Below are 57671 nucleotides of genomic sequence, written 5' to 3'. Positions count from 1 at the left end.
GGATCCTCCAAGTCTGGTGCGGGTACAGCGCAGGGGCCAATTGGGCTACGGAATACGCGCTCGCTCACCCCGACCAAGTGCAGGGGCTGATCCTCATCTCCCCTGCCTTTCGTATCGACCACTATTTCAACCGCTTTACCTGGGGTCTTCTGCAGGTTTTGGACAAGGTTTTGCCCCAGTTGGCCCTGACTGGCCTCTACGAGCCGGTGCGGGTGACTTCCCTACCGGAGCAGCAGGCGGTCTTGGCTGCAGATCCTTACGTGTGTGGCGTTACCCGGGCCCGGTTTACGGCGGAGTTGGTGCGTAGCGGGCAGCGCTGCCTTGAGCAGGCCCACCGCCTGGAGCTGCCGGTTCTGGTGCTCTACACCTCCGCCGATATCGTCGTCAACCCTGCCGGCGCCGTGGAGTTTGCCCGCCGGCTGCCCCAGGGAGAGATCTACGATTTCTCCTGCTCACGCCACGACCTTTTACACGACTGCCAAGCCGAAGCCGTCCAGGAGACTCTCTGCCAGTGGCTGGATCGGCACTTTCCCTGCCGCTTAGGCCTTCGTGGCAAAATAGAGAGGCCCTCTTTCTGCTTGCTCCCATGAGCCAAGACCTGATCTACCGTCCCCGCCGGCTGCGGCGCACTGAGGCCCTTCGCCAACTGGTTCAGGAAACCCACCTGCGGGTGCAGGATCTCATCTACCCGCTGTTTGTTATGGAGGGAGAGAACCAGCGGCAGGAAGTGGGATCCATGCCCGGCTGCTACCGCTACACTCTGGATCTGCTCCTGAAGGAGGTGGAGGAAGCAGCCAACTTGGGGATCCCTGCGGTGGCTCTCTTCCCAGTGGTGCCGGAAGAGAAAAAGGATCCCACGGGGCGGGAGTCCTTTAACCCAGAAGGGTTGATCCAGCGGGCGGTGCGGCGGCTGAAGCAGGAAATCCCCGAGATCCTGGTGATCACGGATGTGGCCTTGGATCCCTACAGCAGCGAGGGCCACGACGGCATCGTGCGGGACGGGGTGATCCTCAACGACGAGACAGTGGAGGTGCTGGTTAAGCAGGCCCTCTCGCAAGCGGAAGCGGGAACCGATATCGTTGCCCCCTCCGACATGATGGACGGTCGCGTCGGCGCCATTCGCAAGGCCCTGGACGAGCAAGGCTACACCGACGTGGCCATCCTGGCCTACTCGGCCAAGTATGCCTCTGCCTTCTACGGCCCTTTTCGCGATGCCCTGGGATCTGCGCCCAAGTGGGGGGACAAGAAAACTTATCAGATGGATCCCGCCAACGCCCGCGAGGCCCTCAGAGAAGTGGAGCTGGACGAGGCGGAAGGGGCGGACATGGTGATGGTAAAGCCGGCCTTGGCCTACCTGGACATCATCTATCGGGTTAAGGAAGCAACAAATCTGCCTGTGGCCGCCTACAACGTTAGCGGCGAATACGCCATGATTAAGGCTGCCGAGCAAAAGGGCTGGATCGACGGCAAGAAAGTGATGATGGAATCGCTCTTGGCCATGAAGCGAGCCGGCGCTGACATGATCCTCACCTACTTCGCCAAGGAGGCGGCCCTGCTTTTGCGGCAGTCCTAGCTAAGGCCTTCTAGACAACTGGGGAGATTGTCCAATCCAGGCAAGAGGCGCCTCTTTCTCCGTGTCGGCTACTAGAGCGCTGGGATCCACCAGGCGCACCTGGATTTGATCCGGCGGCACTCGGTTGAGGCGTTCCTTGATGAGGGCCTGCTGCTGCAAGGGATCCATGCCGCGATCCAACTCCTCCCGCAGTCGCGAGATTCGCGCTGAGAGGACTTCGAGGTTCTGCTCCAAAACCTTTAGACGGTGATGCTGGGCTAGTTGTACAGGCAAAAGGCGGTACAGACCGCCCAGGGCAGCCGCCGTAAACAGGAGATTCACTCCGATGCGACAGAGCAGTTCCCAAGCTTGAGGCTCTGGCCGTCTCCGCAGTCGGGGCGAGGTTCTAGAAGGCCGGACAGGGATCGTCCGTCGGTTGGCAGCTAGCGTTCCCTGCCCCCGCACCCGAGCTAAGGATCCCTGGGAGCGACTGGAAAGGCGCAGTCTAGGCCCAGCAACTTGCTCCACCTGTAGAGGCAAGGAGCGAGCCAGAGTGCGGGAAGCAGACTTGAGTGGCATAAGGAGGTAAAGAGCCGCCGCTGCTACCAGGAAGCGCAGCTAGGGCTTATTGAAGCCGATTTTTCCGAGCATGTCAGGGGCTGGCCCACGACTTTTCTGTCTTTTAGCGCCAACTCAGCGCGGCGGAGGCGGGGTAAACCGCAGACGCGCTAGGCTAGAGGTTCGACAGGGGGAATGCAAGGAGTCGGGATCCGCCTATGCGCATAGCGGTTACGGGTGGGAGTGGCTTTATCGGGCGCCGCTTGGTGGCCCACCTGCTGGAGCGAGGAGATGAGGTGTTGGTTTTGAGCCGCCGCCCTGAGCAGGCCCGCCGCGTTCTGGGAGCCTCCCCCAACCTCAAGCTGCTGGGGTACGATCCCTATCAACCGCAAAGCTGGGCCTCAGCTTTGGAAGGGTACGAGGCAGTTGTCAACTTGGCCGGAGAGCCCCTGGCTTCTTCCCGCTGGACAGAAGCTAAGAAAAGAGAGATCCGCCGCAGCCGCGTGGAGACCACCCAGGCCCTTGTCCAAGCCCTCGCCTCCCTTGGCCAGAAGCCCCAGGTGCTGATCAGCAGCTCGGCGGTGGGCTACTACGGATCCCGACCCGAAGGAGAGCCCCTGACGGAGGCAGATCCCCCTGGCCAGGGCTTTTTGGCAGAAGTCTGTCAGGCCTGGGAAGCGGCTGCCCGCCCGGCTGAGGAGCTGGGGATCCGCTTGGCCATCCTGCGCACAGGAATTGTCCTAGGGCCCGATGGAGGAGCCCTGGGTCAAATGCTTGCCCCCTTTCAGTTCTTCCTCGGCGGCCCCATTGGCTCTGGCAAGCAGTGGGTCTCCTGGATCCACCGCGACGACTGGGTGAGTCTAGTCTGCTTCCTGCTGCAGCAGGGATCCGGCGTCTTCAACGCCACTGCCCCTAACCCAGTGCCAATGGAAGAGTTCTGCCGCACGTTGGGGCAAGTTCTGGCCCGCCCCTCGTGGCTGCCGGTACCAGCCCTAGCCTTAGAACTGCTGCTGGGCGAAGCAGCTCAGGTGGTTCTAACGGGGCAGAAAGTGATCCCCCAAGCCGCGCTGCAGCTGGGGTTCACCTTCCAATATCCCCATCTCAAAGAAGCCTTGCGGCAACTCCTCATCCCCCAGGTCAACCGCTAAGCGCAGTCGAAGATGGCCAAACCCACCACTGCTCCAGCAGCGGAGAATTGTGGGGAAGCTCCTTTGGATCCCTGCGGGCAAAAATCCAGACACCGCTGCGCCCTCCGAAAGGCCTCTCGGATATAGAAGCGGCGTTTAGCTTTTCCCCAACAGGGATCCCGCCAAGCCTGCTGAAGGCACCCCCTTGGTCTCCTCTGGAGTTGGAAAGAGCCAGCTAGCGGGAGCGGGCCAGCGAGACTCCTCCCGGATCCACCCGGTTGGCCAGCGCTGCCACCCCAATCATGGGCAGGCTCACCACCAGGCAGAAGCCCCACTGCTCCCAAGCTAGCGGTGCTGTGTCGAAGAGAGCGTTGAACAGGCTCCATTGGCTGAAGAGGATCTGCAGCAGGATGGCCGCTCCAATGCCGATGGTGATAGCCGCCACATCCATTAGGCGTTCGTGGCGTTCCAACTGGCTGGCGCGCCCGCGGCCCAAGAGGGTAGGGATAGCCTGGCTGAGGCTGAGCAAGTGGAAGATGCGCCCAATCACCAGCGCCTGAATGGCCATGCTGCGGGCCAGGTTGAGGTTGCCGGTGGTTTGTTCGATGTATTCAAAAACCCCGAAGATCAAGAGCCAGTTAAAGGCTGAAACCAGCAGAATGCGCTGCAGCAGCCGGGGAGAAAGCAAATTGGCGTCGGGATCCCGCGGTGGTTGGGTCATCTCCCGCCCCGTGCTGGGCTCAAAGGAGAGGGGCACTGTCATGGTGATGGAGTTGATCATGTTGAGCCACAACACCTGGATGGCCAAAATGGGCAGCTCGCGGTTGAGGAGGACGCTGAGGAGAAGGGTCATTGACTCCCCTCCGTTCACCGGCAGAGTGAAGGCGATGGCCTTGAGCAGGTTGTTGTAAACGGTGCGCCCCTCTTCGACGGCGGCCTCGATGGAGGCAAAGTTGTCATCGGTCAAGATCATGTCGGCGGCGGCTTTGGCCACTTCGGTGCCACCCCTTCCCATGGCGATCCCCACGTCCGCCTGCTTCAAGGCCGGGGCGTCGTTAACTCCATCGCCAGTCATGGCCACGATATGGCCCTGCGACTGCAGAGCTTCCACCAGGCGCAGCTTTTGCTCCGGGGCCACCCGCGCAAAGACAGATCCCTCTTTGGCGGCGGTAACAAACTCCTCTGGGCCGAGCTGCTCCAGATCCCGGCCGCTGTAGGCTTTCACCGGTTTGCCACCCCCCAGCCCCATCTGCTCGGCAATGGCTTGGGCGGTGAGCACATGGTCGCCGGTGATCATCTTCACCTGCATCCCAGCCGTTTGACAGGAACGCACGGCGGCAATGGCCTCCGGCCGCGGCGGATCAATCATCCCCTGCAAGCCCAAGAAAATCAGCCCTTCCTCTAGATCTGAGTGATCCACCTGAGTTTGGCTGCTGGGGACGGTTTTACCGCAAGGACTTTTTGATTGCGCCTTATTAGGGCCGGGTAGTTGAGTCAGTTAGGTCAAGCGTGCTACCCTGGCGCAGACTATCGGCTTGCAAGAAGAGGACTATGCCCGGAAGGTTGGTCTATAAACTAGGTGAACACCGCCTCAAGGTGTTGGTCATCAACCCTGAGAAAGGCTCAAGGAGGCGGATGTATAAATCGATACCGATTCTAAGCCGTTGCCTAGAGCGGACTGGTAGGCTTCTCGGCTTAGACAGGGCAACTGAGGACGACATATAAGGTAGTTATAGTTAAGCAAATTAAGGTAGGTGGAGAAGCATCCGAGGAAGAAGGAGGTCAACCCCGACCAGAAGAAGGTGAGGAAGGGGGAGAAACTGAAACCCGCGAGATTATCTATTACCGGCTTGGGAGCTGGAGGGCCGATAGGAACATAGAGGAGTCGGGAGGAGAAGAAGGGGGGCAACAACAAGGAGGAGAAGGGGAAGGAGCAGAGAGAGAGAGAAGATACAAGCTAAAAAGGCTCTACATCCCCATCCCAAGTTGGGCGCCAAACTACGTGGTGCTCCCGACTCTGTTTTCCAAAGCAGAAGCGACAGGCCTAGAACTTGTAGGAGCCTATCGCCACGGCTACATGATCCCTGCACCCGGTCAATTGGGCAAAGACCAGAACTCGCAGCCCCTGCAGCGCCAAGGCCTACCTGCTGGCGAATCGGCTCTGCCTCCAAGGGCTGGATCTCCCCTTGGGATCCCATCCGGCTGCAGCAGCGCAGCAAGAGAGCTTCTGCGGATCCCTTGACGTCAATGCAATGCTCCTCCGGCCCCACCCTGTGTAAGGTAGCCATGTACTGAAACTGGGATTCAAAGGGGAGGGTATCTAGGCGAGGGCGGCAGCGCTGCAGATCTTCTCGATCCAAACCCCCTTTCTGAGCCGCCACAAGCAGAGCCGCCTCGGTGGGATCCCCTACAACTTCCCACTGGCCCTTGTCCTTGGGTTGGAGGCGGGTGTCGTTGCAGAGGCAGCCAGCTACGAGGCAAGCCTCAAGAGCAGGCAATTGATGGATTTCGATGGGGGAATCAGCCGCCGGGGACAGGATCTGGCCCTGGGGGCTGTAGCCGCTGCCGGTAACCCGGTAGAGCTGGGAGCCGGCGTAGATGGCCTGCACCGTCATCTGGTTTTCTGTAAGGGTGCCGGTTTTGTCCGAGCAAATCACCGTGGCGCTGCCTAGAGTTTCTACCGCCGGCAACTTGCGGATAATGGCATGGCGTCGGGCCATACGGGAAACCCCAATGGCCAGGGTTACGGTAACTACTGCCGGCAACCCTTCGGGGATAGCACTCACCGCCAGCGCCACCGCTGCCTCAAAGACACTCGCTGCCGCCTGGCCCTGCACCAGCCCCACCAGGAAAGTAAGCGCAGCCAAGGTGAGGATAATTTTCAGCAAAGTCAGGCTGAACGCCTCAAACTTACGTGTCAGGGGAGTTTGCAGGGATCCCCTTTCCTCGATCAGCTTGGAGATGCGGCCTGTTTGGGTCTGGTTACCGATGGCCACCACCACCCCCGCCCCTTGGCCAAAGGTCACGAAGCTGCCGGCATAGGCCATGTTCTGGCGCTCGGCCAACGGCGTGTCTTCGGGGAGGGATCCCAGCCGTTTTTCCACCGGCACCGATTCTCCCGTGAGGGCCGATTCGTCCACCCGCAAGTTGCGCACGCTCACCAGGCGCAGGTCGGCGGGCACCCGGTCTCCCGAGCTCAAGAGCACCACATCCCCCGGCACCAGCTCCCGTGAGGGCACCCGCACTTTCTGCCCCTCCCGCATCACGGTGACTTCAGTGGCCACCGACTTGGCCAGGGCAGCAATGGCCTCCTCCGCTTTGGACTCTTGGATGTAGCTGATGAGGGCGTTGATCACCACCACCGCCCAGATCACGATGGCGTTGCGCCAGGATCCCAGGAACGCCTTGATTGCCCCGGCCACCAGCAGGATGTAGAGCAGCGACTGGTTAAACTGCTGCAGGAACTTAAGCCAGGCCGGGGTAGCTGCCTTGGCCTTCAGCTCATTGGGGCCATATTGCTGCTGCCGCCGGGCCACCTCGGCTTGAGAGAGGCCCTTTTCCAACAGCCCTGCCAAAGACAGCTCCTCTCCGAAAAGTTTCTGGATGGCTTGCTCCTCTGGCAGAGCATGCCAGGCAAGGGCCGGGAGCAGCTCAGGGGATGAGGATCTTGCCATGATCGGTGAGTCACCACAACACAACAGTAGGAGGAGCTTCCCGCTCTTCTCTCTGACAGCCTAGCGGATGCCGTCTGCCCCTTCCCAGCAAGACGCTCCCCAAGCGGCTCCCTCCAACCCTGAGGCAAGCGTCAAGCGCAGCCTCTTGGCCGCCCCTGGAGGATGAGTGAAGATGGACAAGTGGGCGTGGAACACCCCCGCTATCCCAATGTGTTTGCTTTGGGGGATGCCTCTTCCCTGCCGACTTCCAAAACGGCAGCCGCAGCCCGCAAGCAGGCACCGGTGCTAGCGGAAGACCTCTCAGCAGCCATGCAGTCCAAGCCCCTGCCAGCTTGCCATGACAGCTACACCTGCTGTCCCCTGACCATAGCAGAGTTTGCCTACGACGGGAAGCTGGCCCTCTCATTTCCTCTAGCGGGAGCGCTACTCCGTGTAGCTAGCCAAAGTGCACCTGTTGCCTTACCCCCCAGCCCTTCTCCCCAAGAGGGGTGCTCTATTTACAGGCAAGCTTTGAACTTTTTCAGCACCGCTCGATCTAGCATCAGTAGGGCCGCGCGCACTCCTCCTGAGTAGCCCCAGAAAAAGCCCACTGGCAGATGGCCCTTGGGCGCTTCCAGGTTGGTTTCAAGCTCCTCGTACCCCAGCCAGCGGCCCTGCACCCACCAGCCGACTCTTTCTCCCATGTACTCTTCGCGGGGCAAAGCTGAGAAGGATCTCGAACTAAGCCCTCCTCTTCCCTTCGAATCACACTCCTGCCAGAGCTGCTTCTGGACAGTAAAGCCAAAGTGCCCATGGCTGGCCTGCCTCCAGAGTTGGTCGATGAGCCGCAACATGGGGCAGGGGAAAGCCTCAACATCCTTGGGATCGAAAAAGCCTACCTGGGAGCGCCCACTGAGTTTGAGCATCAAAGCCGTCGTCCACCGATCAGCTTCCCCCCACTGGCCGGCCCGCAGCCGATCCCACAGCCCTTGCAGGGCAGGCGCCGCTTCTCCCACCCAGTCTGGCCAGGGGAGAGTTGCAGGCAGGGATCCCTCTCGAGAAACCTCAGGGAAAATCAGGGCTCTGGATCCCGCCTCCCCTTTTGTTGGGGCAGGGGTGGGGGGTGCCACCATTTGCTCCAGCTCTTCCGCAGAGTGGTTGGCCAGGAGCTGCTCCAGCTCATCTTGGGGTTGCTGCTGGGCCAGAAGCTGTTCCAGTTCCCGCAGTTCTTGGGTGCGGATGGCAGGCTCAAAGGTAGCTGGCTGCTTCTCTTGCAGGGCTGACTCTGCCGGCAGCAGGGCCAGCCACTCAGCTACCGTTTGCGGGCGGTCTTCGGGGTGGAGGGCCATTCCCTTGAGGATAGCAGCCTCCACATCTTCAGGAATGCTGGGGTTGAGGCGGCGGGGAGGATCCAACTGCCGACCTGTGGCCCGCACCGGCGCACAGAGGGGCACCATCCCTGTCAGCATGGTGTAGAGGGTAGCAGCCAAGGCGTAGACATCGGTAAAAGCCCCGCGGCGGCGCAGGCTGTCGTACTGCTCCAGGGGAGCATAGCCATCGGTGCCGTAGGAGGTGTGGCGTTGGATGAGCCCCTGCCTATAAGTCCGCGCTAGCCCGAAGTCGATCAACACGGCCTGGCCGGATCCCTCCCGCACCAGGATGTTGGCGGGCTTTACATCGCGGTGCAGGATCCCCTGTTCGTGCAAGCACATGAGGGCAGATCCCACCTCCCGCGTCAGGCGCAGAGCCTCTGGCAGGGGCAACGGCCCCTTTTGGTGCAGAAGCTGGTGCAGCGTCTGGCCGCGAACGTACTCCATCACAATGCACCAACAATCCCGCTCCCAAATGACCTCCTCCACCTTCACCACGTGGGGGTGACGGCAGCGGGCCAGTTGCAGCGCCTCGTTCATGAAGTTTTGTTGAAAGCGAGGATAGTCTGGATCCTTGCGGAGGCTGTCGCTCAAGACCTTGATAACCACCTGCTCGGCGCGAACGCTATCCCAAGCCCGGTAGGTGATGCCAAAGCCCCCCTCCCCAAAAACAGCCTCGATGCGGTAGCGCCCCCCCTGCAAGTGTTCGCCAACTGCCCAAGCCATGCCCACCCCTCTCCCCCGCTCTTAGAGTCATTCTGCTACGGGGATCAATGACTTGAGGGCTTGGAAAGCTCCCTAGAAGTCTGGGGGCAGCACCCCCGTTTTCACCTGGAAGATGCGCACTTGTCCATCGCGGATGACCCGCAGCGTCAGGGTCTTGCCCACGCCGGCGGCATCCACCAACTGCTGCACCTGCTCGGCGTCGCGAATAGGTTGGCCGTCGATCTCGACAATGACATCCCCTTCGCGCAGGCCAACTTGCTCAGCCGGCGAGCCCGGAACCACCTCCCCAATCAACACCCCTTCCTGCACCGTCAGCGGGCTGAGCCGCGCTGGGTCGCGGTTGAGGCGGGCTACCAAATCGGGGTTGAGGGTAATCATGCGAATACCCAGGAAGGCGTGCTCCACCCGGCCGTCGCGGATCAGCCGCTCGGCAATTTCCATGGCGCGGTTGATGGGAATGGCAAAGCCAACACCCTGAGCCCGCTGGAAAATGGCCGTATTCACCCCAATAACCCGACCTTCCGCATCCAGCAAGGGACCGCCAGAGTTGCCAGGGTTGATGGCAGCGTCGGTTTGCAGGAAGGTCACCCGCTTGTTGGCAGCCCCGATTTGCCCAGAGGAGCGTCCGACAGCACTGATGATCCCCACCGTTACCGTGTTGTCCAGGCCCAGTGGGTTGCCAATGGCAATGGCCCAGTCTCCTGGCCGCACCTGGTCAGAGTTGCCCAGGGTCACCGTGGGCAGATTTTCTCCCTCGATCTGGATCACCGCGATGTCGGTCACCGGGTCTGAGCCTTTGACTTTCCCTTCGAAGGTGCGCCCATCGAGCAGATGCACCCTAACCCGCTCGCTACCCTCCACCACGTGGGCATTGGTGAGGATCAAGCCGTCGGCGTCGATGATGAATCCGGATCCGGTGCCTTCCTGCTGGAACTCTTGCGGCAGTTGCGGGAAGAAGTGGCGGAACAGGGGCTGGTTAAACAGCTCAGGATCAAGGGGGCTGGCCACGGTGCGGGTGGCGTCGATGCGCACCACTGCCGGCCCCACCTTTTGGGCAACCGCGGCAATAAAATTGGAGGGCCGGACGGCGTCAGCAGGAGCGGCAGAATTGGCAGCCTCGGGGCGAGGCAGAAGGGATCCCACCCCCTCACTGGTCCGCTGCGACCAAGAGGCAAGGGGAGTTTGCTGCAGCCACTCCTGCCCCCTTGGCGACGACAGCCAAACTCCGTAGGCGAGGCCGCCGCTAAACAAAGCCATTGCCAGAAGTGTTTGCCGTAAAAGCCGCGCCATGATCCCTCCCACAGCTAAGCCCTATTGCCAAGAAAACGAATGCAAGGATAGGGAAGGCTTAGACCCAATCCGCTGACTAAGGCCAGCTTGGTTAACCCCGCCTCTATACCCTATCCTACCTGGCCCCCAGTTACCCTTTAGATGGGTGAGAGCCCTGTGCTCAACTTAGCAAATCTAGCGGGCAACAGCAGTGCTCAAACGGTCAATGACGATCGGCAATTTGGGCAAGATCCCCTCTTTTTTGCCCCAGGAGCGGGATCCGTGGCAGCGCCACCGCGCCTGGATGCAGTTAGCTCTAGAAGAAGCTAGGCAAGCGGGGGAGGCGGGCGAGGTGCCCGTGGCAGCCCTGGTGGTCGGGCCAGGGGAAGAGTTGCTGGCCCTGAGCGGCAACCGGCGGGAGCGGGATCGGGATCCCACGGCCCACGCAGAGATTTTGGCCCTGCGGCAGGCAGGGCAGCGTCTGGGCGATTGGCAGTTGCAGGGCTGTCGGCTGTACGTGACCCTGGAGCCCTGCCCCATGTGTGCGGGGGCGATCAGCCAATCGCGGCTGGCCCAGGTGATCTATGGTGCTGACGATCCCAAGGCCGGCGCACTGCGCAGTGTGCTCAACTTGCCTGCTTCTGCTGCCAGCTTCCATTGCCCAGAAGTCATCGGGGGGGTCTGCGAGGCTGAGTGTCGTCGTCTGTTGCAGGAGTGGTTTAGCCGCCGGCGGGGGAGCTCTTTGTGGGGAGCGAGAACCCAAGGAAGTGCCTCCGTAGGCAGTTTTTGATATATCGTCATAACGGGTTGGGCAGCTTTGCGGGCAATCTTGCACCCTTCAAGGAGGTTTTCTGCTTCCGAAGTAGTCTATTGCGGAGGATAGGGGCTGTGCCTGAAAAGCAGTTTTCTGCTCCACTAGCTCGGCTAGCTGGCCTTCTGGTTTGGGCTTGGCTTTGCTTGACCTTCCCAGTTCAGGCGCGGGTGCTGCTGCGGGTGGGAATTGCCGTCAACAAGCCACAGGTTAGGCTTGGCAGCTCTACTCCGGCCCGTCTCCTAGACCCCCAAGGCCAGCTGCTAGCTGAGATCCCGGCCATGCAGCCCCTTCAGGCCATTCGGGTAGGCTCAGCAGTAAGCGTAGCTGGTCACCAGGCAGAGCGCCTCTATCTCCAGCCTACGGAGCCGGAGGGGCTGGTGTTCATTGACCAGAACTGGTACCGCGGCTGGGCAGAGCTGATCCCCGGCGAGAGGGGAGTGATCGCTATCAATCAAGTAGGTTTGGAGGACTACGTTTCCAGTGTGGTGGGCAGCGAGATGGGACACCGCTTCCCGATGGAGGCCCTCAAAGCCCAAGCCGTGGCCTCCCGCACCTATGCCCTCTACCATCGCAGTCGCCGTTCCCACCAGCCTTTTGACATCGGAAATGGCGTCGATTGGCAGGTCTACAAGGGGGTGGCGGCTGAATCCAACCGCACCCAAGCAGCGGCCCGCGAGACGGCCGGGCAGGTTCTCGTCCACCAGGGGCAGTTGATCAACGCTGTTTTCCACTCCTCCAGTGGGGGGCACACAGACGATGCCGGCAATGTTTGGCTGGAGTCGCAGCCCTACTTGCAGGGGGTGCCCGACTTCGATCACCACTCGCCCGTGTTTAGCTGGACGGCCACCATTCCTGCTCACCAGATCCAGCGGCTGGCCGACGGGATCGGTGCCATCCGTTCCATCGAGATCCTGCGCAGCTCCCCTTGGGGACGGGCCATTACCCTGCGCCTAGTGGGATCCCAGGGCAGTAAAGACATCAGGGGTAACGAGTTTCGCAAGGCCCTGGGGTTGCGCAGCACAATGATCACCATCAGCCCGCGTGGGGAGACAGCCACCACCGCCAGCCTGACTCCTGCTAGGGCAAGCTTCCCTGCTTTCTTCGAGATCCAAGGGCGCGGCTACGGGCACGGAGTGGGCATGAGCCAGTGGGGAGCTGCCGCCCTGGCTAGCCAAAACTACTCCTACCAACAGATCCTCAGCCACTACTACCGCAACACCAGCTTGGCCGTGGTGGAGGGACGCTAGGTTCAGTGGGAGCTCCTATCGGAAGAACTCATTTGGTAGCGAAGGCAGCTAAAGCTTTTCCGAGCTTGTGGCAATTACCCTCTGTTAACCTGATGCAGCGCCATCTCTCCAGACGGGCCGAAGACTGGCCAGTGGCCCTCTTTGAGATTGAAAGCTGAGCTGCTGGGATAATAAAGGCTGAGGAAATCTGGCTTGGAGCTACTGCAGGTTGTAGAGATCCTGCTGAATCTAAAATCAGTTAGAAACGCTTACCAAGTACAATCAAACTCCGCCGCCCCAGGTATCTATCCTATGTCCCTTGCTGCTCTAGCCTCTGCTTTTCCCGAACGTTGCCCGGCCCTGCCGCCGGCGCTTGCCCCTTTGTGCGAGATTGCCCGCAACTACTGGTGGACTTGGAACCCGGATCACCTCACCATTTTCCGGGAAATGGATCCCGCCCTCTGGGAAAAAACCTCCCACAATCCAGTGCGCATGCTGGAGGAGGTTTCTTACTTGCGCTTGGCGGCCTTGGCCACCGATGTCAACTATCTCAACACCCTCAATCGGATGGTGCAAGCCTATCGCAAGTACATGGCAGCTGAGGATACCTGGGCCAAGCGCACCATGAAAACCTACGACTGGCAGCGCCCTATTGCCTATTTCTGCGCTGAGTACGGTCTACACGAGTCCTTGCCGATCTACTCCGGTGGCCTGGGCATGCTGGCTGCCGATCACCTCAAATCCGCCTCCGATCTAGGGGTGCCGATGGTGGGCGTGGGGTTGCTCTACCGTCAAGGCTATTTTCAGCAGCGCCTGGACATCAGCGGCTGGCAAGGGGAGCTCTACGAAGACTGTGAGGTTGACTCCCTGCCCCTAACGCTAGTGCGGCGGCCAGATGGCAGCCCCCTACTGGTGGAGCTGTCAATGCGGCAGCGGTTGGTCAAGGTGCGCGCCTGGCGGGTCGATGTGGGCCGGGTTCCCCTTTTCCTCTTAGACACTAACCTGCCGGAGAACGATCCTATTGACCGCTGGATCACCGCCCACCTCTATGGCGGGGGCACCGACACGCGCCTTGCCCAGGAGTGCGTCCTCGGCATTGGCGGGGTACGGCTGCTGCGCCAGCTGGGCTTGGATCCCATGGTCTACCACATGAACGAGGGGCATTCCGCCTTCCTAACCCTGGAGCTGCTGCGGGAGGAGGTGGCGCGGGGCACGCCCTTTGAGGCAGCAGAGGCCAAGGTGCGCGAGAAATGTGTGTTCACCACTCACACACCGGTGCCGGCTGGCCACGATGCCTTCAGCCCCAGCGAGATGGATGCGTTCTTTGCCTCTTTCTGGCCGCAACTAGGCCTGACGCGGGAGCAGTTTTTGGCTCTGGGAGCGCGGCGCGGCGGGGATCCCTGGGAGCCCTTCAACATGACGGTGCTGGCTTTGCGCTACGCACGTGCGGCTAACGGAGTAAGCCAGTTGCATGGTCGGGTCTCACGCCAGATGTGGCATGTGCTCTACCCAGAGCGCTCCGTGGATGAGGTGCCCATTGGCTCCATTACCAATGGGGTTCACGCCCGCACCTGGGTTGCTCCTCTTTTCTGGAACCTCTACAACCAATACCTAGGTCCCGACTGGCCCGAGCGGGTATCCGACCCGGAGCTGTGGGCCAAGGTAGAGGAAATACCTGATGAGGAACTGTGGCGGTGCAAAGAAGCCCTGCGGGAGCGGCTGGTGGCTTTTACCCGTCACCGGGTGTTGCGGGCGCGGCGCAGCCGCGGAGAGAGCAACGAGCGCATTCAGGCTGTCAACCAGTTGCTGGATCCCAAGATCCTGACGATTGGGTTTGCCCGGCGCTTTAGCACCTACAAGCGAGGAGACCTCATCTTGCGGAATTTGGAGCGGGTTACCCGCATCTTCACCAACAAAGAATACCCTGTGCAAATTATCTTTGCTGGCAAGGCTCACCCGCGAGATGAAGAGGGTAAGCGCCTCATCCAACGGGTAGTCGAATGGTCAAATCGGCCTGAGGTGGCCCACAGGGTTGCCTTTATTGAAAATTACGATGCCTACGTCAGCCGCAACTTGATCCAAGGGGTGGATCTGTGGCTAAACACCCCGCGGCGCCCTCTTGAAGCCTCGGGCACCTCTGGGCAAAAGGTGGGCTTCAACGGCGGGCTCAACCTCTCGGTTTTGGATGGGTGGTGGCCTGAGGGCTACAACGGTCGCAACGGCTGGGCCATTGGACAAGCCATTGAAGGCCTAGATCCCGCCATCCAAGATGAACTGGATGCCAACTCCCTCTACGATGTGTTGGAGTACGAGATCATCCCCATGTTCTACGAGCGGGATGAAAAGGGGATCCCGCGCCGCTGGGTTGCCCGCATGAAGGAGGCGATCCGCACGCTCAACCCGGTTTTCAACACCGACCGCATGGTGGCTGAATACGTGGTGAAGATGTACGAGCCTCGGGCCACCGAAACAGAGGTGAGCCGCCTCTTGTCGGGCTCGGCTGTCGTCGACTAAGGCAGCCTCCTCGAAAAACTTGAGATCCCTGCCTGGAAAGCAGGGATCCCCCACCTCGCCTCCAGCGAGAGAGACCTAAGCGTTGACGTTGAGGGCCACTGGCAAGCTCACCGGCTCCTCCTCCTCAGGTGGCAGCATCACCACTTCAGAGCTCTCGATGATTGCCTGTAGCTCTTCCCCGTCGATGGTTTCCGCCTCCACCAGGCGACGGGCAATGCGATCCAAGAGAGCGCGGTTCTCCCGGATGAGATAGGTAGCCCGCTGGTAGGCTTCGTTAACCAGACGCCGCACTTCCTCGTCGATAAGGGCTGCTGTCTCTTCGGAGAAGTCCCGCTCGGCAGCAATCTCGCGACCTAGGAAGATGTTGGCGTACTGGCGGCCCAGGGCCACATTGCCTAGGCGGTCGCTCATGCCAAAGCGAGTCACCATGTTGCGGGCAATACGGGCTACCTGCTGCAGGTCGCTGGCTGCCCCCGTAGTCACCTCTGCCTCGCCGTAAACCACCTCTTCGGCCACCCGTCCGCCTAGGGCGACAGTCATCATGTTTTTGAGATGAGCACGGCTAGTCAGGCCCATGTCGTCATCGTTGGGCACAAACCAGGTAAGGCCGCTCGCCTGGCCGCGAGGGATGATGGTGACCTTTTGGATGGGATCGTAGTTGGGCAAGAGGGCTCCCACCAGGGCGTGGCCCGCCTCGTGGTAGGCCACCAGCTCCTTGCGCCGCTCGCTCATGAGGCGATCTTTCTTCTCTGGGCCAGCTAGTACTCGATCCACCGCGTCGTTGATCTCGTCCATCGAGATCTCCGTGAGGTTGCGGCGGGCCGCCAAGATGGCTGCCTCGTTGAGCAGGTTGGCTAGATCCGCCCCCGTAAACCCAGGGGTACGGCGGGCTAACTTCTCCAAATCCACATCGGCGGCCAGGGTTTTGCCACGGGCATGCACCTTGAGGATCTCCAGGCGGCCTTGGAAGTCAGGGCGGTCCACCGTTACTTGGCGGTCAAAGCGCCCCGGTCGCAGCAGCGCTGCATCCAACACATCGGGTCGGTTGGTAGCTGCAATAACAATGACACCGGAGTTGCCCTCAAAGCCATCCATCTCGGTCAGCAGCTGGTTGAGAGTTTGCTCCCGCTCGTCGTTGCCACCTCCCAAACCCGCTCCCCGCTGCCGACCAACGGCATCGATCTCGTCGATAAAGACAATGCAGGGGGCATTTTGCTTAGCTTGCTCGAATAGATCCCGCACGCGCGAGGCTCCTACCCCCACAAACATCTCCACAAACTCGGAGCCGGAAATGGAAAAGAAGGGCACCCCTGCCTCCCCAGCCACAGCGCGGGCCAAGAGAGTTTTGCCGGTGCCTGGAGGGCCGACCAGCAACACCCCTCGCGGGATCCTTGCCCCAAGAGCGTTGTAGCGCTCAGGGTTTTTCAAGAAGTCTACCACCTCCGCCAGCTCCAGCTTGGCCTGGTCTACACCTGCCACATCGTTGAAGGTAACTTGGGTTTTGGGCTCCATCTGCACCCGCGCCCTCGACTTGCCGAAGTTAAGCGCTTGACTGCCAGGGCCATTCTGGGCTCGCCGTAGCAGGAAAAACAGACCCAGCAGCAGCAAAACAGGTAGAAGGAAGGTGCTAAAGATGCGCCCCAGCAAACCCTCATCCTGAACAGGGCGCACTGCTAGTTCTACTCCTTTGGCAAGCAAGGTGTTCTCAAAGTCGGGAGTGAGGGGGGGCAGATTGACCTGCACTCGAGTGGCGCGGCTGTTGATCTCCGCGTCGGCAATGGCAATTTGGCGGCCATCAGGGGTAACCTCAACCAAAACCTTGCTGACCTCGCCCCGCTCTACGCGGCTCATGAGATCCGAGTAGCTGATCTCCAGGCGCTCAGCCGGGCGGGTGCCGAAGAAGGTTGTGGCCAGCGAGATCAAGACGATGGCCAGCAAGGCATACAAGCCGGCACTCCTCCATTTTTTGTTTTTACTTTTCTGACTCACGGAAGTGTTTCCTCCCAAAGGGTGCTTTCTATCCAATGGTGCCTGGGCCCACCGGCAGACTATTAACTAATATTAACCTAGCTGAGAAGCCAGCGGAAATCAAATGGCACACCTTCTGCCGCTAGGCTTAAAAGCAAGCGAATGCCCTCCTGTATTCCTCTAGTATCCCGATGCTGACCCAACTGCGCCAATTGAGCCTGGCCGCCGACGGACGCTATCTCCGAGATGAGGAGATGCAGTTCATGGAGGCCTACCTAGCTTCTTTTGAGTTGCGGCTAAGCGCCTACCGCAAAATTCAAGCGGCGGAAGCCCAGATTGTCGGCGAGGTGGAGGCCAAGCTGCGCGCCTTGGATCCCTACTTGCTCATGCGGGGGATAGAGGACTTCAGCAACAAGTGGAAGGCGGACACAGTGCGGGTTTTGCGTCTTTCCGCTTTGGCCATGCTTTTGGACGATGAGCAGCGCTACAAGGAGCGGTTCCTCTACTGGTTTCAGACCTTGATGCGGGCCTTTCGCACGCAGCGCAGTTGCGAGGCCACCTACCGCCTTCTGCAGGAGGTGATTGCCAAGTACCTTACCCCGGCGGAGTTTGCCTTAATCCAGCCAATTCTGGAAACCAACCGCACCCTGCTAGGCCTCTCCTAGGCAGGAGTTTCCGGCAAGGGGGCCGCCTCGATCAGCTCCAGCTCCTCCGCCTGCAGATGGGCGCGGAACTTGTTACCAAACTGCACCTGAAAGGGAAAGTTGGCGCTGACAGGGCGGCCATTCCAGTCCCGGATGACAGCTATTACTTCTCCCTCCATGCCCTTGAGGTCAAACGGTTGATTGCGATGTTCCGGGTGGTGATAGACAATCACGCTGGCGCGCACCCGTACTCGATCTCCAACTTTCATCCTTTGCTCTCCCGAAGAGGCAATTGTTCTGGAAATACTCTACCTCGATCCCTAACAAAGGCTTCAGAATGTAGAGAAATATGTATGAGGCAGCAGTTGCCTTCCTTGGGCTCCCAGTGGGGGATTGGCAGCTGCTAGGGTTTCGGGAAGAGCGGGGTAAAGCGAGGAGGCATCGCTAGCCCAAGCTGGCTTTTCCTTCGGCTGGCTTGGCCTAAATCACTTCCTGTCGGCAGCGATTGCCAATGCCCCAGTCCCCATAGCATTCAAGTCGCTGCAGGTCGAGTCAACAGCTGCTCCAGCCTTACTGCCTGCAACTCTGGAAAGGGGACGTGAAATCTCTCCATTGCCCTCTGCAGCTGGAGAAAATTGGAGTCCTGGTGGTTCGGTTTGGTTGATTCACATTGCTTTAGAAAAAGCTTTGCAAGCAGCGGAGAAGAAACCTCTCAAGCTATTTAGAGCTTTTCTCTCCGCTTAACACAAAAGTAGGATCCAAAGCCAGCAACAGTTGGGTGCGGCCTCGCGACTCCAGACGGTTTACTGCTGCCTGGATAACTTCAACCTGGTGGGCTCCCACCGCAGCCAGGCCGGCGGAGAGGCCGTAGAGATCTTCTAGCGAATTGGTAGTGGCCACGACTCGGCCGTTGGGTTTGAGATAGTGCCAAGCAGCCTCTAGGATCTGGCGGAGGGGATGGCCCCCTTCAATGCAGAGGCGGTCGGGGGGCGGAGAAAGCTGATGCAGACACTCGGGAGCAGTGCCCTGGATAACTTGCACGTTGCTGAGGCCAAATTTCTGGCAGTTACTCTCAATCAAGCTGACCACCTCAGCATCACGCTCGATGGCAATCACGCAAGCGCGGGGGCAGAGAATAGCCGCCTCGATGGCAATGGTGCCAGTGCCAGCGCCGATATCCCATAGGCAGTGGTCTTCTCCCAAGCGTAACTGGCTCAGCACTAGCACCCGCACCTCGCGGGGGCTCATAGGGATCCCCGGGATCCGCTCAAAGGCAGAGTCTGGAATGCCGGGGGTGCGGTAGGGCCAAGGAAAAGGGGTTGTCATTGCCAAAAACTGCGGCCGGGAAGGTAAGGAGACAGCTTGATCACCTAGCCAACCTTAGGGGGCAGCCCCTCCCGCCCCACAGCCCTTGTAAAGCTAAGGCAGGTTTTGAAGCTGATGATCGGACTCGAACCGATGACCTGCTCATTACGAGTGAGCTGCTCTACCAACTGAGCTACATCAGCAAGGAGGGCTCGGATTCCATTTAAGCGGAGCTAGGCACTGCCTGCCGCAAAGCCCTAACCCTACCTGAGAATTTTAGCGTATCCTGGCTTGGCTCGGGATCCCCAGGCCTTCAATCCCAGAGAAAGGCCTAAGGTCAACCAGGCCAGCCAGTCGCCTGTGCGCGTGTAGAAGGTTAGCTGGGATTGCCGCCTCACCTCTCCAGTAACCACTCCGCGCTGAAAAATCGGGCCCACGCGTTGTATTCGACCGGAGGGATCCACCACCAAGTTGCCGCCGGTGTTGTTGACAAAAACCACGCTGCGCCGGTTTTCAACCGCCCGAAAGACCGAAAGCCGGCCGTGGAGCATGGGCCAGTGGCTGTTGCCAAACCAGCTGCTGTCGGAGATCACGATCAACGACTCCGCTCCCGCACGAGTTAGAGCTCGGCTGGGGGCAGGCAAGACGCTCTCCAGGCAGATCATCACCCCCAAAGGCCCAAACAGCTCTCCTCCTGCTAGCGGCCGATAGCCATCGGGAGAGGGCACGTAGCGGCCCGACTCGAAGTAGGGGAAGATCCACTGCTTGCCAAACCAATCCTGCACCTGGCCCTGGGCGTTGAAGAGGAGGGCTGTGTTGAAAAACCGCTGCTCCTCCTCTGGCAGATGTACCGTTCGGGGATCGGGCTCCGTTGCCCCGGTAATCAAGGCCCCTTCAGGGGGAAGGATGGCTTGCATGGGCTCGATCACATAGGGTTGTAGCGGGGTGTTCAGCAGGCGGGCCCGCAGCGCTCCTTCTGGCCAGATCACCAACTGGGCCCCCTCGGCCACCGCTTGGGCCGAAAGCTGGTGCAGCTCGCGGTAGCGCTGGCTGCGGTAGTCCCAACTGCGATCGGCTTCTAGCCAGGCCACCTGCTGCACCGTCCCCACGCGAAAGCTGGGATTCCCTCCTTTTGCCGCCAGGACATCGAAATAGGCTAGCCGCACGCTCCCGTAGGCCAAGACTGGCCCTGCTAGAGCCAGGCCGCAGGCCAAGATCCGCCAGAAATCCGGGTTTCTGCGCCCTGCACTCAGCACCCCCCGCAAGGAAAGCTGGGGAAGCTGGAGGGCCAACTGCCAGAGCACGCCGTTGACGAAGACCGCAAAAAAGGTCACCCCCCAGATCCCCGCTAGATCAGCCACTTGGATCCCCAGCGGCCAATCGAACAGCAGGGATCCCCAGTGGAAGGGAATCGGCCAGCGGAGCAGGCCCAGCAGCCCATCTAGCCCTGTCCAGACCGTGGCCACCCCTAGGGGACGGGCCCAGGGGGGAAGCGGCTGGCTCCACTGCAAACTTAAAACTGTGGCCGTTGTGAAAAACAGAGGAATCAGGGGGGCCACCACCACTCCCCCCAAGACTTCCCAGGCGCTGAGCACTTGAAGGGAGAAGGGATCCACCCAGAAGGCGTACAGGCACACGCAAAACCACAGGCCATAGGCCAAACGCCACCGCCTCCACCCCTGTTGCTGTTCGCAGAGGTAAAACAGGGGTGCTAGGCCCAGTAGTGCCCCTGGGAACCAGTGCAACCAGCGGTTGGGGGATCCCAAGCACAGCAGCAAAACAGCTAGCCCTGCCAGCCAGCGGGATCTCCGGTCTTGGCGAACCGGTGGAAGCAAATCGGGGTGTTGAGGGAGGGAGGGCAGCTCCAGGGCCATGGGCAATACGGGGAAATCCTTTGGGTGCTGCGGGCAGCCGTAAGAGCTGGTCTTGCTCGCATCCCCTCATCTTTCTATCCCAGCGGCCCTACCGCGGATACCACCGCTTTTGCCAGGCCCGCATTTGCTCAATCTCCGCCTGCTGGGTAGTGACAATGGCTGTTGCCAGTTGCCGAATCTCGAGGCGCTTGGATTTTTCCAGAGCCTCTCTAGCCATGACCAGGGCTCCTTCGTGGTGCTGGATCATGGCTTGCAGGAAGCGCAGGTCAAACTCAGGGTCAGCGGATCCCAGGTTGGTATCCATGCGCATGGCAGCAGCCATCTCCGGAGTCATGGCCATCTGGTGGCCCATCTCTTCATGCCACATGACGGGATCCCGGGGAGCTTGCGGGTACCAGCTCAGCCGCCAGCCTTGCATCTGCTTGATTTCTTGGCTCTGGGCAGCCATGATATCCTTGGCTAACTGACGAATTTCCCGCCGCCGGGATTTTTGCAGGGCCTCCGCGGCCATGCTCACCGCTCCCTCGTGGTGGAGGATCATCGCATCCAGAAACCGCAGGTCGAAGGATTCGTTGGCAGGGCCTAGGCTTATCCGATGAGCTCTATGGATCGAGAGCTCCCCCTTCCCCTTGCTCTCATGAGCAGTTGCCTCCAGCTCCCTGCCAGCCCAGGAAGCCCCCAGGACAAACCCACCAGCCAGGATGAGAGCCCAGCCCGTCAGGCGCATCGCCACTTCCCTCCGAGGACAACAGGCCAATATCCTACACCTTCCAATCCCCTCTGGAGTCAAGCCCTTTGGCGATCCTGGCGTCGCCCCTTCAGGAAGGGGGGGCAGGCTTCAACAACTGCTCCCCTTGCAGCATGCGGGCAGCAGCGCTGAGCAGCTCCTCCTCCAGGTAAGGCTTGGTGAAGTAGGCAGTGGCCCCCAGCTCCCGGGCTGTTTGCCGGTGTCGTTCTGCCCCCCGCGAGGTGAGCATAGCTACCGGAATATGCTTGAGGTTGCTGTCTGCCCGTATGCGGGAGAGCAACTCTAGACCGTCCATGCGCGGCATCTCGATGTCGCAGAAGACGAGATCGCAGCGCAAGCCGCCGCGGAGCTTTTCCCAGGCATCCTGGCCATCGCGGGCCTGCTCCACCCGGTAGCCCACCTTTTGGAAGGACATGGAGAGCAGCTCTCGCACGGTAATCGAGTCGTCCACAATGAGCACCGTGGTTTGATGGGTCTCCTCGGCCCTTGGCTCCTCAGCGCGACGCTCTGCCCAGAGGCGGCTGAGATCGCGACGGCGGCCTTGAGCCATATCCACCAGCTCGAGGACGTCCGCAATCGGCAGCACCCGCCCGTTCCCCAACACCGTTACCCCAGAGATTCCCGGCGGTTTGGGCACAGGGCCGCGCAGTTGCTTGATCACGATCTCCTGCTCTTCCACAAAGCTGTCCACCTGCAGAGCAAGGTACTGGCCCGCACTTTGGAGGACAACGATGGGAATGATACCCTCCTCCTGGGTGACGGTATAGACCTCAGAGCGGCTGCGGCTGTGGCTGCGGCTGTAGGACAACAAGCTGGAGAGGGGCTGGAAGGGAAGACGCTGATCCCGCCAGGGAATGGTGGGCCGTCCCTGCTCATCAGGCTGCACGGCGTCGACGGGAACATCCAGCATCTCCTCCACGCCGTCGAGGGGGAAGGCAATCAGGGCCTTGTCGCTGACACACACCATCGCCTTGGAAATGCTCAGAGTGAGCGGCAGGCAGATGGTGAAGGTGGTGCCCCTGCCGCGCACAGAATCCACCTGAATGCTGCCGCGCAGTGCAGTGATGTTGCGCCGCACCACATCCAAGCCAACCCCTCGCCCAGCCAGATCGTCTACCTCGCTAGCCTCACGGCTGCTGAAGCCGGGGTGGAAGAGAACCCCAAATACCTCGTCTTCGGTTGCTTCCTCTGACAGCAGCCCCAACCTTTGCGCCTTGGCCTTGACCTTCTCCACCGGGATCCCCGCCCCGTCGTCGGAGACGACAATGATGGCTTGGTTGCCCTGGTAGAAAGCCTTGACGGTGATCTTGCCCTCAGGGGGCTTGCCCAAGCGGCGCCGCTCTTCCGGCGGCTCGATCCCGTGCACCAGGGCGTTGTTCACCAGGTGGGTTAGCGGGTCGGAGAGCTCTTCCAGAATGGCCTTGTCGATAAGGGTGTCCCGGCCTTCCACCACCAGGCTGGCCTGCTTACCGGTTTTGAGGGAGAGGTCGCGAACAGCTCGGGGCAAGCGGTCGGCAATTTGCGCAAAAGGCACCATGCGCGCTCGGTTCAGGCCCTCTTGCAGTTGGGCAGTGACCTGCCGGAACTGGCGGGCAATCTGCTCCGCCTCATTCACCGCAAACTCAATATCGGAGGAAGACTCACGCACCCGCACAATGAGCTCGATAATCTCCTGGGCCAGGGCGTGGAAGGCCGTAAACTGGTCCATCTCCAGCTTGTCAAACTCCTGGCCTGTGGAGTGACCTACTCTGGCGCGGCTGGATCCCTCGCCGTTGCGACTGGAGCCCACTGCTGCCGTGCTCCTGCGGCCAGAAAACAGCGCTGCTTCCAGCAGGGAGCGGTCGTACTGATCCCGCATGCGCTGGCCCAGCTCCCCAAGCTGCTGGACACGGCTCAATAGGCCATCGAGAAATTGGCGCAGACGAGTTTGGTTTTGCTCTATGCTATTGCGAATGACAACCAGCTCTCCCACCAAGTTGTTGATGAAGTCCAGGTGACGCACCTCCACCCGCATTACAGAGCTACCTAGGGCAGCCCGCCGGCCGGCCGGTGTTGCTGGCGTAGCGGGTACTGCTGGGGTGGCTGCTGGAGCAGTAACAGCAGGGGGAGAAGGCGCAGCAGAAGCCTGGGGAGCGACCTCGAGGTCGCCTAGGAGCAATTCCAGTTGGGCTGCGAAGTCGCTGGCGGCTTCCGCAGGGGGAGCAGTAGCCTCTTCCAGCTTAGGAGTCACTGCTGGTTCAGCAGCATCAAAGAGAGCAGCCAGATCGTCCAGGCTGGGGCTCGAGGAGCCTTCTAAAGCTTCTTCTGCCGGGGTCTGCATCTTGCCCTCAGCCACAGTTGCGCCCGGGGCAGCCAAGGACTCATCCTCGGCAAACAGGCTTTCCAGTTGCCTGGCCAGGTCTTCCTCTGCTGACTGCAGAGCCCTACCCTCCTCTGCTACCTCTGGCGGAACTTCTGCAGCTAAGTTGCTTGCTGGCGAGGCTTCTAGGTCACCCAGGGAGGCTCCTTCCTGCGTGTCTGCCGCTGCGGCAAAGAACCGGCTCAGCTCCTCCAGATCGATCTGGCTGTCGCCATCAGTATCCACAGCCGATGAAGGTTCGCCAGCCCCCCTGCCCAGCTCTTCGGCCTCGGCCTCCTCGGTAAACAACGCCTCGAGACGGTTGAGAGAATCCTCCGAGAAAGAGGCAGCAGCTGCTGCAGAAGGCTCCTCTTCTGGGGCTGGAAACATCTGCTCCAGGAGCGCCCACTCCTCCTGGTTTTCTGGGGCCTCCACCGTCTCACTAGCCAAGAGCTCAGCCAGGCTCAGCTCAGCCGTGAAGCCCTGGGCTGCCGCAACCTCTGGCTCCTCGAGGCCTTCGGACTGCTCAGCTGCTTCCGACCAGGCCAGCTCTGCCGCCCCAAGAAGATCCTCTAGGCTCTCCTCGGCAGGGGATCCCTCCTCGACCTCTGCCCAAGGCTCCACCCTGGGAGTTGACTCCAAGTCAGGCAAGGGAGAACTCTCAACGGCTAGCTCCTCCAGCTCAAACGGGGCCTCCACTCCACCACTTGCAGCCGCAAAGTCGAGGCTCGCCGTAGGCCTTTCCGCAGGTGCTTGGGCCGTCAACTCCTCTTCGGTGACGTTCCAGAGAGCTTGACCTGTGTCCTCAGCCTCTGTCCGCTCAGCAGAGCCAGCCTCCGCTGTGGCTTCGCCCACCACTTCCGCAAACAGCGCTGCCAGATCCGCTTCCGCTCTCCTCTCTTCTGGGATGAGCTCCTCGAACGCTGCTGAGGAGAGTTCAGAGGCAGGAGGGATCAGCTCTGGTGGAAGTTCTTCGATATCGGATAGCTGTTCCGCGTTGGCAAACAGCTCCTCAAAGGCCAAGGAGACTTCTTCCTCCAAACTCAAGGGAGTGGCGTCGAAGTCACCTCCACCCACGGCCCAGTCGGCTCGTGGCGCCCCCTCCTCCTGAAGCCAGTTCATCTCTGCGGAGCCAGCAAGGCCTTCCTGGGTAAGGTCGGCGGCCGCTTGCCCGTCTTCCTCTATCCCCTTCTCGGCAGGCATCTCCGGCCGGCCTAGCTCTGGGTGTTCTGTTTCTTGGCTTTCGGCTTCTAGGGCTTCCTCTAACCCAGATTCTCGGCTTAGAGCCGGAGCAGAGAGGACAGCCTCGGGTTCGGCAGAGGACAGTTCTGACTCAGCCTCCTCAGCAACTGTCGGCACGCGGCGGAAGGCCAACAACTCTGCAGAGGGCTGGATGCTCTGGGCTGCTCCGCTAGCCAGAGCCTGGTGGCCCTGCTTAAGATCTCGCAACACTGGCAGAGCCACCTGCCGTAAATCTTGGGCAGGATCTGCCAAAATCTCCCCAACCAGGCGCGCTAGGGCTGTCCAGCCGCCCAGATCCACACCCTCGGCTTGCTCCACCTCCTGCAGGGATTGGGCGATGCTCTGCAAGGCGGGCCGCGTAGCGGGGTCGTCGGGCCGTTTGAACAGCTCCAGCATCTGGCGCAGTAGGGCCGGGATCCGCTGCTGGATCACCACGTCCAAGGGATTAGAGGGTGCAGCCGGCGCTGCCGGGCGGGCCAGCTGCTGCAATTCTGCCGAGGCACTCACCTCCTCAGCCCTGCCTGCCAAGATCAACTGCTGCCCTTGCTTGAAGTCCCGCAGGGCAATCAACGCCAGCGTTCGCAGATCGGCATTGGGGTTGCCCAGCGCTTGCTCGAAAGTTTCTGTGAGCTGTTGCCAACCTTTCAAGTGATGAGTTTGCCCGATTTGCTTGAGGACGGCATTTGCCTCCCGCAACTGCTCGCGCACGCCCGGCTGATCCCCTTGCTTGAACAGCTCCAACATCTGCCGCAACTGCTGCGGCACCACTTCCACCATCTCCTGCTGAAGGCTGCGAGCTGCCGACGGCGGGGCAACAGCCGGAGCGGGAATGGAGGGGGGGCCTTCGCCCAGAAGACTGCGAATGTGCTTTTCGGCCTCCTGAAAAACTGGCTCCAATCCTGCCAAAGTGGAAGCGCTGAACTCCTGGGTGAGGCCTTGGGGGCTCTGCAGCTCGTCCAAGAGCGCCGTCAGACCATCAAAGACCTGCAGCAGCAGTGTTTCCAGGTGCTGATCCACTGGCACCTCGCCCGGACGAGAGCGAAAGATGTTAAAGAAGTCTTCTAGGCGGTGGGCTGTTCGCTGAATGCTGGTAAGGCCCAGCATGGCTGCTCCCCCCTTGATGGAGTGAGCAGCTCGGAATAGCTCATTGATTTGCTCAGGGTCGCCGACCGTGTCCCGCAAGCTGAGGAGCCCTTGCTCGATAGTGGCCAAGTGGTCGCGGGCCTCTTCGATGAAATAGTTGAGAATCCGCTTTTGTGCTTCTTCATTCATGGCAGGAGGCTCCTCCTACGGCCCACAGTTTTAGTAGTAACAAATTGGACACAGGAAAACTTGCCTCTGCGCTGATTGGCAGGGGGCTCCCAAGGAGACTCGGGATCCTTACTCCCTAGAGTGCCCGCGAGCCAGGCAAATTTGCTCATTCATCTCCCACTCGGAAGCGACCCACGGAAGCTTGAAGCTCACGGGCAATGCCCACCAACTGCTGCAGCGAAGCAGCCACTTTCTGCGCCTCTTCGGATGTCTCGTTGGCTGTCAGCGCCACTGATTGCATGAGGTGGGCCACAGCGCGAGAGGTCTCTGTTTGTTGTACGGTAGCCTGAGAAATGGCCCGCACCAACCTATCAATCTGGTGGCTGACCTCGATGATCTCGTCCAGACTGTTTTTGGCCTGCTCAGCCCGCCTTGTTCCCTCGATCACCACCTGGGTTCCCTCTTCCATGGCTGTCATGACGTTGCTGGTCTCCGACTGGATCTGCAGCACAATCTGCTCGATCTCTTTCGAAGCTTTGGCGGCTCGGTCAGCCAGTTGTCGCACCTCATCGGCCACAATGGCAAAGCCCCGCCCCGCCTCGCCGGCCCGCGCGGCCTCGATACTGGCGTTGAGGGCAAGCAGGTTGGTGCGCGAGGCAATTTGTGAGATCAAAGCCACAATCTTGGAGATCTCCTGGGAGGATTCTGCCAAGCGTTTCACCTTGCGGGTCGCCTCTGCTGCCACTTCCCGAATCTCCAGGATGCTGGCCACCGTGCGATCCACGGCTTCTCCGCCCCGGGCAGCTGCCTCTGTGGCCTGGGCAGCGACATTGGCTGCCTCGCGAGCATTGCCAGCCACCTCCTGAATGGAGTCTGTCATCTCCTGAATGGAGTTGAGGGAGTTGGAAATCTCCTCCGCCTGGCGCAGGGCGTCGGCAGAAAGGTTGCGGGCAAAGTCCTCGCTCTGTAAAGCTGCATCGTTCACAGCGGCTGCGGCCCGCTTCACCTGAATCACGATGTCCCGCAGGCTTCTAATGGTCAGGTTGAAAGAGTCAGCAACAGCTCCGAGCACGTCAGCGGTAACCTCCGCCCGCACCGTCAAGTCCCCGCGGGCTGCCCCCTCCACATCGTCCAGGAGGCGGATCACTTGGCGTTGCAAGTCTTCCTTAGCCTGCCCCTGTTCAGCAGCCCGCTGGCTGAGGTCAGCAAAATGGGCCTCCAGGGCAGCAGCCATCCGGTTGAAGCTGTCGGCCAAGCGCCCCAGCTCGTCATCTCCTCTTGCCTCTGCCCGCACGGAATAATTCCCCTGGGCCAGGGCGGCAAAGTGTCCGGCCAGCTCTTGGGTAGTGGCGCGAAGGCGCTGGGCATGGCGGGAGGCAAGGACAGCCCCAACTCCTGTGCCAATGACCCCCCCGCCAACTACGCCGGCCAGCAGGCGGGCTCCACCGTTGGCTGGGATCCCTAGGCCAATGGCCAAGCCGGCAGCCAAACTGACCACCCCTTGCATCAGCGCCAGGGTCAGCTGATTGGCTGTCAGTCGGCTAGGCAGTTCCCCTCCAGGTATGCTGGGGAGAGGGACGGAGAGAGTCGGCAAGCTTTGTAGCGTTCTAGCCGTTTCTCCTGTCTTGCCCTCATCGGCGCCGAGGTCCGCCGGCTCGCTCCTGCCTGTGCCGGCCAGTTCGCGATCCAAGCTGTCCAACTCGTCAGGCTCAAAGAGCACCGTAGAGCCAGCGCTGGCTGTATCTTCATCGGGCGCGGGGATCGGCTCGCTCATGGGGGCGGCCAATTCCGTTGGCAAGCTCCCCTCTAGGGATCCCCCTTCCTCAAAAGTGGGTAGAGAAAAGCCTATCTCCTCGGGAAAATCGGCACCGCTAGCCAATTGAGTAACAGCATCGCTTTCCAGATCTTGCGGCTGTTGCTCAAACTCGTTGAGGAAGGCAAAGTCGTCCTCGAGCATCGGCTCTGCCTGAGGTTGCTTCACACCCCCTCCCGTTGTTCGAGGAGTCGTGGGCAGGGGCTGAGAGGAGCCCAACGGGGCTGCTGGCTCCACTGAGAGTCTCGTCTCGAAAGGTTCGGCAAATTCTCCAAAGCTGTTGCTCTCCGCAGCAAGGGGATCGGCCCCAGCTTCTCTCCTCTCCTCAAACGCAAACTGGGAAAAAGGATCCGACTCCTCCAGTTGAGCAGCAAACCCCTCCCGAGGCTGAAGCTCGTCCTCCTGCGGTAAAGGGGGAGCCTCTGCTAGCTCCGGCGCCACCTGCAACAGCTCCTCCAGGCCCCTACGGGCTGCTTCCAGATCCTCAGGATCGCTGGCTGTTTTGAGGATGGTATCGTAGGTATGGCGGGCTTCCCGCAGTTGCCCTGCTTGCTTCTGGGCCGAAGCCAGCAACAGCTTGACCGCCGTATCCTGAGGTTGAGCAGCGGCCACCTGGCTGAATAGACGCACTGCCTCAGCGTAGTCTCCCCGCCAAAAGGCAACCATTCCCTCAGTGAAGTCTCTCTGATTGTTTGCGCTGGAAACCATGGCTCCTCCCTTCCCTGCTTGGCTACCTCTGGGACTGCTTTAGCCTCAATGCACAGAACTCACCCCATACCCACCCCTCAAAGTCGCTAGGTCGCCATAAAGCTGTAGTAATATGCTCATGGACTGCTTTTCCCCTCCAACCCTAAAGCTTTGGGGGCAAGAGCTAGTGCAACACATCCCCAGCAAGCTTGGGGCAAATCTCTTGGGAACAGGCTCCAAGCTGTTTCCCCTGTCTAGGGAGCAATCTCGATAAGAACTATACATCCTCCTTTCCCTGGCGAACTTATAGGCGGCTCCTCATCAGCCCCACCGATTAGATTTCAGGATGGCCGACGGATCCAGGAACGGCAAGTGAGCCCCTGTCTCTGGCATCACCCATTCTCCGCGCAAGAAGGGAGCTAGCGACTCAGGAGCCTTCTGAACAGGTTGCAGCGATTCCGTCTTGAGCCACTCCATGCCCCCAATGGAGTCCACAGCCAATCCCATCAGCAAATCCTGTTGATCCATCACAGCCACCACAGGCAGCTCGGCACGCTCAAGATTGAGGGGGGGACTGATCCCCAAGAATTGCCCCAGGTCTGCAACCCAGATCACTTCACCCCGCAAGTTGAGTGTGCCCAGCAAAACCGGTACCACATTGGGCATGGGGGTAATCTTCTCAGGGCCAATGCTCATCACTTCCACAATTGATACTGCCGGCAATGCAAATTCTTCGCCGGTAGCAACCTTGAATTTCAGGAATAGCTCACCTTCAGGAGCCTCAATTTCTCTCAATTCTTGGGTTTCGTCCCCCATCAATAAGTCCAGATCCCCCACCATGATGCTCCCCCCTGTGGATGATCCTGTGGAGAGGTGGCCACCGCTCCCTTGCTCAGGAAGCGGGCTAGCCCCTTAGTAATCGCTTAATCGTACCCACCAGTTCCTGCGGCTGAAAAGGCTTGACGACATAGGCATCTGCTCCCTGGCGCAGCCCCCAGTAGCGGTCAGCTTCTTCACCCTTGGAAGAGCACATGACAATTGGAGTGTTCTGAGTAAGCGGGTCAGCTTTGAGAAGACGGCACACCTCGTAGCCGTTCATGCGGGGCATGACGATGTCCAGCACAATCAGGTCGGGTTTGTTCTGCTTTACCGCCTCTACAGCTTCCACTCCATCTTCCACGGTCATGACCTCGAAGCCGTTTTCCTGCAGCAGCTTACTGATCATCTCCCGCTGGGATTGGCTATCTTCTACCACCAAAATGCGACTCATTTTTGGCCGGTCTCCTTGATCTCTTAACCATTAACCTAATTGGTGGAGCAAAGACTCCGCAAACATGTCGGGTGCTTTCATTTCCTTTCACCGGAGCACTTCGTAGCCGTTCCTGCGTGGCCTCCAGGTAGGTAACTTGTTGTCCACTATCACTTTGACCATCGCTTGCACCCCCCAGCCGTTGGCCTGCTGCGACTGAAGCCTATTGCTCAGCTCTGGGGCTGTGGGCCAGCCGTGCTACCCCTATTGTTTCGATGCGGCATTCCTCCGTCCAGTATTCCCTCTCCCGTTTGATTCTATTCGCCGCCCTGTTTGGGAGGTGGGCCCACGTAGGATTCGACGACGGTCAACAACTCCTTCTCAGAAAAGGGCTTGCTCAGAAACTCGTTGGCCCCCGCCATGCGGGCTTTAATTCGGTCAGAAAAACCATCCTTGCCGGTGAGCATCACGATGGGGGTTTCATGGAACTGGCTGGATTTGCGCAACATGGCGCACAGCTCATACCCATCCAGCTTGGGCATGGCCACATCGCAGAGAATCATGTCGGGGTTGAGGAGAAACACCTGTCCCAGAGCTTTGAGGGGGTTGCCAATGGTGGTAACCTGGTAGCCCTCGTTTTGCAGGATGAACTCCACGGTTTTTTGGATGGCCATGGAATCGTCGATGCAGAGGATGTGAGCAGGCTTGTCGCTAGGTTTGAGGGGTCTACTAGGCTTGGGACCAGCAAGGGGAACAGGCTCGGACAGGTGGATTGCCCCCTGCTGCACATAGGGATAGAAGGCTTTGGCCACTAGCAGGATGTCTCGGCCCAGGTAGCGGGCCATCTGGCGAATGCTGGTTTTGCCGTCTGACCACTCACTCAGAGCTTTGAAGACGGCGGCTGGCAGGGTTTGCTGGAGGGGCAGGGGGTTGACGATGGTGGGGGCTTGGTTGGGAGTCTGGATGTAGGGATGCAGCTTCTTCCACTCCTGCACTTGGGTCACCATCTCAGCGAGCAGGGAAGTGACCGGGAAGGTGGTCAGTTGGGGGGCCAGAGGAGGGCCGGCCTCGAAAATAAAGGAGCCGTGGTGAAGGCTGAGCAGATCAAAGAGGACTTCCCGCACCATGCCCAGCAGGATTTGCTTACCTTGGTTGGGGTTGAGCTTGTGGCTTTCCAGCAAAGACCAGAGGCAGCTGTACTCAGGGATATTCACCGCTGCTTTGGGTGGCATCTGAATTTCGTCTAAGGCAGCTTCGAGCTGGAAGCGGCGCAGGTAGTCCCTGAGACGAGCAACGTTGCCTTCGCCTTCAGAGGCATAGATGATCCGCCCATTGAGGAAGAAGATAAACCAGTAGAGGGAAGAGTTTGCCTCCACGAAAAGTTCGCCGGTGCGCTGGCCCAACTCGATCAGCTGGAGAATGCTGCGGATATCGATCTCTTGGAGTCTTCCCTGCATGGGATCCCTCCCTGCAGTCAGTAAGATACGACCATTATGGCGCTAGTCTCTAACGGCTGCCTGTAGGACTATCTTGGAAATGGAGTTAAAGTTTTAAGAAGCTGAGTCTAAGGTTAGAGCCGAGCGCCTACATCCCCGTTGGGCTCCGAATCCCCTAGTTCCTGCAAGACGTATGCTGCCGATATTCGCTGCCTGGGTGCTAGGTCCGCTGTTGGCAACCTACACCGTGCTGTTTGTGCTGCGCATTTTCCTGTCCTGGTATCCGCAACTGGATACTTCCCGCCTTCCCTACTCCCTGGTGGTCGGCCTAACCGAGTTTCTGTTGCGCCCGACACGCCGCCTGATCCCGCCTCTAGGGGGTGTGGACATGGCGCCTGTGGTTTGGGTGGGCCTAGTAACCCTGTTGCGGGAGCTGTTGCTGGGGCAGCAGGGTCTGCTAACGATGGCCCTACACCCGTCTTTCTAGGGCCTTTGTAGAAGAGGGAGCCGCTGCTGGAAGGGTTGTTGGACATTGGCTCCTTCTCGCCTCTCCTCCTGAGCCTGTTTCAGGTGCCGAATTAGCTCTGGCACCACCTGGTAGAGATCCCCCACAATGCCGTAGTGGGCAAATTTGAAGATGGGGGCGGAGCTGTCCTTGTTGATGGCGATGATGAGCTGGGACTTGTCCATGCCAACTCGGTGCTGGATGGCTCCCGAGATGCCACAGGCAATGTAGAGCTGGGGACGGACAGTTTTCCCCGTTTGGCCTACCTGATGGGCATAGGGGATCCAGCCGGCATCGACAGCCTTGCGAGAAGAGCCAACGGCGCTGTTGGGGAAACAGGCGGCTAGCTCCCTCATCAGCTCAAAGCCTTCCGCGCATCCCAGGCCGTAGCCGCCTGCAACGATGACTTTGGCGCGGCTGAGATCCACTGCCTGGGAAAGGTTGCGCACCGTTTCCACAATGTGCAACTTTAGATCCTCCGGCTTCAGGTTAACCGGCACCGGGATCACCTCCCCCTGGCGAGATCCGTCCCACGGCAGGGGCAGCATCACCCCAGGGCGCACCGTGGCCATTTGCGGATTCTTCCAAGGTCCAAGAATGCGGGCTTTGAGCGATTCGCCAAAGCTGGGCCGAATGGCGTACAGGCAGGCGGGGAAGAAGCCAGCCTTGCTGGGATCTCTGCTGTTGGTGTACTCAAAGGGGCCGATGTCCAGCTCGGTGCAATCGGCGGTCAAGCCCGTTTCCAGGTGGGCTGCCAAGCGGGGGGCCAAGTCGCGGCCAGTGGTGGTGGCCCCAAACAGCAGGATGTGGGGCGGCTGAGGCCAGCTTTTGATGAGATCCACGATGACGCGGCGGTAAGGCAGAGTGCGGTATTGAGCCAGCTCTGGGTGATCGGCAATGAAGACTTGATCCGCCCCGTGGCCGATGAGAAGGGAGGGCAAGTGGGCGATGTTGTGCCCAAGGACAAGGGCACTCAGGATCCCTCCTAGCTTGTCCGCTAGCCGTCGCCCCGCTCCTAACAACTCCAGAGCGATGGGCTGTAGCTCCCCGTCTACTTGCTCGGCAAAGACCACTACCCGCTTGCTATCCATAAGTTGGGACTCCTCTTGGGGTGGGGAAGCTAGAAGGTCAGGGTGTAGCGGAACAAGTCAACGGCTTGGGTGAGTTGTTGCACCAGTTGGGGCAGCGGCTGCCCCTGAAAAACTTGACACCGGCCGCCCATCTCCCCAACTTTTTCGGTAGCGGCCACAATGGTCGGGGATCCCTTGAGGCCACAGCGATCTGGATCGGCCCCTATGTCGTCTAGGCTAAGAATCTGGATGACCTCAGCCCGTGCTGCCTCGTCCCGCATGAGCCGCTGCACCCGCTGCATGCCGCGCAGGGTAGGGTAGGCCAAGCGTCGCGCTGTGTTGGCCACTGTAACCAGAACCGGCAAGGGCACCCTTACTGTCTGGGATCCTCCTTCGATAGCCCGCCGCGCCACCAAGATCCCCTCTTGGATCTCGAAGGCCTCGCAATAGGTAACCTGAGGGATCCCCAGCCGCTCCGCCAACTGGGGCCCCACTTGGGCTGTATCGCCGTCGGTGGTCTGGAGCCCGCAGAAGAGGATATCCGGCTGGCCCGCATAGCGAACTGTCTGGGCCAAGGTGTAGGCAGTGGCCAAGGTATCGGAAGCAGCGAGGCGGCGATCGGTTATCAGAATGCCCCGATCCACACCGTGGGCAATGGCCTCGTAAAGTACCTCGATGGCTGGCGGTGGCCCCATGGTGATTGCCGTCACCCTGGCCCCGTGCTGGCGTTTGGTTTGGAGAGCCGCTTCCAGGGCATAGCGATCAAAGGGGTTTAACATCCGCTTGGCCTTGGCCCGGTCGATGGTGCCATCGCTGTTGACGCCCGTTTTGCTGTTGGGATCGGGCACTTGCTTAATCAAAACAAAGGTCTCCAAGGGCCCTTGTCCCCTACTGATCTCCTCTAAGGTAGAAGGGATTTCCTGTCTCACGAAACTTATTCAGCTTTTTTTTGGGATCACTACCAGCTTTAGTCAGCCGTTACTTGTTGTTACCGTTTATCTGTTGCTAGCAGCCTTTTGGCGAGCCCAATCGGCAAGCTTACTAGACCTTGCCAAGCCGATGGAGTTAGCCTGCTTAATTTCACTGGAAGACAAAGTTTCTTGTCTACAGGTAAAGTGCCGGTGGTTACAGTCAGCATTAAGTAGCAACAGACTTCACGCCGTAACTTTGGCGGTGGCTGAGGTGAAGGCCCCTGAACGCCTCTTGCGCAGCGCGGGGCAACCAAAACTAGGTGGTAGCCGCAACTGCTTCGTGGCAAGGCAGACTGCTCTCGTCCGTTGGAAATTGCCATCCTCGAGACACTAGGATTTTGGTCTTCACCCCATAGAACCAGGCCGGCTGGAGCAGAGAGGAGGCAGTTGTGTCAAAATCAAGAGACGCGCCGGTGCCCAGTTGAGCTTTCGCAGAGTTGTCTTGGTACCCTCAGCCATGGTCACTCAGTCCCTATCCACCTCCCTGATTCGCTTTCTCACCGCTGCCGTAGCTGAAAGCATTCAACAGGCAGCCGCAGCAGGGCAACTGGGGTCCTTGACTCCCGAGCAGGCAGCCGGCGTGGTGCCAGTTGTTCAGATCCCCAGCGATCCTCGCTATGGCGATTACGCCTGTCCCACTCCCTTGGGAATGGCCAAGCTCTGCCGCCTAGCGCCGGCTCAGATTGCTCAAACCCTGCAAAAACACCTGGATTTGCCGGATATTGAAACTGAGGTGGCAGGGGGAGGGTACCTCAATTTTCGGCTTGGGGATCCCTTTTTGGCCAGGCGACTGCAAGAGTTGTTGAGGTTGGGGGACGACTTTGGCAAAACAGCTACCCCCCATCCTGAGCGCATTTTGCTGGAATATGTTTCCGCCAACCCGACAGGTCCGCTGCACGTAGGGCATGGCCGCTGGGCGGCGGTTGGCTCCACCCTGGCTAACCTGCTGCGCTGGACAGGCCACCAAGTGGAGCGGGAGTTCTACATTAACGATGCCGGCAATCAGATGCGGCTCTTAGGTCAGTCTCTAGAGGTGCGGGTGCGGCAACTCCAGGGCGAAGAAGTGGCTCTGCCAGAGGACGGCTATCACGGCAGTTACTTGATCGATATTGCTCGGCGGCTGCTGGAGCAAGTGCAGGCTGGGATCCGCCCTCTGCCAGCCAGCCTAGAGGAATACATAGAGTTTGCTTATGAGGAAATCCTGGCCTGGCAAAAGCAGACCCTACAGCAGTTGCGCACCGAGTTCGATCACTGGTTTAGCGAGCGCTGCTTGCATACGCCAGATCCCCAGACGGGCCTGAGCGCTATCCAGCAGGCTTTGCAAGAGCTGCAAGAGCGCGGTTTTCTCTATAGGGCTAGAGCGCCGCGAGGCGAGGATCCCAAGCTAGGGGCCGAGGAGGCCGTTTACTTCAAAACCCAAGAATTTGGCGACGACAAGGATCGGGTGGTGCAGAAGGCTGATGGCTCGTTTACCTACCTAGCTGCTGATATCGCTTACCACCGCGACAAAGTCCGGCGGGGCTACCAGCGGCTGATCAACATCCTTGGCTCGGATCACCATGGCTATATTGGTCGCCTGAGGGCAGCGGTGGCGGCCTTCAACCCAGAGGTGAAGCTGGAAATCCTGATTGGCCAATTTGTCAAGTTGTTTAAAGCTGACCCGGAAACTGGAGAGAAGGTCGAAGTGCGCATGTCCAAGCGCACTGGCAATTTTGTTTCGCTAAACGATCTCATCGAAGATCCAGAAATTGGCGTGGGGGTCGACGCAGCGCGCTGGTTTTTGCTCAGCAGCAGCATGGACAGTCCCATCAACTTTGATTTGGATTTAGCTGTCAAGCAAACTTTCGATAACCCAGTGGTCTATGTCCACTACAGCCACGCCCGCTGCTGTACCCTGTTGCGGCGGTTACAGGAGGAAGAAAAAGTGAAACTAACTGACGAAGTTGCCCTGACGGAGCAACGAAGACTGCCCTACAGAGAACCCGAAGAGCGAGCCTTGCTGTTGCGCCTGTTGGCTCTGCCGGATGAGCTGATTGCCGCTGCCGAGGAGCGCGCCCCGCATAAAATCATCCGCTATGCAGAAGCCGTTGCTGCCGATTTCAACAAGTTTTACGACAACTGCCGCATTTTACCTCTCTTGAAAGAGGATCCCCTCTTGGCGCAAGCCCGCATTCAACTAGTGCAAGCTACGCGGCAGGTCTTGTTTAACGTGCTCACTGGCATCCTTGGCCTAAGTGCCCCCGAGTCCATGTAAAGCTTGACCGAGTTCCTATCCAAGGTTCAAGCAGCAAAAAAGGGATCCCGCCTAGGGATCCCTGGAGTTGCTTTAGCTAGGCAGTTAGCCCGACAAGGAAGCTGTCGAGGCAATGAGGAAAGCCGCGTAGGTCAGCACATACCCCACTGTGAAGTGAGCTAGACCCACCAAGCGCCCTTGCACAATCGACAGGGCCACTGGCTTATCCTTCCAGCGGATCAAGTTAGCCAAGGGAGTGCGCTCATGCGCCCACACCAAGGTCTCGATCAGCTCTTGCCAGTAGCCGCGCCAGGAGATGAGGAACATGAACCCCGTGGCCCACACCAAGTGGCCGAACAGGAACATCCAGGCCCAAACCGACAGGTTGTTCATCCCGTAGGGGTTGTAGCCGTTGATCAACTGAGCGGAGTTGGCCCAGAGGTAGTCCCGCAGCCAGCCCATGAGGTAGGTGGAGTTCTCGTTGAACTGGGCGGTGTTGCCGCTCCAGATCCCCAGGTGCTTCCAGTGCCAGTAGAAGGTGACCCAGCCAATGGTGTTCAGCATCCAGAACATGGCCAGGTAGAAAGCATCCCAGGCCGAGATGTCGCAGGTGCCGCCCCGGCCCGGCCCGTCGCAGGGGAAGCTGTAGCCGAAGTCTTTCTTGTCCGGCATCAGCTTAGAGCCGCGGGCATCCAGCGCCCCCTTGACCAGAATCAACGTGGTGGTGTGCAGGCCCAGGGCAATGGCGTGGTGCACCAGGAAGTCCCCAGGGCCAATGGGCAGGAAGAGGAACCCATTGGGGTCGTTAATGGCTTGCAGCCAGCCTGGCAGCCACACGTTGCCGTGGTTGGGCCAAGCAGTGGAGGCAATGCTGTTGGGATCCGACAACAGCACGTTCATGCCATAGAGCATCTTGCCGTGGGAGGCCTGGATGAACTGGGCAAACACCGGCTCGATCAGGATTTGCTTCTCCGGCGTGCCAAAGGCCTGCATGACGTCGTTGTGGACGTACAGCCCCAGCGTGTGGAAGCCCAAGAACAGCGACACCCAGCTCAGGTGGGAGATGATCGCCTCCTTGTGATCCAGCACCCGCGCCAGCACGTTGTTCTTGTTGGCCTCGGGATCGTAGTCCCGCACCAGGAAGATGGCTCCGTGAGCAAAAGCTCCTACCATCAAGAAGCCAGCAATGTACTGGTGATGGGTGTAGAGAGCCGCCTCCGTGGTGTGATCCATGGACATGAACACGTAGGGGTTGAGGGCGTACATATGCTGGGCCACCAGCGAGGTCACCACCCCCAAGCAGGCCAGAGCCAGTGCCAACTGGAAGTGCAGGGAGTTGTTGACCGTATCGTAGAGGCCCTTGTGCCCTTCGCCCAGTAGGCCCCCAAAGGGAGTGTTCTTGGGGGGGTTATGGGCGCCCAGGATCTCGCGGATGCTGTGGCCAATACCCCAGTTGGTGCGATACATGTGCCCAGCCACGATGAAGATCACCGCAATGGCCAGGTGGTGGTGGGCCATGTCCGTCAGCCACAGAGACTGGGTGTTGGGGTTGAAGCCGCCCAAGAAGGTAAGGATGGCCGTCCCTGCCCCTTCTGCGGTGCCCCAGACGTGGTTGGCCGTGTCTGGGTTCTGGGCGTACACCCCCCAGTTGAGGGTGAAGAACGGCTTCAGGCCCGCTGGGTGGGGCAGGGTGGTAAGGAAGTTGTCCCAACCTACGTGCTGACCGCGGGACTCGGGGATGGCCACATGGATCAGGTGGCCCGCCCAAGCCAAGGAGCTGACGCCAAACAGGCCGGCCAGGTGGTGGTTGAGACGGGCTTCGGCGTTCTTAAACCAGCTCAGGCTGGGGCGGAAGCGAGGCTGTAGGTGCAGCCAGCCAGCAAACAGGAACACCGCTGCTAGTAGCAGTAGGCCAATGGCGCCGGCGTAGAGATCGCCGTTGGTGCGTAGGCCAATGGTGTTGAACCAGTAATAGAGGCCAGAGTAGGCAGCATTCACAGGGCCACCGCCACCAGGTTGGGTGAAGGCCTCCACTGCCGCCTTGCCAAAGTGGGGATCCCAAATGGCGTGGGCAATAGGCGTGACGCCGGTGGGGTTGGCCACCCATTGTTCATAGTTGCCCTGCCAGGCGATGTGGAAGACGTTGCCAGAGGCCCACAGGAAGATGATCGCCAGATGGCCGAAGTGAGTGGCAAACAGCTTTTGGTAGAGCCGCTCCTCTGTCATGCCATCGTGGGTCTCAAAGTCGTGGGCGGTGGCAATGCCATACCACAGACGTCGAGTAGTGGGATCGCTGGCCAGGTCTTGGCTGAATTGGGGAAAACGAGTTGCAGTGGTCATGATTGTCTCTTCCTCCTTGCCTTAGCCGAGTGCGGCAAACCGTGCCAGGAAGAACGCCCAAGTGGTCACGATTCCGCCCAGCAGGTAGTGGGCCACACCGACCGCCCGCCCCTGGATGATGCTGAGGGCGCGAGGTTGAATGGCCGGAGCAACTTTCAGTTTGTTATGGGCCCAGACAATGGACTCGATCAGCTCCTGCCAGTAGCCACGGCCGCTGAACAGGAACATCAAGCTGAAGGCCCAGACGAAGTGGGCGCCCAAGAAGAGCAGTCCATAGGCCGACAGCGCCGAGCCATAGGAGTTGATCACCTGCACCGATTGGGCCCACAGGAAGTCCCGCAACCAGCCGTTGATGTTGATAGCGCTGGCTGCAAAGTTGCCTCCGGTGATGTGCTCAATCGTGCCGTCCGGGTTGACGGTGCCCCAGATGTCGCTCTGCATCTTCCAACTGAAGTGGAAGATCACGATCGAGATGCAGTTGTACATCCAGAACAGCCCTAGGAACACGTGATCCCAAGCGGAGACTTGGCAAGTGCCGCCGCGGCCCGGGCCATCGCAGGGGAAGCGGAAGCCCAGCTTGGCCTTATCGGGGATCAGGCGAGAAGAGCGGGCAAACAGCACCCCCTTGAGCAGGATCAGCACCGTGATGTGGATGGTCATGGCGTGAATGTGGTGAACCATGAAGTCCGCCGTGCCCAGCACCATCGGCATCATGGACACCTTGCCACCCACAGCCACCACATCACCCCCAAAGATGGGGCTTACCGAAGCGCCCACATAGGGAGCAGTGCTAGCGATGGCCTTGGTGTGCAGAGATTGAATCCACTGGGCAAAAATGGGCTGCAGCTGGATGCCTGTATCCGAGAACATGTCCTGCGGACGGCCCAGGGCCTGCATCGTGTCGTTGTGAACGTAGAAGCCGAAGGCGTGGAAGCCTAGGAACAGGCACACCCAGTTCAGGTGGCTGATGATGGCGTCGCGGTGGCGGATCACCCGATCCAAGACATTGTTGCGGTTCACCGCCGGGTCATAATCGCGAACCATGTAGATGGCCCCGTGGGCAGCGCCGCCAACGATAAACAGGCCCCCTATCCACATGTGGTGGGTAAACAGGGAGATCTGGGTGGCGTAGTCAATGCCCATGTAGGGATAGGGGTTCATGGCGTACATGTGCTGGGCCACGATAATGCTCAGGGATCCCACCATGGCCAGGTTGATGGCCAGTTGGGCGTGCCAAGAGGTGGTTAGCACTTCGTACAGACCCTTGTGGCCCTCGCCCGTGTAGGGGCCCTTGTGGGCTTCCAGGATCTCCTTAATCGAGTGGCCAATGCCCCAGTTGGTGCGGTACATGTGGCCAGCCACGATAAAGAGCACGGCGATGGCCAGGTGGTGGTGGGCCTGATCCGTCAGCCAGAGGGCGCCCGTTTGCGGATCCAGACCACCCTTGAAGGTGAGGAACTCCGCGTACTTGCCCCAGTCCAAGGTAAAGAAAGGCACCACCCCGCTGAAGAAGCCCCAATCCACGCTGGGGAACATCTCCTTCATCAGGGCCGGCTTGAGGATGAATTCATGGGGCAGAGGGATCTGGGCCGCCGGCACGCCGGCATCCAACATCTTGTTGATGGGAATGGCCACGTGGATTTGGTGACCAGCCCAGGCCAGCGCACCTAGCCCCAGCAGGCCCGCCAGGTGGTGGTTGAGCATCGACTCTACGTTTTGGAACCACTCCAGCTTGGGAGCCCGCTTGTGGTAGTGGAACCAGCCAGCAAACAGGCAGAGGGCGGCCATCACCAAGCCGCCAATGGCCGTTACCAGGAGCTGAAACTCATTGGTGATGCCGGCAGCCCGCCAGAGGTGAAAGAGGCCCGACGTGATGCGGATCCCTTCAAAGCCGCCGCCCACATCACCGTTGAGGATCTCCTGGCCAAAAATGGGCCAGACTACCTGGGCGCTGGGCTTGACATTGATGGGATCAGCCAGCCAAGCGGAGTAGTTGGAAAACTGAGCGCCGTGGTAGTACATGCCGCTCAGCCAAACGAAGACCACCGCCAGGTGGCCGAAGTGCGCCGAAAAGATCTTGCGAGAGATGTCTTCTAAGTCGCTGGTGTGACTGTCGAAGTCATGGGCAAGAGCATGCAGGTTCCAGATCCAGGTCGTGGTCTTGGGCCCCCGCGCCAGGCTGCGATCGAAGTGCCCTGGCTTGGCCCATTTCTCAAATGAGGTGGGAACTGGATCGATATCAACCGAAACCTTGACTTTTGGCTCTCGCTCCTTAGGTGTAGTTGTCATCAAGAACTCCTCTCTTGCGACTAGGAACGAAGCACCCCCGCCCTAGCAAAACTGGGGATTCCCCCCTGGGCGGGGCTTACCTGGCATTATAGGTCAGCCTCTGTAAACCCCCTGTCGCTTCACAATAATTAAACTCAGGAGCCAGGCATCCCCTCCCACCTGAGGGATTACGGCAGGCTGGGGATCTCTCCTTTGCATAGTTGTGTAACGGACTTTCAGCTTGCAGAAAGAGCTGGCCGGGATGGATCACTCGTTTCAGTGGCTAGCCTAAATGATCGGTCTGGCAGCAGAAGGGCAGTGCCTACCCCAGCGGCGTGAAGCCGAAAATTGCGGGGCAGGGATCCCTCAAGATCCGTTTGCTAAACTGTGAGCAATTTGCTGACAAGCTCTGGCGATGGCCACTTCTACCTGCACCTTTTTGCATTTGGCCGATGTACATCTGGGCTGCGACCGCTACGACAGTCCAGAACGGAGCAAAGACTTTTTCTTGGCCTTTCGGGATGTGGTGCGCCGCCATGCCATTCAGAAGCGGGTAGACTTTGTCCTCATTGCTGGCGACCTGTTTGAGCATCGACAAATTCAGCCGGGGGTTCTCAACCAAGCCCAGCTTGTCTTGCGGGAGCTGAAGCAGGCAGGGATCCCGGTTTTGGCCATCGAGGGCAACCACGACAGTCGCCCCTATGGTGTCAAGACCAGTTGGCTGCGCTACTTGGCCGATCACGGAGAGCTCATTTTGCTGGAGCCAGAGGAAGGGGAACAGGGCCTGGAGCTGCACCCCTGGTCAGACGGGCGGGGTAGCTACTTGGATCTCCCCTGTGGAGTGCGGGTCATCGGCTCCCAGTGGTACGGGTCAGCGGCTCCCAAGTCCATTGAGCAGTTGGCGGCAGCTATTCGGCAGTTGCCTCCTGGCCCCGAGCGGGTGGTGTTGATGTTCCACCACGGACTGGAAGGGCAAATTGCCCGCTACCAGGGCGCCTTGCGCTACCGGGATCTCCTGCCTCTACGGGAGGTGGGGGTGGGCTATCTAGCCTTAGGACATATCCACAAAAGCTATGCAGAAGAAGGCTGGATCTTCAATCCAGGATCGCTGGAGGCCACCAGTACTGCTGAATGGGACCTTCCGCGAGGGGCTTACCGCGTCCGCTGGGGAGAGGGACCGCCCCAGGCAGAGCTGGTGCAGGATTACTACCAAAGACCCTGTCAGCGACTCTACCTCGAGGCTAAGGGTCGAGAAACGCCTGCCGAAATTGCTGCAGCAGCCCTTGCCATGGCCAAGGAAGTTGGGCCGCCAGGCGACGGGCCAGAGCCGCTGGTAGAGTTGCGGCTGGTAGGCCAGGTGGGCTTTGCCAAGCACGAGCTGGATAGCCGAGCTCTGCAACGGCAAATTCAGCAGCTTACTGGTGCCCTGGTTGTCCTGTTTCGTTTCGAGGCCAATTCTCTTGAGATTGGCTCGGCCGCTCTTTCCCTTGAAGAAGAGCAAAGGCTCCAAGTTGAAGAGAAAATCTATAGGGATCTGCTGAGCAGTCATGCCCACTACCGGAAGCGCAGCAAGGAGCTGGCGCAGCTGCTTTTGGATCTCAAAGAAAGAGTCTTGGAGGGACAAAGCGAGGCAGAGATATACACCCGCCTGAGCGGAGCCTTTGTAGGAGAAGAAGACTGATCATGCGGATCCTCTCGGTAGCTCTCCAGAACTTTAAGGCCTACGAGGAAGCTGTCTTTGAATTTGAACCCGGTATCAACGCTATCTGTGGAGAAAACGGAGCCGGAAAAACCAGCATTCTGGAGGCCATTGCTTGGGTTCTGTTTGACTACTGTCCCTACAACCAAGAGGAGCTGATTCGCACAGGCGCCAACGATGCGGTGGCCACTGTACAGTTTGTCTCGAAATGGGATCAGCGCACCTACAGTGTCCGCCGCAGTGTAGCCCAGGGCTATCGCCTCTTTGACCCCCAGCTCAAGCAGCGCCTAGACTGCGAACGCAAAACCGATGTACTGGCTTGGCTAAGGCAACACTTGGGAGTGCCCGCGGGTACAGATTTAGCACGGCTGTTTGCTACAACTATCGGTGTGCCTCAGGGTACATTTACAGCAGACTTTCTCAAAACAAGCAAAGAACGAAAAGAAGTCTTCGACCGTATCTTGAAGGTAGAAGAATATCAGCAGGTTGCTAAGGATTTGCAGACGGTTGAAAAATACAGTGAGGCACAGGTTCAGGCTGTTAAGCACAGAATCGAGCTGCTTCATCAACAACTGCAAGACTGGGATCTACTCCAATCAGAACAGCAAGAGATTGAGCGAGAGTTAAACTACTGGCGAACACATCTCAATCAATGCACCCATACCCTAAGTGAAACCAGGCAGAAGCTTGAACACCTGGAGAAGCTGCTTGAGCAAATCCAAACACTTGAACAGCGAATCGTTCAACTGGAGCAAAAGAGATCGCTACTAAATCTATCCCTTGAGCAAGCGGAAAAGCTATGGGCAGAAGCCAAGCAAGCTCAAGCAGAGCAAGAACAATCTCGAGCAGGGGCACAGCGCTTCCTAGCCATAGAGGCTCAGCTGCGGGAGTTGGAAAAGCAACAGCAGCAGCGCTTGGAGTGGCTAAGGCAGCGAGAGAACCTACTCTTGCAAAAGCAGAATATTGAGAATCAACTGGCAAGACTTCAGGAAAAACTAAGCCAGCTACAGCGCTGGAAACAGGAGCTAGAAGATCTTGCACCTAAAGTTCAGCTCCAGGAAGAGCTGGAGCGCCAACAAGACCGCTGGACTCAGCAGCTCAATACCTTGCTACAGCTATACCAGGAATGGGAACAACTACAAGGAAAGTGGTCAGCCCAAGCTGAATGGTGTCAACTCCTACAGAGCCGAGTTCAAGAAGCGGAGCAAGCCCAGATCATTTGTCAACAGCATCAACCAGCCTATAGGCGCTATCTAGAGCTGGAAAACCTCATTGTCGAGCAAGAAAAGCTACGAGGGATCCGACAAACTCTAATGGCCCAGCGGGAAGCGCTGAGGCAGCATCTTCACCAGCTACAGTTGCGCGGATCCGAATATCAGCAGCAGCTTCAGCTTTTGCAGAAAATGGAAGCCGATAGGCTTTCCTTGCAAGCTCTCTGCCAAAGGCAGACTGAATTGGAACAACGTTATAACCAAATTAGCCAAAAGCTAGCCTACTTTCAGACCTTGCGCCTTGAACTTAAACAACAAGAGATAGAGCGGGAGCAGGCCCGCACCCAACTGGAACACCTGCAGCAGCAGCTTCAACAACGACAGGCCGACCTGGAGCGACTAGCCAGCCTACCCAGGCTAGAGGCTCAACGAGAACGGCTGCAAACTCAGCTAAGCCGCATCGCAGCAGCACGGCAGTTTCAACAAGAGCTGAAAGACCTTTTTGAGGAAAGCTCTTGCCAACTTACCGAGTGCCATCGCCGCATCCAGGAGCTTATCCAAGAGCTAGCTGTCTACCAACGCAACTACCCTCAGTTTCAGGTCCTGTGGCAGCAGCTCCCGGAAGTCCTGTATCAGTCTTTGGTTCTGAACCAACGTTTGCTGCAGTCAATCCACCAAATCCTTCAGGATCTTGCTCCACAAACAGATGAGACTCAACTGCGCCAGCAACTGGCTGACATCCAGAGGCAGCTCAAGGCCCTGCAGCCCCTAATTGGCTTGACTGCCCAGATCCCTGAGCTGGAGGCTCAAATTGAGCAATTGACACACCTGCAAAACGAACGGCAACGCAAAATTGAGGATCTTCAATGGAGCCTTGAGGCTGAGCACAACTTTCTCCGGCAACACCAGGAAATTGGACAGGCTCTCCAGGCATTGGGAGATCCCAAAAGCCAGCTCCAGCGCCTAGAAAGGGAGCTCAGCAACAAGCCACAAGTAGAGCAAGAGTATCAGCGGATTGAGAATCAGGTTCATCAGCTTCAGCAGCAGATTCAAACTCTAGAACATGAGCTCGATCCTCTTTTGGAGCTGGATGAAAAGATCACTGCTTTGCAGGAGGAGCAGAGGCGCCACCGCGACGGCTACGAAACTTTTATCCGCATGCAGCTTCTAGCCCAAAGCTTGCCCCAGCGCCAAGATGAACTCCAAGCATCCCAGCTAGTCTTAGACCAAATACAGAAAGCTAAGCAAGAAAAGCAAGCCCAGATCGACCGTTGGGAACAGATAGAGGGCTCCAAAGATTACCTGCAAGCTCAAATTGCAAAAACTGCTGAAACTTTAAGAGAATTAGGGGATCCCAGAAGCCAAGCTGAGTGGCTAAAGGCAGAGCTTAAGCTGGAGGAGCAGTACCTAGGCCTGCAAGCCGGCTACCTTCAGCAAATCCAGGACTTAGAGGCAGTGCTCCAACCTCTTGAAGAAGCCCTGTCCCAAACTGAACACCTGGAGCAGGAGCTGGGATCCCTACAGGAAGAACGCGAAAGATACCGCTTAGATCACGAACGCTACCTACGGGCGGAGCCTATTGCCAAATTGCTAACCGAGCGGGAACAAAAACTAGCCGAGCTCAAGGCCCAACAGCAAGAGTTGCAAACTCAACTAGCTCAACTGCAGGCAAAGCTGGATCCGCTAACTTCCCTCTACCAGCCGCAGGAGCACCAACATCTTCGATCCCTTTTGCAGTCTACCGAAATCCAAAAAGCCAAGGCCCAAGCTCGACTGGAAAGCCTTTCCCCGCAGTTGCAGAAAATCCAGGAGAGACTGCAGCAACTGGAACAGGTGAAGCAAGCCTTAAAGCAAGCTGAGGTGGAAAGAGCTGAAAAAGAGCGGCTGCACCGCTTCATTAAGTTTAGTCGAGATACCTACAAAAAAGCCGGTCCTCAAATTGCCCAGTACTACCTGCAACAGATCAACATTGTTGCCGATCACCTCTTTCGCGAAATTCTCAACCGCTCTGATGTCAGCCTTACTTGGGAACCCGACTATGAGATTCGCATCCAAGAAAGAGGGGGGGCCAAACGACGTTTTGCCAGCCTTTCTGGAGGAGAGCAAATGTCGGCAGCTCTAGCTGTTCGCTTAGCTTTGCTCAAGGTACTGGGACAGTTGGACATTGCCTTTTTTGACGAGCCTACTGCCAACATGGATGCCCAGCGCCGCCAACGACTAGCGGAAGCCATTACCAACTTGCGTTCCTTTGAACAGTTATTTGTAATTAGCCATGACAATACCTTTGAGCAAGTAACAGAAAACATCATTCGCGTGGAAAGGCACTCCGGATGATGAGGAGGAATGACAGTCATGGTTTTTAGAGCTGACCGGGTGCTGGCTGTTTTACGGCAGAAGCGCGAGGCTTTTGCTACTTTCGATCGAGGGCTTTCAGAGCGCCGAGAGTGGTACCGCCAGGCGATGGAGAAATTGTGCCAGTGGTCAAGCGCAAAGATTGCTGAAAGAGTAGCTCGATTGGCTTTCCCGGGTGCCTTGCCTACTCAGGAATGGGATCTTTACTCCAGCTGGACAGTCCCTTTTAAGCAAAAGTGGAATAGCTATGAAGAAAGCTATGAATGGGCAAGACCAGTTATTAAAAACATCCCTACCTTTGCAGTAGATGGATCCCAAATCTACCCCAGCAAAGATTTGTCAATACCGGTAGCCCTAGTGCAGATTGGCTGGTATGAGAACTATCACTGTGACCAGGGCCTATACCAAAAGGATATTCAGGTCGATGTGCTAACGCCAAGAGATTTGGAAGCGGGAAGTAGCGGCGAGCCCAAAGAGAGTATCGTCAACAGGCGCCGCTTTCAGATGGAAACAGAAAAAGTTGCCGAATATATTTGGCAATCTCGACCTGGATCCCAAAAACTAGCCTTCTTGGATGGGGTATTGGTGGCTACTTTTGCTGAAACTCTTGATGCCAAGAGTCAAGACTTCTATGTGGAGTGTTTGTTACAGGTACTGCGAGCTAGTGAGCAAAACCGGATCCCTGTTGTAGCTTACATTGACACTACATACAGCTCGGACTTGGTAACGCTGCTAAGGCACTGCTTTGATCTTCCCGAAGCTCCCTACCTACACGATGCGCAGCTCCTTAGCTCCTGGTTAGAGTGGGGAGACCGAACCCCTTTTTTTGTCTGCGCCTGCAGTGGCGTTCTCAACCCTCAAGAGGGGATCCTCAGCCGCTACCAGGAAATGCAAAGGCGAGTGGGGTTTGTTTACCTACGCACCACTAACGAGAACTTTCCAGCTCGACTAGAGATCCCCGTTTGGGTTTACGAGGCAGGCCTGTTGGATTGGCTGGTAGATTTGGTACGCTGTGAGGTAATTATTGGCCGAGGCTACCCGTATGTACTGGAGACGGCAGATCAGGTGGCCGTTATCCGCAATGAAGATCGCAACCTTTTCTTGCGCCTAATGCAGGAGTGGGCCAGCCGCGAGAAGCTTAACCTCCGGCTATCGCGGAAAACCCTTAGCAAGCTGCAGCGGAGACGGATCTGATGAGACTGGGTAAGGTGGTTCGCTCCAACAGTCACTGCGACTACGTGGTACAGGTGGATGATGCTCTAGAGGTCAAAAACCCTCCCTCCCCTGAAGACTATGGCTTTGGCAGCTTTGTCAAGCTGGAAAGCAACCAACGGCACTGGGCTGTGGGCTTAGTTTACAACAGTCAGATTTTAAACCCCATGTTTCCTAACGCTGGGCCCCGTCTTTCCAGCCAGCCGGATCCTTATTTCTCTCCTGATTTGCAAAATGAGGTGCGTACATTACTTTCGGTAATCCTCATAGGAGCTTTGGACGAAGAAAGGGGTTGTGGCTGGCAAGGGATCCCGCGCGTAGTGGTGCCTGTCAACACGCCTGTCTTTCGCATGAGCCAGGAGGAAATTCTACGCTTTCATCTCAACCCTCAAGGCCAAACCCAATTTTCGTACTATGGACTGCTCTTAAGCAGCGGTGGTAATTTTGCCAACCACCTTGTCTATCAAGTCTTAAACGATATCATACCTATGTTTTCTGACCCCGCCCAGCGACGAGCTCTGCAAATTTTAAGCAAGGAACTGGCTTGGAAAATAACCGTAGGAGCGATACGCCGATGAACCAAAAAACTCTGGACACTTCCAATGGCCGCCCTAGAGAAAGCCCCTCTTTCCCGGCGGAGGATACTCCGGAGGTGATCGGCACCGTCAAAGGCCCTGGCGAGACCTCCAACCAATATGTGTTTATTACCTCCAATACCCAAGCGGTAAAGGTGGGCGATTTTGTCTATTACGAGGTGCGAGATTCTCAGTCCCAACCTCTAAAGATCTTGGGTAAAATTAGACAAGTTCAGCTTTTGGATCACATCCCCGATCGCATCTTTGCCGACACGGAGATCGATCCCAGCACCATTGTGGCCCTAGTTGGCTTTACCCATCCCAACCCGGAGATCTACGCTGTAACCGTCGAAGTCATCGGCTATTTCGATCGGGCTATGGGCTTTATTAACCCCCGCCGCTCCCCGGAGCCGGGCGCTAAGGTCTTTTTGGCTTCCAATCAGCTTTTGAAATCCGTCTTGAACAAGCGGGAGGAAACAGCAGTTGGGGGGGCCCACTTGGGCAGTCTGCTACTGCGCGAGGAAGGAGCAGTTCCTGTGGTTCTGGATGTCAAGGAAATGGTCAGCACTCATCTAGCCATTTTAGCAGGAACCGGCTCCGGCAAATCCTACACAGCAGCGGTTTTGGTGGAAGAGCTGATGTTGCCCAAAAATCGCGCTGCTGTCCTAATTTTTGATCCGCATGGAGAATACCACACTTTAGCGGAAATGCAGTCTCATCCCAAGTTTGTAGGGGAAGATGGCTACAGACCTAGGGTCAAGGTTCTTTCTCCTCAGGAAATTAAGATTCGGGTGTCTTCTCTCAAATTTTTTGACATCCTTGCTCTGCTTCCAGAGACCACCGAGCGACAGAAATCTTTTCTGGAGAAAGCCTTTCGCAAGGTTACTCAGTTTGATCCACTGCACTGGACAATTCAGGATCTGATCGAGGCCGTCAACGAAGCAGACTCCAGAGAAGACGGCTCCCAAGGATCCTCGGCCCCTGCTTTGGAGTGGAAGCTGGAACAAATTGCTCGCTCCCCTTACTTTAGTAACGTAGAGCACCTGGCTCCTAGGGATTTATTTGAGCCGGGTCAAGTAACCATTCTCCAGATGCACGAAATCAGCCAAGAAGAACAGCAAGTTATCGCCGCTGCTATTTTGCGCCAGGCTAACCACGCCCGCATCAACACCGAAAAGGGCAAAATTCAGCCAGGAGATGAGAACTACCTGCCTTATCCTGTTTTCATTTTGCTAGAGGAAGCGCATCGCTTTGCTCCTGCGCACGAGCCTTCTCGTTGTAAACAAGTGTTGCGCACTATTCTTAGCGAAGGACGCAAGTTTGGGCTGGGGGTAGGGCTAATCACGCAACGACCCGGTAAGCTAGATTCAGATATCCTGTCGCAGTGCATGAGCCAGTTTTTGATGCGAATTGTCAACCCTGCCGATCAGGAAAACTTGCGCCATAGCGTCGAGGCTGCTGGCCGGGATCTCCTCCAAGAACTACCCGCTTTAAGTAGAGGGCAGGTGATTGTCTCTGGGGTGTGCGTCAATACCCCTGTCTTGTGCAAGGTGCGGCAGCGCTACACTCGGCATGGAGGCGACACCCTCGATGTCCTTAGCCACTGGCAGGGTTACTTCCGAAAGCACCGCCAACAGGAGCGCCTCGCTCACTCTGCCCCCCTCAAGCCGCGTCCTCAACCCCAAGTGGTGGATGGATTGAGCATCGACTAGTTTTGGGGCAAGCAGGATGAGGAAACAAATTTTTTTGCAAGGGTGGCTGGGCATCACCGCTGCCTTTTTGCTAGAAGCGGGGCCTGTCTATGCCCAGTTGCGGCTAATCCCTGACGCGGCGCGGCGGGTGTATGAGGCCCTGCCGGATCTGCCGCTGGAAAACACCTACACTCCCATTAACCCCAATGACGGCGGCCCCCGGCCTGAAGAAGATACCTTGGTGCGCCGGATGATGCTCTATCACCTGCAGGTGGCTGGGCGTTCCCCCACTGATCGCTTCGATTGGCAACTGACACTGGCTGACTATTGCGATGCCAACGAGCCAATGGTTGCCCAACAGTACCCTGGGGCTAACCGTCTTACAGTCAACCCCTACACTCGGGACAAAGCCGTTGTGCAATCTTTGAGCCGCCAGCAACGTCAAGCCCTGCTGCGGGCCCTTGTGCTGGCCTTTGGCGGGGATCCCGATCCCAAGCCTCTGTACATTCCTCCCGACTTGAAGGCTGCCCCTGCCCTTCCCACTCCAGAGCCCATGAAACCCTTGCTACTGCCGGGGAGGGGAGGGGCCGACTTGCTGAGGCCGCTCTGAAAGACTTATACAACCCCGGGCAAAAGCAGACTTTCGCTCGGGGTTGAGGCTTTCTTCCTGCTTCAGCGACCCGTGGCTAGTGGCAGAGTCCACCCCTACCACCCCGCCAGAGGGATCTCCACAGGCGTGACTTCCCCGCAAGCTGCAGGTAGTTGCTCCTTGCCCTTAGCGGGCACACAGGCTAAAGACGGAGCCAACTTTAGCCTAGGCAAAGTGTCTACCAGAAAAGATGTACTTGCAAGACTACTAGCTCAGCCCATCTACGTCAAGGCAGAAGGTTGGTTATGCCACAAAGTGGCCAATTGTACGGACTCCGTCCCGCTTACGCGAACGGTGAATCAAGAACTAGAGGAGAACCCTAGCGGACTCCATGTTACAAGCTGTCTCGCTGCTACTTACTCCAGAATGCGCTTTCCAGTGTAGTTTTCAATGCAGCGCAGAAACAGCTCCACGCCGAGGCTGAGGGCAGCCTCATCAAAATCAAAGCGGGGGTGGTGGTGAGGGTAGTCCAGCCCCTTGGCAGGGTTGGCAGATCCCAGGAAGAAGTAGCAGCCAGGAACCTCGTTGAAGAAAAACGAGACGTCCTCACCCCCCATGGTCATCTCGGGGAGGATGGCGGCCTCTGGGCCAAATACTTGACGGGCAGCTTGTTCTACGAGAGCTGTTAGCCTGGGATCGTTTTCAACTGCTGGATAGCCCCGCTCGTACTGAAACTTGTAGGTGGCTCCGTGAGCCTGGCAAATGCCGGCCACGATTTCTTCTATGCGCTTTGCAATTAGCTCCCGCACCTCTAGCTGAAAGCTGCGCACAGTGCCCCAAATCTCAGCCCTAGGGGCAATGACATTGAAAGTGTCGCCAGCGCGGAACCGGCCTACTGTTACCACGGCTGGCTGCAGCGGATCCACATTGCGGGAGACGATGGTTTGCAAAGCGCTCACGATGTGGGCTCCCACCACAATGGCATCCACCGTCTGCTGGGGAAGGGCAGCATGGCCACCTCGCCCAATGACCTCGATGTGAAAGCGATCGGCAAAGGCCATCAAGGGGCCGCTTTTGACGCCAATGGTGCCCAGCGGACGGTTATTCCACAGATGGAGAGCTAGGAGGGCTTCTACATCCGGGTTCTTCAGCACCCCCGCTTCTACCATTGGCTTGGCGCCACCGGGGCCCTCCTCGGCGGGCTGAAAGATGACCTTGACAGTACCTCTGAGGCGGTGGCGGTGCTGCTGTAGCAGCTTAGCCGTGCCTAGGGCGATAGCCATATGGCCGTCATGGCCACAGGCGTGCATGACGTTGGGGACGGTGGAACGGTACTCCACCTCATTGGCTTCGTGGATGGGCAGGGCGTCCATGTCGGCCCGCAGCGCCAAGACCGGCCCTGGCTCTTCTCCTGGAATGGTGGCTACAATGCCAGTGCCGGCAATGCCGGTTTGGTGCGGGATCCCCCAACTTCTTAGGCGCCAGCTGAGGTAGGCGGCAGTTTGCTTTTCCTGAAAGCCCAGCTCTGGGTATTTGTGCAGGTGGCGCCGCCAGGCCACCAGTTCCGGCTGGAGGGCTTGAACGGCAGGGCGCAGGGCGGGAAAGGACATAACCCGGGGGAAGTAGGATGGACAGCGTCAGGGCAAGGTTCTCTCGGGGCTGCAGGCAGCTGCCTATTACCCAGTATGGCAAAGCTAGGCCAGGAGGGGCTTTGCTCGATACCTAAGCCCATAGGAAGTTGGTTTCCGGAGGCAGATCCTGCCAGCGGCCCGGCCCCACTGCGCGCAACGCCTCTGGCAAGGAGATGGCCCCCGAGTAAAGGGCTTTGCCTAAAATAGCTCCCGCCAAGCCAGACAGGCTGAGTAGGGCAAGCAAGTCGGTGAGCGAGCCGATCCCCCCAGAAGCGATGACAGGCAGGCGGGAAACAGCCAGGATCTGGCGCAACTGCTCCAGGTTGGGCCCAGCTAGGGTGCCATCCCGGCTGATGTCGGTGTAGATGATCCCAGCAGCCCCCTGAGCTTCCACTCGCTGCACCAGTTCAGTGGCCTGTAGAGGCGTAGTACTCAGCCAGCCGCGGGTGGCCACTTGCCCTTGGCGGGCGTCGATCCCCACCCAAATCCGACCAGGTAGGGCCTGGGTCATCGCCTCTAGGGTCTTGGGATCCTCTACAGCCACAGTGCCGACAATTACCCGATCCACTCCCAGATCCAGCAACCGCCGCGCCCGCTCCAGGGATCGGATCCCACCCCCCACCTGGACCGGGATAGCTACCCGGCTGACAATGCGCTCGATCGTGGGGAGGTTGCTCTGGTCCCCACTTTTGGCCCCGTCCAGATCTACCACGTGCAGGCGAGGAGCACCCTGGGCCGCCCACACCTCGGCCTGGTGGATGGGGTCAGCAGCCACTTGCTCTGCCTGGGCGTAATCCCCCTGGTAGAGGCGCACAGCGCGGCCCTGGAGGAGGTCAATGGCGGGGATTACCTCTAGAAAGGCGCTGCTGTAAGGCATGATGAGATCCCTTAGGGAGCTTCTCCAGTATCGCCCAGGAACAAAAAGCCTGGCGGGGCGAGCATGAACGCGCGTCAACTGGCTCTGTTGGCCTTGCAGAAGATTGAGCGACACAACGCCTACGCTGACGTCGTGCTAGAGCAGCTGTTGGCCCGCAGCCACCTGAGCCCTGCCGACTGCCACCTGGTCAGCGAGCTGGTGTACGGTGTTACCCGCCGTCGCCGCACCCTCGATGCCCTGATTGACTGCTTCGCCCGCCACCCTGCTTCCAAGCAGCCCCCCGACTTGCGGCTCATTCTCCACCTTGGCCTTTACCAACTGGCCTTTTTGGATCACATCCCGCCCAGGGCCGCCATCCACACCAGTGTGGAACTGGCCCGCCAAGTGGGTTTGGGATCGCTAGCGGGGGTGGTGAACGCCATCTTGCGCGCCTACCAGCGCCAGGTGCTAGTGCAGCCGGAAAGGGATCCCCTCCAGCCCCTGCAGGAAAGGCTGCCTGCTGATCCCATTCAGGCCTTGGGGATCCGGCACAGCTTTCCCGACTGGCTGGTGCGTCTGTGGTGGGAGCGCCTAGGGCCGGCTGAAACTGAAGCCTTGTGCGCTTGGTTTAACCAGCCGCCCCATCTGGATCTGCGGGTTAACCCCCTGCGGGCAGGGATCGACAAGGTTAGCCAAGCCTTTGCAGCCGTGGGGATCCAGGCTACCCCTCTCCCCGACGTGCCAGGCGCTCTGCGGCTAGGACATTCTGCCGGCGATATTCGAACCCTACCTGGCTTTGCCGAGGGCTGGTGGAGCGTTCAGGACGCCAGTGCTCAGCAGGTGGTGCACTGCCTGGATCCTCAGCCGGGGGAACGGGTCATTGACTGCTGTGCCGCTCCGGGGGGCAAGACCACGCACATAGCCGAGCGGATGCAGGATCGCGGCGAGATTTGGGCTTTGGATCGCCACCCCCACCGCCTGCGCCGCTTGGAGGAAAATGTGCAGCGCTTGGGCTTGAGCTCGATCCGTCCCCTGGCCATCGACCTGTTGGCCCTGAGCGCCGCTGCCCAACCCCCTGCCCCCTTGCCCCCGTGGCAAAGCGCCGATCGCGTGCTGCTGGATGCCCCTTGCTCTGGTCTAGGCACCCTGCACCGCCGTGCTGACGCTCGCTGGCGACAAACCCCCGAGCGGATTGCCGAGTTGGCCCAGTTGCAAGCTCAGCTTCTGCAAGTGGCAGGCCGTTGGCTGAAGCCGGGCGGGCTGTTGGTGTATGCCACCTGCACGCTGCACCCTGCTGAAAACGAGGGAGTCATCCAGTCTTTCCTCAAGACCCATCCCCAGTGGGCGCCAGAAGGGGATCCCTTGCTCATCTGGCCTCACCGGCAAGATCGGGATGGGTTTTTTATCCAACGGCTGCGCCGCTGCGATTAGATCCTCCCTATGGCTTCTGAGCTGCTCACCAGCCCCAAAAACCCCTGGATCCGCAAGTTGCGGCAGTTGCACCGCAGCAAGGGCCGGCAGGAACAGGGCGCCTTCTTGGTAGAGGGATCCCACCTCGTCGAAGAGGCCCTGCGAGTTGGCTGGCCCCTCCAAGCTCTCTGCTACACGCCCGAGTGGGCTGAGCGTCACCCTTACTTGCTGGCCAGCCTACCCAAGGATCTGCGGCGGCAGGCCGTCAGCTCGGAAGTGATGGCGGCGCTCTCGACAACCGAGTCTCCGGAGGGAGTTGTGGCAGTGGCTGTCAGCCAGCCGATCCCCTCTCCTCCCTTGTCGGGGGTACGCCTGGGCCTTGTGGTAGAAACCCTGCAAGATCCAGGCAATTTGGGAGCTCTGATTCGCGCCGTAGCTGCTGCAGGAGCCGATGGCCTCTGGCTAAGCGCAGACAGCGTTGATCCCGAAAACCCCAAAGTCCTGCGGGCTTCTGCCGGCCAGTGGTTTCGCTGCCCGCCGCGGGTTTTGCCCGACTTGGCTAGCTGGATCCAGGCCTGTCGTCGCCATGGCATCCAAGTCTTGGCTGCTACCCTCTCCCCCAGCGCCACCTGTTACTGGGATCAAGACCTCACCTGCCCCACCCTCTTTCTCCTGGGCAACGAAGGGTCGGGCTTGAGGGAAGCAACCATCCAGCAGGCCAATGCCCAAGTGCGGGTCCCTATGGCCGAGGGCGTCGACTCCCTCAACGTGGCCATGGTGGGGGGACTGCTGCTCTACGAGGCTCTGCGCCAGCGGCGCTCCCAGGGAGGAACTGCTTAGCTGCTCTCCCAGAGCTCCTCCTCTGCAAAGGCTGCTTCCTCTTCCTGCTCTCCTTCCCCTACTCCTGCTGGATAGCTAGTAGAAACCGGCACTCCTGCCGAAAGTTTTTCGCGCACAGCCGCTTCCACCTCCGCCAGTAGCTGCGCGTTTTTCTTTAGGAAAAGAACCAAATTGTCTCGCCCTTGGGCAATGTTTTCTTCCTTGTAGCTATACCAAGAGCCGCGCCGCTTAAGAATGCCCATCTCCTCGGCTAGATCGATGATGCAGCCGACGTTGGAGATCCCTTGGCCAAAAATGATGTCAAATTCCGCCCGCCGAAACGGAGGAGCGACCTTGTTCTTCACCACCTTAACCCGCGCTCGGATCCCGTATTCTTCTGCACCTTTTTTCAGAGTTTGCACGCGGCGAATATCTAGCCGTACTGAGGCATAGAACTTGAGGGCATTGCCGCCCGTGGTGGTTTCCTGGGGACCGTAGCCGACGCCACCAATTTTGGAGCGCAACTGATTGAGGAAGAGAACGATCGAGCCTGTCTTGCTAACGCTGCCCGCAATCTTGCGCAGGGCTTGACTCATCAGGCGGGCCTGCAGCCCTAGCTGGGCATCTCCCATCTCTCCCTCCAGCTCGGCCCGAGGGACCAGCGCCGCCACTGAATCCACCACGACAATATCCACAGCCGCAGAGCGCACCAGCTGATCGACAATTTCTAGGGCAACCTCTCCCGTGTCCGGCTGGGAAATCAGCAGATTCTGGATATCCACCCCCAAGGCTGCCGCGTAGGCTGGATCCAAAGCATGCTCCGCATCGACAAAAGCAGCCGTTCCCCCTTGTTTTTGCACCTCGGCAATGGCGTGCAGGGCCAGCGAGGTTTTCCCCGACGACTCCGGCCCAAAGATTTCAATGATGCGCCCCTTGGGGTAGCCGCCGCCCAAAGCCAAATCAAGGGTAAGAGCACCACTGGGGATGGTCTCCACCCGTATCTGGGCAGCATCCCCCAGGCGCATGATTGCCCCCTTACCAAAATTCCGCTCGATCTGGCCCAGGACCTGCTCCAGCGCCTTGCGTTTCTCTGCCTTTAGCCTCTCCAAGTCGTCCCCATTGTTTACGGCAGCAGCTTTGCCTTGGGCCATAACCCGCACCCTCCCCCACTCGTGGCGGTGAGAAGTTGAGCCTGCATTCTAGCATTGCCGTTCCCTTGGCCTAGGCGGATCCCTGTTCTCTCCCTCAGCTTGCGGCTGGAGCGGGGGGGCGGGGGATGGGTAGAGTGGGCTAAAGGATCCACTCAGGAAGGCTCCTGTGTTCACGACTTTGGTCTTACAATCCCCCGGCCCACTGGTGTTCAGTTGGGGGCCTTTTAGTCTGCGCTGGTATGGCCTGCTGATTGGCCTATCCACTGTTCTGGGCCTTTTTCTAGCTCGCCACCTGGCAGAGCGGCGTGGCCTTTCCCCGGATGTCATGCCCAACCTGCTGCCGTGGCTGGTGGTGGGATCCCTGCCTCTTGCCCGCCTGTACTATGTGGCCTTTGAGTGGGAGCGCTACCGCCATGGCCCTTGGTGGAAGGTTTTGGCCCTCTGGCAGGGAGGCATGGCCATCCACGGCGCTTTGCTCGGCGGCAGTATAGCCCTCTACCTGTTTGCCCGCCAACAGCGGCTAAACTTTTGGCTGCTGGCCGACTGCATCGTTCCTTCTCTCAGCCTTGGCCAGGGGATTGGACGCTGGGGCAACTTCTTCAACAACGAGGCCTATGGAGAGGCGTTGCCTCCGGATAGTCGTCTATGGGTGCAACTGCAGCTTCCTGACGGCTCCCGAGTCCACCCCACCTTTTTGTACGAATCCCTCTGGAACTTCAGCCTCTTTGGGATCCTACTCTTTTTGAGCTACCGGCGCCGGCTTCCTCCCGGTACTCTCTTGGGCTTTTACCTGGTGGGGTACAGCCTTGGTCGTTTTTGGATCGAGGGCCTGCGCACTGATAGTCTCATGCTGGGATCTCTGCGGGTAGCTCAGGTAGTCAGCCTAGCCCTTATTGCGGTCGGCTTGGCTTTGATAGGGACAGCTCAAAGACGCGCTTCTAGGCAAGAGGGGGGGAGAGCGATCCCCACTCAGCCCCTCGAAAAGGAGATCTCAAATGGCGGATCTGGCGATCACCGATGAAGGGCTTTGGCAACAAGCCTCTCCTTTGGTACTGCCGTCTGCTGCTGCCACCCAATCCCTAGCAGCTCTCCTGGGGCAGACCGCCGCCTGCCTTCTCACTGCTCCAGAGCAGCAGTTTGCCCTCCCCCAAGCGGTTGAGATCGACTCTACCCCCGGCTTGGTCATTCTTCTCGCAGGCGGCCTAGGCAGCGGCAAAACCACCTTCGTGCAGGGGCTAGGGCAGGGACTGGAGATCCCTGAGCCCATCGACAGCCCCAGCTTCGTGCTGGTGCAGGAATACCGCACGGGACGGATCCCTCTCTTCCACTGCGACCTCTATCGCCTAGGGCCTACCTCTGGTGCTCATGCCAGCGAGGTAGAGGCTTCGGCTCTAGAAGATCTGGGGCTGGAAGAGCTTTGGGGCCAAGTTGGGATCACTGCCATTGAGTGGCCTCAGTACCTCCCTTACCTGCCTCCAACCTATCTCTGGCTGCAGCTAGAGCCCCATCTGCAGGCAGAGGGATCCCGCCTGCTACATGTCAAGGGCAGGGGGCTTAGGACTGCCCAGCTTTGGCAGCAAGTACTTTCCCAGCTTCCTCAGCGAGGCACCAAAGGGTAAAGGCAGTTACCAGCAAAAGCCCCTTATGGGTCTTGACGATGTGGGGGAGAGTGGGATAGGGTAGTGAAGCGCTGACAAGGCCACCAGGCCCAGCGCCCCAGAACC

Annotated in this window: 39 protein-coding genes, 1 tRNA gene and 2 pseudogenes (1 of these 42 running past the window's edge); 19 read left to right on the top strand and 23 right to left on the bottom strand. The window is 58.9% G+C overall.

The features are described 5' to 3' along the window. Both NW808_RS02375 and hemB read left to right on the top strand, forming a co-directional pair. Positions 1-590, top strand: the 3' portion of a protein-coding gene (locus NW808_RS02375) for a lysophospholipase (RefSeq protein ID WP_414420151.1). Its footprint begins 322 nt before the window's first position; 590 of the gene's 912 nt are visible here — the last part of the coding sequence; its start codon lies off the left edge, out of view; its stop codon occupies positions 588-590. After that, entirely contained in the window at positions 587-1573 is a 987-nt protein-coding gene (gene hemB / locus NW808_RS02370; protein ID WP_414420150.1) for a porphobilinogen synthase, read from the top strand. Before NW808_RS02375 ends, hemB begins: the two co-directional genes overlap by 4 nt. On the opposite strand, the gene NW808_RS02365 is transcribed toward hemB, so the two are convergent. Continuing rightward, on the bottom strand, positions 1574-2131 hold the full coding sequence (locus NW808_RS02365; RefSeq protein ID WP_414420149.1) for a hypothetical protein: 558 nt from the start codon (positions 2129-2131) through the stop codon (positions 1574-1576). Positions 2132-2328: 197 nt separating this feature from the next. On the opposite strand from NW808_RS02365, the gene NW808_RS02360 reads away from it, so the two are divergent. Continuing rightward, positions 2329-3258 (top strand): TIGR01777 family oxidoreductase, encoded by a 930-nt coding sequence (locus NW808_RS02360; protein ID WP_414420148.1) that lies wholly within the window; start codon positions 2329-2331, stop codon positions 3256-3258. Between the two features lie 214 nt (positions 3259-3472). Here the strand turns inward: NW808_RS02360 and NW808_RS02355 are convergent. The 4 genes and pseudogenes from NW808_RS02355 to NW808_RS02340 all read right to left on the bottom strand — a co-directional run. After that, positions 3473-4684: pseudogene (locus tag NW808_RS02355) on the bottom strand (HAD-IC family P-type ATPase); the annotation flags it as partial. Positions 4685-5296: 612 nt separating this feature from the next. After that, positions 5297-6911 (bottom strand): annotated as a pseudogene (locus tag NW808_RS02350) (cation-translocating P-type ATPase); the annotation flags it as partial. 497 nt (positions 6912-7408) lie between these two features. After that, positions 7409-8986: a serine/threonine-protein kinase gene (locus NW808_RS02345; RefSeq protein WP_414420147.1), complete on the bottom strand. Its 1578-nt coding sequence runs from the start codon at positions 8984-8986 to the stop codon at positions 7409-7411. 72 nt (positions 8987-9058) lie between these two features. After that, the gene (locus tag NW808_RS02340; RefSeq protein WP_414420146.1) at positions 9059-10276 is read right to left on the bottom strand and encodes an HhoA/HhoB/HtrA family serine endopeptidase; all 1218 of its coding nucleotides are present in this window, start codon (positions 10274-10276) and stop codon (positions 9059-9061) included. A 205-nt stretch (positions 10277-10481) separates the two neighbouring features. Between NW808_RS02340 and NW808_RS02335 the strand changes: the two genes are divergently transcribed. The 3 genes from NW808_RS02335 (at position 10482) to glgP (ending at position 14809) form a co-directional block, all read left to right on the top strand. Then, complete coding sequence (locus NW808_RS02335; RefSeq protein WP_414420145.1) at positions 10482-11045, top strand: nucleoside deaminase; 564 nt, start codon at positions 10482-10484, stop codon at positions 11043-11045. 167 nt (positions 11046-11212) lie between these two features. Further along, entirely contained in the window at positions 11213-12316 is a 1104-nt protein-coding gene (locus tag NW808_RS02330; protein WP_414420144.1) for a SpoIID/LytB domain-containing protein, read from the top strand. Between the two features lie 291 nt (positions 12317-12607). Then, positions 12608-14809: an alpha-glucan family phosphorylase gene (glgP, locus tag NW808_RS02325; protein ID WP_414420143.1), complete on the top strand. Its 2202-nt coding sequence runs from the start codon at positions 12608-12610 to the stop codon at positions 14807-14809. A 75-nt stretch (positions 14810-14884) separates the two neighbouring features. Here glgP and ftsH read toward each other — a convergent pair whose 3' ends face one another. Beyond that, complete coding sequence (gene ftsH, locus NW808_RS02320; protein WP_414410693.1) at positions 14885-16798, bottom strand: ATP-dependent zinc metalloprotease FtsH; 1914 nt, start codon at positions 16796-16798, stop codon at positions 14885-14887. A gap of 170 nt (positions 16799-16968) precedes the next feature. Between ftsH and NW808_RS02315 the strand changes: the two genes are divergently transcribed. Next, the gene (locus NW808_RS02315; protein ID WP_414396686.1) at positions 16969-17442 is read left to right on the top strand and encodes a phycobilisome protein; all 474 of its coding nucleotides are present in this window, start codon (positions 16969-16971) and stop codon (positions 17440-17442) included. On the opposite strand, the gene NW808_RS02310 is transcribed toward NW808_RS02315, so the two are convergent. The 10 genes from NW808_RS02310 to NW808_RS02265 form a co-directional block, all read right to left on the bottom strand. Beyond that, the gene (locus tag NW808_RS02310; RefSeq protein WP_414396683.1) at positions 17439-17690 is read right to left on the bottom strand and encodes a ferredoxin-thioredoxin reductase variable chain; all 252 of its coding nucleotides are present in this window, start codon (positions 17688-17690) and stop codon (positions 17439-17441) included. The genes NW808_RS02315 and NW808_RS02310 overlap by 4 nt on opposite strands. A 448-nt stretch (positions 17691-18138) precedes the next feature. After that, a complete protein-coding gene (gene cbiT / locus NW808_RS02305; RefSeq protein ID WP_414405802.1) occupies positions 18139-18747 on the bottom strand; it encodes a precorrin-6Y C5,15-methyltransferase subunit CbiT in 609 nt (202 codons plus the stop codon). A gap of 109 nt (positions 18748-18856) precedes the next feature. Continuing rightward, a tRNA-Thr gene (locus NW808_RS02300) sits at positions 18857-18929 on the bottom strand. 60 nt (positions 18930-18989) lie between these two features. Continuing rightward, the gene (locus NW808_RS02295) at positions 18990-20600 is read right to left on the bottom strand and encodes an apolipoprotein N-acyltransferase (RefSeq protein ID WP_414420142.1); all 1611 of its coding nucleotides are present in this window, start codon (positions 20598-20600) and stop codon (positions 18990-18992) included. An 88-nt stretch (positions 20601-20688) separates the two neighbouring features. Beyond that, positions 20689-21327 carry a DUF305 domain-containing protein gene (locus tag NW808_RS02290; protein WP_414420141.1) on the bottom strand — a complete coding sequence of 213 codons (639 nt, stop codon included), beginning with the start codon at positions 21325-21327 and terminating at the stop codon, positions 20689-20691. A 91-nt stretch (positions 21328-21418) separates the two neighbouring features. Continuing rightward, on the bottom strand, positions 21419-26200 hold the full coding sequence (locus NW808_RS02285; RefSeq protein ID WP_414420140.1) for a response regulator: 4782 nt from the start codon (positions 26198-26200) through the stop codon (positions 21419-21421). Between the two features lie 145 nt (positions 26201-26345). Continuing rightward, positions 26346-28700, bottom strand: coding sequence for a methyl-accepting chemotaxis protein (locus tag NW808_RS02280; RefSeq protein ID WP_414420139.1), 2355 nt, complete (start codon positions 28698-28700; stop codon positions 26346-26348). Positions 28701-29000: 300 nt separating this feature from the next. Next, a complete protein-coding gene (locus NW808_RS02275; RefSeq protein WP_414396669.1) occupies positions 29001-29519 on the bottom strand; it encodes a CheW domain-containing protein in 519 nt (172 codons plus the stop codon). Between the two features lie 64 nt (positions 29520-29583). Beyond that, on the bottom strand, positions 29584-29949 hold the full coding sequence (locus NW808_RS02270) for a response regulator transcription factor (protein WP_414410687.1): 366 nt from the start codon (positions 29947-29949) through the stop codon (positions 29584-29586). Positions 29950-30245: 296 nt separating this feature from the next. Then, the gene (locus NW808_RS02265; RefSeq protein WP_414420138.1) at positions 30246-31385 is read right to left on the bottom strand and encodes a response regulator; all 1140 of its coding nucleotides are present in this window, start codon (positions 31383-31385) and stop codon (positions 30246-30248) included. A 172-nt stretch (positions 31386-31557) separates the two neighbouring features. On the opposite strand from NW808_RS02265, the gene NW808_RS02260 reads away from it, so the two are divergent. Next, positions 31558-31851, top strand: coding sequence for a YggT family protein (locus NW808_RS02260; RefSeq protein ID WP_414396663.1), 294 nt, complete (start codon positions 31558-31560; stop codon positions 31849-31851). On the opposite strand, the gene NW808_RS02255 is transcribed toward NW808_RS02260, so the two are convergent. Together NW808_RS02255 and NW808_RS02250 are read right to left on the bottom strand one after the other, a co-directional pair. Continuing rightward, complete coding sequence (locus NW808_RS02255) at positions 31848-32960, bottom strand: electron transfer flavoprotein subunit alpha/FixB family protein (protein WP_414410685.1); 1113 nt, start codon at positions 32958-32960, stop codon at positions 31848-31850. The two genes, NW808_RS02260 and NW808_RS02255, sit on opposite strands and share 4 nt — an antisense overlap. A gap of 29 nt (positions 32961-32989) precedes the next feature. Beyond that, the gene (locus NW808_RS02250; RefSeq protein WP_414410684.1) at positions 32990-33814 is read right to left on the bottom strand and encodes an electron transfer flavoprotein subunit beta/FixA family protein; all 825 of its coding nucleotides are present in this window, start codon (positions 33812-33814) and stop codon (positions 32990-32992) included. A 553-nt stretch (positions 33815-34367) separates the two neighbouring features. On the opposite strand from NW808_RS02250, the gene argS reads away from it, so the two are divergent. Further along, entirely contained in the window at positions 34368-36164 is a 1797-nt protein-coding gene (gene argS, locus NW808_RS02245) for an arginine--tRNA ligase (RefSeq protein ID WP_414420137.1), read from the top strand. 84 nt (positions 36165-36248) lie between these two features. Here argS and psaB read toward each other — a convergent pair whose 3' ends face one another. Further along, entirely contained in the window at positions 36249-38483 is a 2235-nt protein-coding gene (gene psaB / locus NW808_RS02240; protein ID WP_414405791.1) for a photosystem I core protein PsaB, read from the bottom strand. A gap of 21 nt (positions 38484-38504) precedes the next feature. Further along, positions 38505-40772, bottom strand: a complete 2268-nt coding sequence (gene psaA, locus NW808_RS02235; protein WP_414405790.1) for a photosystem I core protein PsaA — start codon at positions 40770-40772, stop codon at positions 38505-38507. Between the two features lie 394 nt (positions 40773-41166). Here psaA and NW808_RS02230 point away from each other — a divergent pair, with 394 nt between their 5' ends. From NW808_RS02230 to NW808_RS02205, 6 genes are read left to right on the top strand one after another with little or no spacing between them, the layout of a single operon-like run. Beyond that, the gene (locus NW808_RS02230; RefSeq protein WP_414420136.1) at positions 41167-42432 is read left to right on the top strand and encodes a metallophosphoesterase family protein; all 1266 of its coding nucleotides are present in this window, start codon (positions 41167-41169) and stop codon (positions 42430-42432) included. Positions 42433-42434: 2 nt separating this feature from the next. Then, entirely contained in the window at positions 42435-45995 is a 3561-nt protein-coding gene (locus NW808_RS02225; protein WP_414420135.1) for an AAA family ATPase, read from the top strand. A gap of 9 nt (positions 45996-46004) precedes the next feature. After that, the gene (locus NW808_RS02220) at positions 46005-47207 is read left to right on the top strand and encodes a DNA double-strand break repair nuclease NurA (protein ID WP_414420134.1); all 1203 of its coding nucleotides are present in this window, start codon (positions 46005-46007) and stop codon (positions 47205-47207) included. Further along, complete coding sequence (locus NW808_RS02215) at positions 47207-47803, top strand: hypothetical protein (RefSeq protein ID WP_414405786.1); 597 nt, start codon at positions 47207-47209, stop codon at positions 47801-47803. Before NW808_RS02220 ends, NW808_RS02215 begins: the two co-directional genes overlap by 1 nt. Beyond that, positions 47800-49512, top strand: coding sequence for a helicase HerA domain-containing protein (locus tag NW808_RS02210; protein WP_414396639.1), 1713 nt, complete (start codon positions 47800-47802; stop codon positions 49510-49512). Before NW808_RS02215 ends, NW808_RS02210 begins: the two co-directional genes overlap by 4 nt. Before the next feature lie 16 nt (positions 49513-49528). Further along, positions 49529-50101, top strand: a complete 573-nt coding sequence (locus tag NW808_RS02205; RefSeq protein ID WP_414420133.1) for a hypothetical protein — start codon at positions 49529-49531, stop codon at positions 50099-50101. 395 nt (positions 50102-50496) lie between these two features. Here the strand turns inward: NW808_RS02205 and NW808_RS02200 are convergent, their stop codons facing one another. Further along, entirely contained in the window at positions 50497-51690 is a 1194-nt protein-coding gene (locus NW808_RS02200; protein WP_414396633.1) for a M20 metallopeptidase family protein, read from the bottom strand. A gap of 112 nt (positions 51691-51802) precedes the next feature. Further along, a complete protein-coding gene (gene hisA, locus NW808_RS02195; RefSeq protein ID WP_414420132.1) occupies positions 51803-52588 on the bottom strand; it encodes a 1-(5-phosphoribosyl)-5-[(5-phosphoribosylamino)methylideneamino]imidazole-4-carboxamide isomerase in 786 nt (261 codons plus the stop codon). A 63-nt stretch (positions 52589-52651) separates the two neighbouring features. Between hisA and NW808_RS02190 the strand changes: the two genes are divergently transcribed. Together NW808_RS02190 and NW808_RS02185 are read left to right on the top strand one after the other, a co-directional pair. After that, on the top strand, positions 52652-53998 hold the full coding sequence (locus NW808_RS02190) for a 16S rRNA (cytosine(967)-C(5))-methyltransferase (RefSeq protein ID WP_414420131.1): 1347 nt from the start codon (positions 52652-52654) through the stop codon (positions 53996-53998). 9 nt (positions 53999-54007) lie between these two features. Then, the gene (locus NW808_RS02185) at positions 54008-54817 is read left to right on the top strand and encodes a TrmH family RNA methyltransferase (RefSeq protein ID WP_414420130.1); all 810 of its coding nucleotides are present in this window, start codon (positions 54008-54010) and stop codon (positions 54815-54817) included. Here the strand turns inward: NW808_RS02185 and recA are convergent. After that, the gene (recA, locus tag NW808_RS02180; RefSeq protein ID WP_414420129.1) at positions 54814-55947 is read right to left on the bottom strand and encodes a recombinase RecA; all 1134 of its coding nucleotides are present in this window, start codon (positions 55945-55947) and stop codon (positions 54814-54816) included. The two genes, NW808_RS02185 and recA, sit on opposite strands and share 4 nt — an antisense overlap. A gap of 166 nt (positions 55948-56113) precedes the next feature. On the opposite strand from recA, the gene lgt reads away from it, so the two are divergent. Both lgt and tsaE read left to right on the top strand, forming a co-directional pair. Beyond that, positions 56114-56968, top strand: a complete 855-nt coding sequence (gene lgt, locus NW808_RS02175; protein ID WP_414420128.1) for a prolipoprotein diacylglyceryl transferase — start codon at positions 56114-56116, stop codon at positions 56966-56968. Then, on the top strand, positions 56943-57566 hold the full coding sequence (gene tsaE / locus NW808_RS02170) for a tRNA (adenosine(37)-N6)-threonylcarbamoyltransferase complex ATPase subunit type 1 TsaE (protein WP_414420127.1): 624 nt from the start codon (positions 56943-56945) through the stop codon (positions 57564-57566). The genes lgt and tsaE overlap by 26 nt, the downstream gene beginning before the upstream one ends. Positions 57567-57671: the final 105 nt, after the last annotated feature.

Source organism: Synechococcus sp. W70.1, from assembly GCF_047461515.1.
Classification (GTDB): domain Bacteria; phylum Cyanobacteriota; class Cyanobacteriia; order Thermostichales; family Thermostichaceae; genus Thermostichus.
This window is presented reverse-complemented; position numbering and strand designations above follow the sequence as displayed.

Bases quoted from the DNA above. Each gene is read 5' to 3' on its own strand.
- NW808_RS02265 (WP_414420138.1), bottom strand. From the start codon at position 31,385: ATGCAGGGAAGACTCCAAGAGATCGATATCCGCAGCATTCTCCAGCTG.
- NW808_RS02360 (WP_414420148.1), top strand. From the start codon at position 2,329: ATGCGCATAGCGGTTACGGGTGGGAGTGGCTTTATCGGGCGCCGCTTG.
- NW808_RS02340 (WP_414420146.1), bottom strand. From the start codon at position 10,276: ATGGCGCGGCTTTTACGGCAAACACTTCTGGCAATGGCTTTGTTTAGC.
- NW808_RS02315 (WP_414396686.1), top strand. From the start codon at position 16,969: ATGCTGACCCAACTGCGCCAATTGAGCCTGGCCGCCGACGGACGCTAT.
- NW808_RS02270 (WP_414410687.1), bottom strand. From the start codon at position 29,949: ATGAGTCGCATTTTGGTGGTAGAAGATAGCCAATCCCAGCGGGAGATG.
- NW808_RS02295 (WP_414420142.1), bottom strand. From the start codon at position 20,600: ATGGCCCTGGAGCTGCCCTCCCTCCCTCAACACCCCGATTTGCTTCCA.
- NW808_RS02310 (WP_414396683.1), bottom strand. From the start codon at position 17,690: ATGAAAGTTGGAGATCGAGTACGGGTGCGCGCCAGCGTGATTGTCTAT.
- NW808_RS02290 (WP_414420141.1), bottom strand. From the start codon at position 21,327: ATGCGCCTGACGGGCTGGGCTCTCATCCTGGCTGGTGGGTTTGTCCTG.
- hisA (WP_414420132.1), bottom strand. From the start codon at position 52,588: ATGCCTTACAGCAGCGCCTTTCTAGAGGTAATCCCCGCCATTGACCTC.
- argS (WP_414420137.1), top strand. From the start codon at position 34,368: ATGGTCACTCAGTCCCTATCCACCTCCCTGATTCGCTTTCTCACCGCT.
- NW808_RS02215 (WP_414405786.1), top strand. From the start codon at position 47,207: ATGAGACTGGGTAAGGTGGTTCGCTCCAACAGTCACTGCGACTACGTG.
- NW808_RS02365 (WP_414420149.1), bottom strand. From the start codon at position 2,131: ATGCCACTCAAGTCTGCTTCCCGCACTCTGGCTCGCTCCTTGCCTCTA.
- NW808_RS02190 (WP_414420131.1), top strand. From the start codon at position 52,652: ATGAACGCGCGTCAACTGGCTCTGTTGGCCTTGCAGAAGATTGAGCGA.
- NW808_RS02345 (WP_414420147.1), bottom strand. From the start codon at position 8,986: ATGGCTTGGGCAGTTGGCGAACACTTGCAGGGGGGGCGCTACCGCATC.
- NW808_RS02280 (WP_414420139.1), bottom strand. From the start codon at position 28,700: ATGGTTTCCAGCGCAAACAATCAGAGAGACTTCACTGAGGGAATGGTT.
- tsaE (WP_414420127.1), top strand. From the start codon at position 56,943: ATGGCGGATCTGGCGATCACCGATGAAGGGCTTTGGCAACAAGCCTCT.
- NW808_RS02220 (WP_414420134.1), top strand. From the start codon at position 46,005: ATGACAGTCATGGTTTTTAGAGCTGACCGGGTGCTGGCTGTTTTACGG.
- cbiT (WP_414405802.1), bottom strand. From the start codon at position 18,747: ATGACAACCCCTTTTCCTTGGCCCTACCGCACCCCCGGCATTCCAGAC.
- NW808_RS02185 (WP_414420130.1), top strand. From the start codon at position 54,008: ATGGCTTCTGAGCTGCTCACCAGCCCCAAAAACCCCTGGATCCGCAAG.
- psaB (WP_414405791.1), bottom strand. From the start codon at position 38,483: ATGACCACTGCAACTCGTTTTCCCCAATTCAGCCAAGACCTGGCCAGC.
- NW808_RS02335 (WP_414420145.1), top strand. From the start codon at position 10,482: ATGACGATCGGCAATTTGGGCAAGATCCCCTCTTTTTTGCCCCAGGAG.
- NW808_RS02205 (WP_414420133.1), top strand. From the start codon at position 49,529: ATGAGGAAACAAATTTTTTTGCAAGGGTGGCTGGGCATCACCGCTGCC.
- NW808_RS02260 (WP_414396663.1), top strand. From the start codon at position 31,558: ATGCTGCCGATATTCGCTGCCTGGGTGCTAGGTCCGCTGTTGGCAACC.
- NW808_RS02225 (WP_414420135.1), top strand. From the start codon at position 42,435: ATGCGGATCCTCTCGGTAGCTCTCCAGAACTTTAAGGCCTACGAGGAA.
- glgP (WP_414420143.1), top strand. From the start codon at position 12,608: ATGTCCCTTGCTGCTCTAGCCTCTGCTTTTCCCGAACGTTGCCCGGCC.
- recA (WP_414420129.1), bottom strand. From the start codon at position 55,947: ATGGCCCAAGGCAAAGCTGCTGCCGTAAACAATGGGGACGACTTGGAG.
- NW808_RS02230 (WP_414420136.1), top strand. From the start codon at position 41,167: ATGGCCACTTCTACCTGCACCTTTTTGCATTTGGCCGATGTACATCTG.
- NW808_RS02285 (WP_414420140.1), bottom strand. From the start codon at position 26,200: ATGAATGAAGAAGCACAAAAGCGGATTCTCAACTATTTCATCGAAGAG.
- NW808_RS02275 (WP_414396669.1), bottom strand. From the start codon at position 29,519: ATGGTGGGGGATCTGGACTTATTGATGGGGGACGAAACCCAAGAATTG.
- NW808_RS02200 (WP_414396633.1), bottom strand. From the start codon at position 51,690: ATGTCCTTTCCCGCCCTGCGCCCTGCCGTTCAAGCCCTCCAGCCGGAA.
- hemB (WP_414420150.1), top strand. From the start codon at position 587: ATGAGCCAAGACCTGATCTACCGTCCCCGCCGGCTGCGGCGCACTGAG.
- psaA (WP_414405790.1), bottom strand. From the start codon at position 40,772: ATGACAACTACACCTAAGGAGCGAGAGCCAAAAGTCAAGGTTTCGGTT.
- NW808_RS02255 (WP_414410685.1), bottom strand. From the start codon at position 32,960: ATGGATAGCAAGCGGGTAGTGGTCTTTGCCGAGCAAGTAGACGGGGAG.
- NW808_RS02210 (WP_414396639.1), top strand. From the start codon at position 47,800: ATGAACCAAAAAACTCTGGACACTTCCAATGGCCGCCCTAGAGAAAGC.